The sequence below is a fragment of the Niveispirillum sp. FG148 genome (assembly GCF_057809655.1).
In genome coordinates this window covers 1-57,671 of the sequence record NZ_JBMDKJ010000033.1, presented here as the reverse complement: position 1 = coordinate 57,671, position 57,671 = coordinate 1, and the positions used below count along the sequence as shown (strand labels likewise).

Annotated in this window: 47 protein-coding genes and 3 pseudogenes; 9 read left to right on the top strand and 41 right to left on the bottom strand. The window is 64.9% G+C overall.

Annotation, left to right across the window (positions count from 1 at the left end; all coding sequences use genetic code 11):
- Window positions 1-213: 213 nt before the first annotated feature.
- The 7 genes from ACODTW_RS24205 to rhmD all read right to left on the bottom strand — a co-directional run bounded on the left by ACODTW_RS24205 (window position 214) and on the right by rhmD (window position 8,442).
- Window positions 214-1,791 (bottom strand): MGH1-like glycoside hydrolase domain-containing protein, encoded by a 1,578-nt coding sequence (locus ACODTW_RS24205; protein WP_488948698.1) that lies wholly within the window; start codon window positions 1,789-1,791, stop codon window positions 214-216.
- Window positions 1,788-3,377 (bottom strand): glycoside hydrolase family 43 protein, encoded by a 1,590-nt coding sequence (locus tag ACODTW_RS24200; protein WP_488948697.1) that lies wholly within the window; start codon window positions 3,375-3,377, stop codon window positions 1,788-1,790. Before ACODTW_RS24200 ends, ACODTW_RS24205 begins: the two co-directional genes overlap by 4 nt.
- A gap of 3 nt (window positions 3,378-3,380) precedes the next feature.
- Window positions 3,381-4,448 (bottom strand): L-rhamnose/proton symporter RhaT, encoded by a 1,068-nt coding sequence (gene rhaT / locus ACODTW_RS24195; protein WP_488948696.1) that lies wholly within the window; start codon window positions 4,446-4,448, stop codon window positions 3,381-3,383.
- The gene (locus tag ACODTW_RS24190; protein ID WP_488948695.1) at window positions 4,445-5,371 is read right to left on the bottom strand and encodes an amidohydrolase family protein; all 927 of its coding nucleotides are present in this window, start codon (window positions 5,369-5,371) and stop codon (window positions 4,445-4,447) included. Before ACODTW_RS24190 ends, rhaT begins: the two co-directional genes overlap by 4 nt.
- Before the next feature lie 260 nt (window positions 5,372-5,631).
- Window positions 5,632-6,381, bottom strand: a complete 750-nt coding sequence (locus ACODTW_RS24185) for an SDR family NAD(P)-dependent oxidoreductase (RefSeq protein WP_488948694.1) — start codon at window positions 6,379-6,381, stop codon at window positions 5,632-5,634.
- The gene (locus ACODTW_RS24180) at window positions 6,378-7,244 is read right to left on the bottom strand and encodes a 2,4-didehydro-3-deoxy-L-rhamnonate hydrolase (RefSeq protein WP_488948693.1); all 867 of its coding nucleotides are present in this window, start codon (window positions 7,242-7,244) and stop codon (window positions 6,378-6,380) included. Before ACODTW_RS24180 ends, ACODTW_RS24185 begins: the two co-directional genes overlap by 4 nt.
- A 10-nt stretch (window positions 7,245-7,254) precedes the next feature.
- Window positions 7,255-8,442 carry an L-rhamnonate dehydratase gene (gene rhmD, locus ACODTW_RS24175; protein ID WP_488948692.1) on the bottom strand — a complete coding sequence of 396 codons (1,188 nt, stop codon included), beginning with the start codon at window positions 8,440-8,442 and terminating at the stop codon, window positions 7,255-7,257.
- Window positions 8,443-8,594: 152 nt separating this feature from the next.
- Between rhmD and ACODTW_RS24170 the strand changes: the two genes are divergently transcribed.
- Together ACODTW_RS24170 and lra1 are read left to right on the top strand one after the other, a co-directional pair.
- Complete coding sequence (locus tag ACODTW_RS24170; RefSeq protein WP_488948691.1) at window positions 8,595-9,416, top strand: IclR family transcriptional regulator; 822 nt, start codon at window positions 8,595-8,597, stop codon at window positions 9,414-9,416.
- A 142-nt stretch (window positions 9,417-9,558) separates the two neighbouring features.
- A complete protein-coding gene (lra1, locus tag ACODTW_RS24165) occupies window positions 9,559-10,323 on the top strand; it encodes an L-rhamnose 1-dehydrogenase Lra1 (RefSeq protein ID WP_488948690.1) in 765 nt (254 codons plus the stop codon).
- Window positions 10,324-10,367: 44 nt separating this feature from the next.
- Here the strand turns inward: lra1 and virB11 are convergent, their stop codons facing one another.
- The 7 genes from virB11 to ACODTW_RS24130 all read right to left on the bottom strand — a co-directional run bounded on the left by virB11 (window position 10,368) and on the right by ACODTW_RS24130 (window position 17,555).
- Window positions 10,368-11,384 (bottom strand): P-type DNA transfer ATPase VirB11, encoded by a 1,017-nt coding sequence (gene virB11, locus ACODTW_RS24160; RefSeq protein ID WP_488948689.1) that lies wholly within the window; start codon window positions 11,382-11,384, stop codon window positions 10,368-10,370.
- Window positions 11,381-12,469, bottom strand: coding sequence for a TrbI/VirB10 family protein (locus ACODTW_RS24155; RefSeq protein ID WP_488948688.1), 1,089 nt, complete (start codon window positions 12,467-12,469; stop codon window positions 11,381-11,383). Before ACODTW_RS24155 ends, virB11 begins: the two co-directional genes overlap by 4 nt.
- Window positions 12,469-13,218 (bottom strand): TrbG/VirB9 family P-type conjugative transfer protein, encoded by a 750-nt coding sequence (locus ACODTW_RS24150; RefSeq protein WP_488948687.1) that lies wholly within the window; start codon window positions 13,216-13,218, stop codon window positions 12,469-12,471. Before ACODTW_RS24150 ends, ACODTW_RS24155 begins: the two co-directional genes overlap by 1 nt.
- Window positions 13,215-14,405: a TrbL/VirB6 family protein gene (locus ACODTW_RS24145; RefSeq protein ID WP_488948686.1), complete on the bottom strand. Its 1,191-nt coding sequence runs from the start codon at window positions 14,403-14,405 to the stop codon at window positions 13,215-13,217. Before ACODTW_RS24145 ends, ACODTW_RS24150 begins: the two co-directional genes overlap by 4 nt.
- Window positions 14,402-16,798 carry a VirB4 family type IV secretion/conjugal transfer ATPase gene (locus ACODTW_RS24140; RefSeq protein WP_488948685.1) on the bottom strand — a complete coding sequence of 799 codons (2,397 nt, stop codon included), beginning with the start codon at window positions 16,796-16,798 and terminating at the stop codon, window positions 14,402-14,404. Before ACODTW_RS24140 ends, ACODTW_RS24145 begins: the two co-directional genes overlap by 4 nt.
- A gap of 149 nt (window positions 16,799-16,947) precedes the next feature.
- Window positions 16,948-17,226 carry a VirB3 family type IV secretion system protein gene (locus tag ACODTW_RS24135; RefSeq protein WP_488948684.1) on the bottom strand — a complete coding sequence of 93 codons (279 nt, stop codon included), beginning with the start codon at window positions 17,224-17,226 and terminating at the stop codon, window positions 16,948-16,950.
- Between the two features lie 11 nt (window positions 17,227-17,237).
- Window positions 17,238-17,555, bottom strand: a complete 318-nt coding sequence (locus tag ACODTW_RS24130) for a TrbC/VirB2 family type IV secretion system protein (RefSeq protein WP_488948683.1) — start codon at window positions 17,553-17,555, stop codon at window positions 17,238-17,240.
- A gap of 225 nt (window positions 17,556-17,780) precedes the next feature.
- On the opposite strand from ACODTW_RS24130, the gene ACODTW_RS24125 reads away from it, so the two are divergent.
- From ACODTW_RS24125 to ACODTW_RS24115, 3 genes are all read left to right on the top strand, one after another.
- Complete coding sequence (locus ACODTW_RS24125) at window positions 17,781-18,518, top strand: response regulator (protein ID WP_488948682.1); 738 nt, start codon at window positions 17,781-17,783, stop codon at window positions 18,516-18,518.
- A gap of 194 nt (window positions 18,519-18,712) precedes the next feature.
- Window positions 18,713-19,609, top strand: coding sequence for a dioxygenase family protein (locus ACODTW_RS24120; protein ID WP_488948681.1), 897 nt, complete (start codon window positions 18,713-18,715; stop codon window positions 19,607-19,609).
- Between the two features lie 225 nt (window positions 19,610-19,834).
- Window positions 19,835-21,313: an ATP-binding protein gene (locus ACODTW_RS24115; RefSeq protein ID WP_488948705.1), complete on the top strand. Its 1,479-nt coding sequence runs from the start codon at window positions 19,835-19,837 to the stop codon at window positions 21,311-21,313.
- Between the two features lie 370 nt (window positions 21,314-21,683).
- Here the strand turns inward: ACODTW_RS24115 and ACODTW_RS24110 are convergent.
- Together ACODTW_RS24110 and ACODTW_RS24105 are read right to left on the bottom strand one after the other, a co-directional pair.
- Window positions 21,684-21,902, bottom strand: a pseudogene (locus ACODTW_RS24110) (ISNCY family transposase); the annotation flags it as partial.
- Between the two features lie 240 nt (window positions 21,903-22,142).
- Window positions 22,143-22,706, bottom strand: coding sequence for a MarR family winged helix-turn-helix transcriptional regulator (locus tag ACODTW_RS24105; RefSeq protein WP_488948680.1), 564 nt, complete (start codon window positions 22,704-22,706; stop codon window positions 22,143-22,145).
- Between the two features lie 153 nt (window positions 22,707-22,859).
- Here ACODTW_RS24105 and ACODTW_RS24100 point away from each other — a divergent pair, with 153 nt between their 5' ends.
- The 3 genes from ACODTW_RS24100 to ACODTW_RS24090 are packed head-to-tail and all read left to right on the top strand — an operon-like array spanning window position 22,860 to window position 26,904.
- Window positions 22,860-25,151 (top strand): TonB-dependent receptor, encoded by a 2,292-nt coding sequence (locus tag ACODTW_RS24100; RefSeq protein WP_488948679.1) that lies wholly within the window; start codon window positions 22,860-22,862, stop codon window positions 25,149-25,151.
- An 8-nt stretch (window positions 25,152-25,159) separates the two neighbouring features.
- Window positions 25,160-25,942, top strand: a complete 783-nt coding sequence (locus tag ACODTW_RS24095) for a cyclase family protein (RefSeq protein ID WP_488948678.1) — start codon at window positions 25,160-25,162, stop codon at window positions 25,940-25,942.
- Complete coding sequence (locus ACODTW_RS24090) at window positions 25,939-26,904, top strand: fumarylacetoacetate hydrolase family protein (RefSeq protein WP_488948677.1); 966 nt, start codon at window positions 25,939-25,941, stop codon at window positions 26,902-26,904. Before ACODTW_RS24095 ends, ACODTW_RS24090 begins: the two co-directional genes overlap by 4 nt.
- 117 nt (window positions 26,905-27,021) lie before the next feature.
- On the opposite strand, the gene ACODTW_RS24085 is transcribed toward ACODTW_RS24090, so the two are convergent.
- The 23 genes from ACODTW_RS24085 to ACODTW_RS23975 form a co-directional block, all read right to left on the bottom strand.
- Window positions 27,022-27,378: a hypothetical protein gene (locus ACODTW_RS24085; protein WP_488948676.1), complete on the bottom strand. Its 357-nt coding sequence runs from the start codon at window positions 27,376-27,378 to the stop codon at window positions 27,022-27,024.
- A gap of 412 nt (window positions 27,379-27,790) precedes the next feature.
- Window positions 27,791-28,432, bottom strand: a complete 642-nt coding sequence (locus ACODTW_RS24080; RefSeq protein ID WP_488948675.1) for a GntR family transcriptional regulator — start codon at window positions 28,430-28,432, stop codon at window positions 27,791-27,793.
- 227 nt (window positions 28,433-28,659) lie between these two features.
- Window positions 28,660-29,535 carry a proline iminopeptidase-family hydrolase gene (locus ACODTW_RS24075; protein WP_488948674.1) on the bottom strand — a complete coding sequence of 292 codons (876 nt, stop codon included), beginning with the start codon at window positions 29,533-29,535 and terminating at the stop codon, window positions 28,660-28,662.
- Between the two features lie 4 nt (window positions 29,536-29,539).
- Window positions 29,540-30,367: a carbon-nitrogen hydrolase family protein gene (locus ACODTW_RS24070; RefSeq protein WP_488948673.1), complete on the bottom strand. Its 828-nt coding sequence runs from the start codon at window positions 30,365-30,367 to the stop codon at window positions 29,540-29,542.
- Between the two features lie 11 nt (window positions 30,368-30,378).
- A complete protein-coding gene (locus ACODTW_RS24065; protein ID WP_488948672.1) occupies window positions 30,379-32,331 on the bottom strand; it encodes a PepSY domain-containing protein in 1,953 nt (650 codons plus the stop codon).
- Window positions 32,328-32,993 (bottom strand): RraA family protein, encoded by a 666-nt coding sequence (locus ACODTW_RS24060; protein ID WP_488948671.1) that lies wholly within the window; start codon window positions 32,991-32,993, stop codon window positions 32,328-32,330. The genes ACODTW_RS24065 and ACODTW_RS24060 overlap by 4 nt, the downstream gene beginning before the upstream one ends.
- Window positions 32,896-33,729: an ethanolamine ammonia-lyase subunit EutC gene (eutC, locus tag ACODTW_RS24055; RefSeq protein ID WP_488948670.1), complete on the bottom strand. Its 834-nt coding sequence runs from the start codon at window positions 33,727-33,729 to the stop codon at window positions 32,896-32,898. Before eutC ends, ACODTW_RS24060 begins: the two co-directional genes overlap by 98 nt.
- Window positions 33,726-35,123 carry an ethanolamine ammonia-lyase subunit EutB gene (locus ACODTW_RS24050; RefSeq protein ID WP_488948669.1) on the bottom strand — a complete coding sequence of 466 codons (1,398 nt, stop codon included), beginning with the start codon at window positions 35,121-35,123 and terminating at the stop codon, window positions 33,726-33,728. Before ACODTW_RS24050 ends, eutC begins: the two co-directional genes overlap by 4 nt.
- A 5-nt stretch (window positions 35,124-35,128) precedes the next feature.
- A complete protein-coding gene (locus ACODTW_RS24045; protein WP_488948668.1) occupies window positions 35,129-36,217 on the bottom strand; it encodes an ABC transporter ATP-binding protein in 1,089 nt (362 codons plus the stop codon).
- Window positions 36,210-37,922: an ABC transporter permease gene (locus ACODTW_RS24040; RefSeq protein ID WP_488948667.1), complete on the bottom strand. Its 1,713-nt coding sequence runs from the start codon at window positions 37,920-37,922 to the stop codon at window positions 36,210-36,212. Before ACODTW_RS24040 ends, ACODTW_RS24045 begins: the two co-directional genes overlap by 8 nt.
- A gap of 176 nt (window positions 37,923-38,098) precedes the next feature.
- Entirely contained in the window at window positions 38,099-39,217 is a 1,119-nt protein-coding gene (locus ACODTW_RS24035) for an ABC transporter substrate-binding protein (protein ID WP_488948666.1), read from the bottom strand.
- Between the two features lie 12 nt (window positions 39,218-39,229).
- Complete coding sequence (locus ACODTW_RS24030) at window positions 39,230-39,994, bottom strand: HpcH/HpaI aldolase family protein (protein ID WP_488948665.1); 765 nt, start codon at window positions 39,992-39,994, stop codon at window positions 39,230-39,232.
- The gene (locus ACODTW_RS24025) at window positions 39,981-40,841 is read right to left on the bottom strand and encodes an alpha/beta hydrolase (RefSeq protein WP_488948664.1); all 861 of its coding nucleotides are present in this window, start codon (window positions 40,839-40,841) and stop codon (window positions 39,981-39,983) included. Before ACODTW_RS24025 ends, ACODTW_RS24030 begins: the two co-directional genes overlap by 14 nt.
- A 73-nt stretch (window positions 40,842-40,914) precedes the next feature.
- Complete coding sequence (locus ACODTW_RS24020) at window positions 40,915-43,026, bottom strand: TonB-dependent receptor (RefSeq protein WP_488948663.1); 2,112 nt, start codon at window positions 43,024-43,026, stop codon at window positions 40,915-40,917.
- A 585-nt stretch (window positions 43,027-43,611) separates the two neighbouring features.
- Complete coding sequence (locus tag ACODTW_RS24015) at window positions 43,612-44,955, bottom strand: DUF1254 domain-containing protein (RefSeq protein ID WP_488948662.1); 1,344 nt, start codon at window positions 44,953-44,955, stop codon at window positions 43,612-43,614.
- Between the two features lie 16 nt (window positions 44,956-44,971).
- Window positions 44,972-46,774, bottom strand: coding sequence for an acyl-CoA dehydrogenase (locus tag ACODTW_RS24010; RefSeq protein ID WP_488948661.1), 1,803 nt, complete (start codon window positions 46,772-46,774; stop codon window positions 44,972-44,974).
- A 14-nt stretch (window positions 46,775-46,788) separates the two neighbouring features.
- Window positions 46,789-47,985, bottom strand: coding sequence for an acetyl-CoA C-acyltransferase (locus ACODTW_RS24005; RefSeq protein WP_488948660.1), 1,197 nt, complete (start codon window positions 47,983-47,985; stop codon window positions 46,789-46,791).
- 3 nt (window positions 47,986-47,988) lie between these two features.
- Window positions 47,989-48,906, bottom strand: coding sequence for an SDR family NAD(P)-dependent oxidoreductase (locus tag ACODTW_RS24000; RefSeq protein WP_488948659.1), 918 nt, complete (start codon window positions 48,904-48,906; stop codon window positions 47,989-47,991).
- 32 nt (window positions 48,907-48,938) lie between these two features.
- A complete protein-coding gene (locus ACODTW_RS23995) occupies window positions 48,939-49,412 on the bottom strand; it encodes a MaoC family dehydratase (protein ID WP_488948658.1) in 474 nt (157 codons plus the stop codon).
- Between the two features lie 18 nt (window positions 49,413-49,430).
- Window positions 49,431-51,149 (bottom strand): AMP-binding protein, encoded by a 1,719-nt coding sequence (locus ACODTW_RS23990; RefSeq protein ID WP_488948656.1) that lies wholly within the window; start codon window positions 51,147-51,149, stop codon window positions 49,431-49,433.
- 110 nt (window positions 51,150-51,259) lie between these two features.
- A complete protein-coding gene (locus tag ACODTW_RS23985; RefSeq protein WP_488948655.1) occupies window positions 51,260-52,219 on the bottom strand; it encodes an extracellular catalytic domain type 1 short-chain-length polyhydroxyalkanoate depolymerase in 960 nt (319 codons plus the stop codon).
- Complete coding sequence (locus ACODTW_RS23980) at window positions 52,203-53,762, bottom strand: carboxylesterase/lipase family protein (protein ID WP_488948654.1); 1,560 nt, start codon at window positions 53,760-53,762, stop codon at window positions 52,203-52,205. Before ACODTW_RS23980 ends, ACODTW_RS23985 begins: the two co-directional genes overlap by 17 nt.
- A 138-nt stretch (window positions 53,763-53,900) precedes the next feature.
- Window positions 53,901-56,156 carry a TonB-dependent receptor gene (locus ACODTW_RS23975; protein WP_488948653.1) on the bottom strand — a complete coding sequence of 752 codons (2,256 nt, stop codon included), beginning with the start codon at window positions 56,154-56,156 and terminating at the stop codon, window positions 53,901-53,903.
- A 156-nt stretch (window positions 56,157-56,312) separates the two neighbouring features.
- Between ACODTW_RS23975 and ACODTW_RS23970 the strand changes: the two genes are divergently transcribed.
- Complete coding sequence (locus ACODTW_RS23970) at window positions 56,313-56,996, top strand: TetR/AcrR family transcriptional regulator (RefSeq protein ID WP_488948652.1); 684 nt, start codon at window positions 56,313-56,315, stop codon at window positions 56,994-56,996.
- On the opposite strand, the pseudogene ACODTW_RS23965 reads toward ACODTW_RS23970, so the two are convergent.
- Together ACODTW_RS23965 and ACODTW_RS23960 are read right to left on the bottom strand one after the other, a co-directional pair.
- Window positions 56,994-57,385, bottom strand: a pseudogene (locus tag ACODTW_RS23965) (IS30 family transposase); the annotation flags it as partial. The gene ACODTW_RS23970 and the pseudogene ACODTW_RS23965 overlap by 3 nt on opposite strands.
- A 24-nt stretch (window positions 57,386-57,409) precedes the next feature.
- Window positions 57,410-57,535 (bottom strand): annotated as a pseudogene (locus ACODTW_RS23960) (hypothetical protein); the annotation flags it as partial.
- Window positions 57,536-57,671 lie beyond the last annotated feature (136 nt).

Sequence of the window (57,671 nt, the reverse complement as noted above, 5' to 3'; positions counted from 1 at the left end):
GGTTCCGGTGGGGGTGGGGGGGTGAAGGACTAGGGCTTACTCTTTCCGTCATCCCGGCGAAAGCCGGGACCCAGGAGCCAGAGGCCCGACCTGTCGGCAGCGGCCACGGACGCCATATCGACGCTTGATCCCGTGGCCCCTGGGTCCCGGCTTGCGCCGGGATGACGGGGAAAGTGCTTCAATGTCGGCGGGACGATGACAATTTTCAGAATCCTACACCGCCAGCCGCTGATTGCCACGCACCGACAGCTTCCGCGCCTGCCCGCCGGGCACGCGCAGGGTCGGGTGCTGCGGCGTCGTTTCGATCCCGACCAGGGCCTTTGGCCTGCCCGTCCGGTCGGTGATCAACCGCGCGGCACCGCCCTCAATCCGGGCCACGGGCTTGCCCGACAGGGTCAGGTCGGCGCCTTTGCCGTCATAGGTCACAACCGCCGACCCGCCGCCATCCAGGGGCAAGGACAGCCGCGCGCCCTTGGCCGCGCGGTGGGCGGGGCGGATGTTCCAGTGCAGGTCGTCGGGCGTTTCGACCACGCCCAGCAGCCGCCACGTATAATCGATCATCACCAGCGCCGTGGGGGAATAATCGGGCCGATCCTCCCCACCTGTGAAGGCGCCCGTCATCGGGTCCACCTGCTGGCGGAAACTCATGTCGGCCATGATCGCCTTACACCAGGCCTCCATCATGGCGGTGAATTCCGCCGCCCGGCCGTAATGGTCCATCCAGCGTCCGGCCCGCAGCGCCGTCAACCCCTGTGACGCCCCGCCCCAGCTATTGGCCGGGATGGGCCGGACGAAGGCGGGATCGTCCATGGCGATGGAAGACAGCGGGTAGGGGCCCCAGAACGCCTTGGGATTATGCAGTTGTCGTTCCCAGATCGTGTCGAACAGGGCCTGATCGGGCACATGTTCGCCGCAGACGCGGGTGATGACATCCGACCGCACGCGCACGAACCGGCCTTCCGCGTCCAGGTCATAGAAGGCGGCATCGTCGGCGGCATAGAGCTTCGACAGGATCAGGCCGCGCAGGGCCTCGGCCTGTTCGGTCCAGCGGTCGGCCTCGCCCCCCTTGCCCAGCGCACGCGCCATGTCAGCCATGGCGCGGCGGGCGCCGACCATGGTGGCCGACAGGTCGGGGCACAGGCGCGGCAGGCCCGGAATATCGTGATGGCGGCGCGCATCCTTGTTGGGACACTGGTTGGGCATGCCGGCCCAGCGGGGGCTGTTATCATGGCCGGTATCATAGGTGCAGAACCCCTCCACCAGGCCCGTTCCCCGCGTATTGCGATGGCGCAGCAGCCAGCCATCCCAGGCGGCGCAGGCGCGGTAGGCTGCCTCCAGCAGCTCCGCATCGCCCGTGGCGCGGGCCAGTTCCCAGGCGGTGGCGGCGATGGGCACCACCATCTGAATCTGGCCGAAGCCGGTTTCCGTCACCTTGTTGTTGGCGGGCAGCTGGCCGTCGGCGCGCTGCAATTCGAAGAAGGTCAGGTGGCTGTCGCGGGCCACATCGGGGCGGAATTTGCGATAGACCAAGGCCTCATGCGGGCCGCATTCCTGCCAGATACCGCGATAGACCGACCCTTCGATCAGCACGGGCCGGCTGATATAGGGCATGGTCTGGACATTGGCCGCCAGCACCGAAAGCGCCTTGTCATAGGCGGCCTGCCATCCGGCGTCGGATGTCGTAAAGCGGGGGGCGTCGGCGCGGGCGTGCTCCTGTGCCAAAGACGGATGGGCCAGGGTCAGGGCGGCGGCACCGGCCAGGACGCTGCGGCGACTTAAATTCACACTCATCGCGTCACCTCCACATGCAGCCAGTCGATATCGACATGGCCGCCGGCCCGGCGCTTGTTGAAACTGAACAGGGCGGGGCGGGAGCCCTTCCACCAGGAAAACCGCGCCAGCGGGATGGGCTCGCCCATGCTGGTGAAGCTGTCGCCGTCATTCAGGCTGTAGGCATAGCGGACCTTCTGGTCCGGGGTCACCGTCGCCCGGAACTGGATGAAGGTCGGGGCCACGACGGGGCCGGGTGTCTCCACCCCCTGGTCGGCCAGCGTGATGCGGGTGACCCCATCCTCGCGCACCAGCCCGATCCAGCTGGGCCGCACGCCGAACAGCGACAGGCCCGCCCGCTGCCCGTCGGCCAGTCCCGACGCATCCAGCCGCGCCGTGATCCGGCTTTCCGGGCCCTGCAGGATCTGGGTCAAGGTATTGCGCGCGGTGGTCAGATGGTCGGCCCGACCGGCGGCAAGGCGCAGGAAGCCCGGCCGCGCCGACAGGCTCCACGCCCGATCATCGGGATTATGGTTCCAGGACCATTGCGGACCCAGTGTCGCGGTCGTGAACTCGTCATTGTCCTGCAGCCGGTCGCGCGTGGGGGCGGACCCGGTGTCGGGCAGCGTATGGGTCGCCACCGGCTGCCCGCCATAGGTGCCGGCGATCCGGTCGCCCATCACGGGCCAGCCATCGATCCATTCCACGGGCTGCAGATGCACGATGCGGCCGAAGGCGCCCGTGCTGTTGAAATGCGCGAACCAGCTTTGGCCCGACGGGGTTTCCACCCAGCCGCCCTGGTGCGGCCCTTCCAGCGCGGTCGTGCCCTGGCTCAACACCACCTGCGCCTCATAGTGACCGTGGATATTGCGCGACCGCAGGGCCACCTGTGCGCCCTTTTCCACCCCGCCAAAGGGGGCCAGGATGATGTACCAGCCATCGCGCTTGTACAGTTTCGGCCCTTCCAGGATGGGCAGCTTTTCCTTGTCCTGGACGATGATGGTGCCGTCATCCAGCACGCTTTTCCCGTCGGGCGCCATGCGGTGCAGGATCAGGGGGCCGGCCCCCACCACCGAATGCACCAGCCAGGCCGTGCCATCCTCATCCCAGAAGGGGCAGGGGTCCTCCAGACGCGGCTTATCGATGACCTTCACGGGTGGGGTCCACGGCCCTTCCGCCTTCTCCGCCGTCGCCATGAACACGCCCTCATCCGGCGTGGCCCAGTAGACGTAGAAGCGGCCGGCATGGTGGCGGATGGACGGGGCCCAGACGCCAGAGGCATAGCGGGTGCCGCCCACGGGCTTGGATCTGGTGTCGTCCAGCTGGAACGGCCCCGGCATGTCATAGGCGGGGTCGAAGGGCAGCCGGGGCAGGACATGGCCGACGAGGGTCCAATGCACCAGATCGCGAGAGCGCAGCACGGGGATGCCCGGCGACAGGTGGAAGCTGGACGCCACCATATAATAATCCGACCCCACCCGGATCAGGTCCGGGTCGGAATAATCGGCGTAAAGGATGGGGTTGGCATAGGTCGCCGGGGCCGCCGGAACGGCCGGCGGGACCAGCAGCAGCAATGCCGCCAGCGCCAGGGGGAACCGCATCCGCATGCCCTATGCCCCCAGTGAATTGCCATAGCCGATGATGATGGTGGCGCCGATCAGCAGGGCCACACCCGTCCAGACCAGCCGCCGCACCCCCGGCCGCGCATCCTTCCATTCCCGGAAGGCAAAACCCCAGAGCGTGCCGAAAATGATGATGGAGGCCATGTGCAACGTCCAGGAGGAGAAGCCATAGGCGCCCATCTGGCTTTCACCCATGGTGTAGAAGAAGAACTGGAAATACCAGGCGGCCCCGGCCAGGGCGCAGAGCAGGAAATTGGCCAGCAAGGGCGGTGCCTCCCGGCCGCCCTCGGCCGACCGGCCCAGCCATTGCCCGGCACTGCCATTGCGGATGATCAGGATGCCGCACCAGACGGCATTGGTGATCAACCCGCCGAACATCACCAGACACAGCACCGGCAACCCGGTCCAGAGCGGGCCGGTGCCGGCGGCCGCCGACAGCGCCTTCACCGGTTCCCCCGCCGCCAGCCCGAAGGCAAAGCAGGACGACATGATGCCGGAGAAGATGGCGACCGCGATGCCCTTCACGAAGTCGAACTCGGCCACGGCCGCCTTCTTTTGATCGTCGGACAAGGCCGCATCCTTGCGCGCGCCGGCCAGCGCTACCGTGGCGATGCCGGCACAGGTGACCAGCAGACCCAGCAGGATGATGCGGCCGCTGGCACTGTCCAGCAGCTTGGCCGCGAAATCGCCCTGAAACAGCGGCGGGATCAGGGTGCCGAAAACGGTACAGAGGCCCAGCACCACCGCCATGCCCAGCGACAGGCCCAGATAGCGCATGGTCAAGCCATAGGTCAGCCCGCCGAACCCCCACAGCATGCCGAAGAAGACGGGCCAGAGCAGGGTCGGCGTGGGCGTCTGCGCCAGCACGCCCAGCAGGTCGCGGGTCTGGATGGAGGCGAAGAACCAGGGCGCGATCAGCCAGGAAACCAGCCCGCCCGTCAGCCAGTAGATCTCCCACGACCAACGGCGCACGCCGCGATAGGGGACATAGAAGCTGGCCGATGACAGGCCGCCCAGCCAATGGAAGACGACGCCCAGCAAGGGATTGGCATTCATGGCGTTTCTCCCGTCGGCAGGGACAGGCCCAGCCGGTAGATGCGGTTGGCATTGCCGGCGAACAGGGCGCGCCGGTCGGCTTGGGACAGGTCGGACATTGCATCGGCCAGCGCGTCCATGGTCACATCGAACGGCGCGAACAGCCGGTCGGTGGGAAAATCGCTGGCGACCATCACCCGGTCCGGCCCGAACAGGTCGATCACCTCCCGCGCCCGGTCGCGGGCGGCGCGCGCCTCAAACGGCCGGAAAGCGAAACCCATCCCCGACAGCTTCACCGACACCTGCGGCAGGGCCGCGAGCGCCGCCATCCCGTTGCGCCATGCCGCCCGGCCGGCCGCGTCCAGATCCACGCCCATGCCGGCATGGTTGATGATGATTGGCACAGCGGGATGGCGGGCGATCAGGCGGGCCAGCGTGGGGAACTGCCCCGGATAGGCCTGCAGGTCAAAGGACAGGCCGTATTTTTCCAGCAGCGCGAAGCCGCGCGCGAAGGCTGCATCGCCCGTGATGTCGCGGGCCGTATAGGTGCGGCCCGGATCGGGGTGCCAGTTGACGATATGGCGCACCCCGCGCACGCGCGGTCGGGACGCGAGCGCGGCTAGCAGCCCCTCCACATCGGGGGCATCCAGCGCGGCGCAGGCGATCATGGCCGTGGGCAGCCCGTCGCCATCGGCCAGTTTGTTCAGCCAGTCGGTTTCCGCCAGCGACTGGGCGGGGCCGGCGCCGGCTTCCACATGCACCACCCCGATGGGCTTCCACCGCCCGGCCTCCGCCCGGTAATGGGCGGGCAGGTAGGTCGCGGCAATGGCGCTGACATCGCCATTGGGCCCGGTATCGCTGAAGGGCGGCGACAACCAGTCATAGCGCAGATGCGCCAGGTCCCAGAAATGGACATGGGCATCGATGAAGGGCAATTCTGCCACGGCTCTGTTTCCTCCCTGGCGCTGCCTTTCTTGGGTGGGCGGCGTCCTTGGTTTTTGGTTGGGTGCGGGTTGGCTGTCTTCTCTTTCTCTTTCTCTTTCTCCCCCTCTCTCTCCGTCATCCCGGCGAAAGCCGGGACCCAGCGTGAGGCGCGGTTAGCGCCGATATGACTCTTATCGCGGCAGACGCCGCTCTACGCTGGGCCCCGGCTTTCGCCGGGGTGACGGGAGAGAGCAAGAGAGAGAGCGCAAGCCACCCCCCCTCAATATGTCGTCCGCCCCCCCGACGTATCGAAGGTCGACGCGGTGGTGAAGCTGCACTCCTCCGATGCCATGAAACAGATCATGGCCGTGCTTTCCGCCACCTGGCCCAGCCGGCCCATGGGGATGCGGGAGCGCATATAGTCGATCTGGCTTTGCGGAAGCTGATCCAGGATGGGGCTGTCGAAGGTGGCAGGCGTGATGGCGTTCACGATGACGCCCTTGGTCGCCAGTTCCTTGCCCAGCGACTTGGTAAAGCCGATCACCCCGGCCTTGGACGCGGAATAGGCCGACGCGTTGGGGTTGCCCTCCTTGCCGGCCACAGACGCCACATTGACGATGCGGCCATAGCCATTGGCGATCAGGTGCGGCACCAATGCGCGGCAGCAATAGAAGATGCCGTTCAGATTGATGTCGACCGTGCGCCGCCAGCTGTCGATGGGGAATTCATGCACGGGCACCGTGGCGCCCGTGATGCCGGCCGAACAGACCAGGATATCGACGCTACCCAGGGCCGCGACCGTCGATGCCGCGGCGGCGGCGACCGCGTCGGGGTCGGACACGTCCAAGGCCTCGGCATGGTCGGCGCCGATCTCCCGGCGGGCCTGATCGACCTGTTCGGCATTCAGGTCCCAAAGGGCGGCACGGCCGCCCTCTGCGATGATGCGGCGCGCCACGTCCAGCCCCAGGCCGGACGCGGCACCGGTGACAATGGCGGTCCGCCCGGCGAACCGCCCTGCGAACACGCTCATGCCGATACCCCCGCCGGGTCGAAGGGAATGACGGTTTGCTGCTGCACGCCCAGCTTTTCGATGCCCAGGCGCATGGTATCGCCGGCCTTCAGGAAGATCGGTGACGGCTTTTGCCCCATGCCCACGCCGGGCGGGGTGCCCGTGGTGATCAGATCGCCCGGTTCCAGGGTGATGAAGCGGCTGATATAGGCGACCAACTGGCGGATGGTGAAGATCATGGTGCGGCTGTTGCCATCCTGCACACGCTTGCCGTTTACCTCCAGCCACATGGACAGGTTCTGTGGGTCACCCACCTCGTCCGCCGTCACCACCCAGGGGCCGACGGGGCCGAACGTGTCGCAGCCCTTGCCTTTGTCCCAGGTGCCGCCGCGTTCGATCTGGAACTCGCGCTCCGACACGTCATTGATCAGGACATAGCCCGCGACATGGTCCAGGGCGTCGGCTTCCTCGACATAGCGCGCCGTCTTGCCGATGACGACGCCCAGCTCCACCTCCCAGTCGGTCTTGACCGACCCTTTGGGCAGCATGACCGGGTCGTTGGGGCCGTTCAGGCAACTGATGGCCTTGGTGAACAGCACCGGCTCGGCGGGGATGGGCAGGTTGCTTTCCGCCGCATGGTCGGCGAAATTCAGCCCCACGGCGATGAATTTGCGCACGCCATTGATGGGGATGCCGTAACGCGGGCTGCCTTCCACCTTGGGCAGGCTGGCCGGGTCGATGGCGGCGATGGCGGCCAGACCCGCCGGGGTCAGGCTGTCGGGCGTGATGTCGGCGATGTGGCCGGACAGGTCGCGCAAATTGCCCTGCGCATCCACCAGGCCCGGCTTTTCCGAACCACGGGAACCAAATCGGCAAAGTTTCATGATCTGTCTCTCAATGCGTGTAGGGGCGGTGCATCGGGATGTCGCGGTTCAGCTCAACCCCGAAGCCCGGCTGATCCAGGGCGGAAAGCTTGATCCGGCCATTCTGCGGCACCGGTTCGCCCAGCAATTGCGGGGCGAACATGGGCACCACCTCTGTGGGACCGGGATGCATCATCAGGAACTCGGCAAAGGGCGAGTTATGGCGGGTGATGACGAAGTGATAGGAATAGACCGATGACCCGTGCGGCACGACCATCTTGCCACGCGCATCGGCCAGCGCGGAGATTTTCAGCAGTTCGGTGATGCCGCCGCACCAGCCCACATCGGGCTGGATGATGTCGCAGCATTCCATCTCCAGCAGCATGCGGAAGCCCCAGCGCGTGGCCTCATGCTCGCCCGTGGTTACCAGAAGCCCGGCCGGCACCTTGCGCTTCAGCTCGGCATAGCCCCAGTAATCGTCGGGGCTGATCGCCTCCTCGATCCATTTCAGGCCGCATTCATGCCAGGCGCGGTGTGCCAGCCGGGTGGCGTAATCCACGTCCAGCGCCATCCAGCAATCATACATCAGCCAGAAATCGGGCCCGACCTTGGCCCGCATGTCGGCCAGCAGATCGATATTCTTCTGCAACCCTTCCAGCCCCTCGGCCGGGCCATGGTGCAGGGGCAGCTTGCCGCCGATGAAGCCCATCTCCCTGGCCAGATCGGGCCGGGCGCCCGTGGCGTAGAATTGCAGCTCGTCCCGCACGGCCCCGCCCAGCAGCTGGTGCACCGGCTCGCCCCGCAGCTTGCCCAGCAGGTCCCACAGCGCCAGGTCGACGCCGGAAATGGCGTTCACCACCAGCCCCTTGCGGCCATAATACTGGGTGGAGAAATACATCTGGTCCCAGATCTTCTCATATTCGGCCGGGTTGCGGCCTTCCAGGAAGCGGGAAAGATGCTTTTCCACGATATAGGCCGCAGGCTCCCCGCCCGTGGTCACGGCAAAGCCCACGGTGCCATCCTCGGCCTCGATCTCCACCACCAGCGTGCCCAGCACATTGATGCCGAAGCTCTGCCGGCTCTGCCGGTATTCCGGATAACGCGACATGGGCGTGGCGATATGGTCGTCGATCCAGTGGCCGGCGCCCTGATCATGGTAATCGGCGCCGCCGCCGCGCACGGTGAAGGCCCGGACATGCTTGATACGGGATAAAGTCATAAAGTTTCGACCCGGAACGGGGCCTCCCTGGCGATTAACCCGCGTTGGAATTCCCAACATGTGGTATCGTGTGGCTTGTGCTGGGACAAGTGATCCTTACGGAAGCGCTTGTCATCCGGATTGTTCCACATTATAGGAAAGCATGCTAATAAATGGGACGACATCCGTCAAATGCTGAATCGGCCGAAAGCGCATCCGGGGCCAAGACGCCATCGGGCAGCCAGACCCTGCTGCGGGGGCTGGACGTGATCGAGGCGGTGGTGGATGGGCCGATCTCGCTGGCCGATCTGTCGGCCCGGCTGGGGCTGACGCGGTCGACGACGCATCGGCTGGCCCAGGCCCTGATCGACCGGCGCTATCTGACCTTCACGCCGCGCCTGGGTTACCAGTCGGGGCCGAAGCTGCTGGAACTGGGCTTCCTGGCCCGGTCGCAGATCGACATCGTGCAGATGGCGCGCCCGCATCTGGAACGGCTGGCGGCGGAGACGGAGGATACGGTGCATCTGGGGGTGGTCGATGGCGACCGCGCGCTGTACCTGGACAAGATTCCCGGCCGGCGGCGGGTGGAAATCAGCAGCCGGGTCGGCGACCGCCACCCGCTGACCTCCACCGGCATGGGCAAGGCCCTGCTGCTGGATGATGGCCCGACGCGGTGGAAGCAGCTGTTCGACCTGGACCAGTCGGGTGCCCGCATCAAGGCCGACTATAGCGTCTGGCAGGACCGCATGCACCGCTATGTCGATGGCGGCTACGCCTTTGATTTGCAGGAGAATGAGGATCTGATCCGCTGCGTCGCCGCCCCCATCCGCGACGCCTCGGGCCGGATCGTGGCCGCCTTCAGCGTATCGAGTGCTGCGCAATATATGAGCGACGAACGCATGGCCGCCCTGACCCGCGACGTGCGGGCCGTGGCCGCGGAAATCAGCGGCGAACTGGGCTGGTCGGAAAGGGCAAAGGCGCCAAAGGCGGGTTGAGGACAGGGTGATCAGACCATCGGCCGCGTCTGCAGGCGATGGTCCGGCGGCGACCGCCGCCGCGCGGCGCGTGCCGCGTGAAGCCAAGCCGCCGGATGGCGGCGCCGGCGCCTGAGGAACAGTGAAACGGAGGAACCATAAGGTGCGGTTGCTGGATGACAAGGTGGTGCTGATCACGGGCGGTTCGGCCGGCATCGGCCGGGCGGCGGCCCTGGCGGCGGCGCGGCAGGGGGCCGATGTGGCCGTGCTGGACCTGCGCGATGGCCCGGCCATGGACAGCCTGCTGGCGGAGATCCAGGCGCTGGGCCGCCGTGCCATCGCCGTGCAGGGCGACGTTGCCGATGCCGACAGCGCGAAGCGCTTCGTCGCGGCCGCCGTCGACGCCCTGGGCGGGGTCGATGTCTTTGTCAGCAATGCCGGCATCTGCCCGTTCCATGGCTTCCTGGACATGCCGGCATCCACCTTCGAACGCACCATGCGCGTCAATCTGCACGGCGCCTATTACATGGTGCAGGCAGCCGCCAACCGCATGGTGGAGCAGGGGCGGGGGGGCGCCATCGTCGCCGTCTCCTCCATCTCCGCCCTGGTCGGGGGGGAGTTTCAGACCCATTACACGCCGACCAAGGCGGGTGTGCATTCGCTGATGCAATCGGCCGCCATCGCGCTGGGCCGGCACGGCATCCGCTGCAATTCCGTGCTGCCGGGCACCATCCTGACCGACATCAACAAGGATGATCTGGCCGACGCCGACAAGCGCCGCTATATGGAAAGCCGTGTGCCGCTGGGCCGCCTGGGCGAGCCGGACGACCTGGCCGGGCCCATCATCTTCCTGGCGTCGGACATGGCCCGTTACGTCACGGGTGCGGCGCTGCTGGTCGATGGCGGCATGTTCGTGAACCTGCAATAGCCGGCGAGGCGGCGATCCGATGGCGGGGCGCCGCCAATGCGTGTTCACATGGACGTGCGGCGGGGTTGATCTTGCTGCTGCGCGGGAAAATCCCGATGCGGGGTATTTGTCGGCCAGATCGCGCTGATCCCGCGCTGGCCTTCCCGCCGGTCCAACTGCACGATCACATCCACGACGCTGCGCGCGTAGGCGATCGTATCCTGGACCGACAGGTTGAAGCCTGTCTGCATCACCATCAGGGCCAGCTGCTGGAGGGCACCCGTCGGGCTGTTGGCATGGATGGTGCTGACGGAGCCAGGATGGCCGGTATTGACGGCGCGCAGGAAGCTGACCGCCTCCTCCCCCCGCAATTCGCCCAGGACGATCCGGTCCGGCCGCAGGCGCAGGGCTGCCTGCAACAGGTCGTTGGCGGTCACCCGCGCCTCCCCCATCTCTCCCTTCACGGCGACAAGGCCCAGGGCGTTGGGGGCGGACAGGCTGATCTCCGGCGTGTCCTCCACCACCACCAGACGTTCCTGTTCGGGCATCTGCCGCAGCAGCGCGTTCAGAAAGGTGGTCTTGCCGGTGGAGGTGCCGCCGCTGACCAGGATGGTGCGCCGGGCCTTGATGGCGGCGGTCAGATAGGCGGCCGGGTCCTGCATCGGGTCACGCCCGCGCCAGCCATCATCCGAGGTGGGCGACAGGGCCGCATAGGCCGACAGCGGCACATCGACCAGCCGGTGACGACGGATGGCCAGTGCCCAGTGTCCGCGCGTGGCCGACGGCGCCACGAACTGCACCCGCGCGCCATCGGGCAGGCGACCCGACAGCAGCGGCTGGTTGCGGTTGATCCCCTGGTTGGACAGGCGGGCCACCTGTTCGGCCAGCCGGCGCAGCAGCTGGTCATCGATACGCGGGTCCTTATGGCGGACCATACCTTCGCCCGCCCGTTCCGCCCAGACCTCACCGGGCCGGTTCACCATGATCTCCGTCACCTGCGCATCGCCCAGCAACGGCTGAAACTGGGCCAGATATTCGGCCAGATAGACGGCCTCATTCAGGATGGCGACACTGGCATTCATGACCGGCCTCCGCTGGTGGAAACAAGGGAGAAGTCCAGGTCGCGGGCCACGAAGACCCGGATGGGCTGGCCCTGGTCGATGCGGATGGTGGGCGGGATCTGGCTGTCGCGCTGGGCCGCCACGCCCGCCGCCGACTGTGATCCCGACAGGACCAGGGCGGCATTGCCGATGGCCGACAGGGCACCGACGACCGACAGCATGGTGGCCGACCCGAACCGTTCCACGAAATGCGTGTCCACATCGCCGGACAGGCCGGACTTGCCATCCTGACTGATGGCGGGTGATGCCAGCGCCACCGATACGCCATCGGGCCGGATCAGGCGGGTCCACAGCACATAAACCCGCTTCTGCCCCGCCTGCAGCCCGGATTTATACTGCCCGATCAGGCGGGAGGTGCGGGGGACCAAAACCCGGCTGCCGTCGAACGACCGCACATCCTGGCTGACCAATGCCCGGACATAGCCGGGAAGGTCGCTGTCGATGGCGGTTTCCAGCACGGCCGGAATGAAAGCACCCTGGGCCACCGTCGTTGATGGCGCGATGGCATGGACGGCACTGGCCGTATCCACCCCGCCATTGCCGACCCGCATGGCAAAGGCTTCATTCTCCGACAGGGTGCCGGGGGCCGCCGGGGCCGCAGCGGTTGCTGTGGGGGCAGCGGGCTCCGGGGCCGGGGCCGCCGTCGGAACGGTGGCCGGCGCCGGGACCGACATGTCGAAGACCATGACGGGGGCGGCCAGACGCTGCGGGTCCGGGGCGCGGACGGGAAGTGCTGCCGGTGCCACCGCCACCGGTGCGGGGGCCGGTGGCGGAACCGGCAAGGCGGCCACCGGTGCCGGCGGGACGGGCGGGGCCGGCAGGGGCGTGGGTTCCGCCACAGGCTGCCGCGCCTGATGCAGGCCCCAGAAGGTCAGACCACCCAGGGCCAGGACACAGGCCATGCCGGCGGCCAGACCCAGACTGCCCCCGCTGCGGCGGTCGGCCACGGTCGGGTAATGGGTGCGGCCGGCCAGGACCAGGGCACCGGTCGACATGGACAGGCGGGGGTCGTCACTGACACGGACGGGGTCGGCTTTGACGCTCATCACTGGGTCCTTTCCGCGGTCTGGGTGACGGGGATCAGGCTGGCCGTGCGCTTGCCATTGCGCAGGGTGATGTGATGCGGCACGCCATCCAGCACGATCAGGTCGTTGCGCAGGGCGTAATTGGCGGGGCCTTCGACGCCGTCCGGACCGGCGACCAGGATGGCCGGCACCTCGGCCCCGGTCTCCCAGCGCAGATAGGTTGAATGGCCGTCATCAAACACCTGGGCGGGCAGCATCTTTTCCGGGCCCGCCTTCTCCCACGCGAAGTTCAGGTCGCCGGGCAGGGGGGCCGGTATCTGCGCGGTTTCCGACGGGGCCTGACCATCGGTGATGTCGGGCGGCGGGGCCGCTGCCACCACGGCAGCCGGCGGGGGCAGGGGCCTGGGATAGCTGAAGCGCATGACATAAAGCGGCCCGCCCTTGCCCGCCGTCGTCAGGTCGAACAGATAGGTGCGACGGTCGGTGACCACCGTCATGTTGGTGCGGCTGTCGGGCAGGATCGGCTTCAGGAACAGCAGGTCGGCGCGCCGGTTGGGCGTGACCTGCCAGCCGGCGCTGTCACCGATGGCCACATTCTCGATCCGCTCCCCCGCCTCAAACTGGATTGTCGTCTGGATGCCGGCGCGGCCGGGCACGGTGACGACGGCAGCCTCGTCATATTCCTTCCAGAGGATGCGGCTGTCGGCAAGGCAGGGCGTGGTGGTCAGCAGGGCCGCCAGCAGCGGCAGGGTCAGCAGACGCTTGGTCATGATCGGGCTCCTTTCACGGACGGGCGGCGGAAACGCTGGCCCAGGCCCGTGGCGTGGCGGCTATGCAGCGCGGCGGCGGGGTTCTGACGGGCGGCACCGCCCGGCGGGATCAGACCACCCGGCGGCGCCATGGCGGCGACACGGGGGCCGGTCTGAAAGGAATTCCGGGTCAGCAGGGCCGCACCCGACAGGGCGGCGGCGGCGCTGCTCTGGGCGTTGGCGCTTACGCGGGCAGCAGCGGGGGGCGGGGCGGGGGCCAGGGTGGCACTGGCGCGGGCGGACCCTGCCTGACCGCGCACGGCGTCGGGCTGTCCATGCAGGTTCAACCGCCAGCCCGCCGTCAGCGCCGCCGCCATCCGCAGAACCAGCAGCATCAGCAGGCTGAACACACCGGCACCCAGCAGCACCGACACGGCCAGTTCCGGCGTCGGGGTCCCGCCCGCCATGGAAAGGTCCGACAGCATGGGCGCAATCAGGGCCAAGGCGCCGGTCCCCACCAGAACGGTCAGCAGCGGCACGATGGCAAACAGGCTGGCGGCGCGCAGCCAGCCTTCGAACAGGCCGCTGGTCGCCCGGAACAGGGCCAGCACAATGAAGACCGGCCCCAGCGCCAGCAGGGCCGCCAGCGCGATCTTGGAGGCCACCAGCACGCCCACCGTGCCGAACAGCAGCAGCAGCGACGCGATCCATAGCAGGTCCGCCGGGCGCATGCCGGCCAGCAGGGTGGGCTTTTCCCCGCCGGCCACCGCCGTTTGCCTTGCGGCGTCCAGAACCAGCTGGAACAGCTGATCCAGACGGTCGGCGAACAGCGAGGGGGCGGACCCGCGCGTACCGGCCAGCAGCGAGGCCAGATGGTCGGGCGCGCCCACCAGCAGGTTCCACACCACCTGATGATAGGCCGCCCAGGAGGTGGCGAAACAAAGCACCAGGCCCAGCCCCATCATGCGCGGGGTCAGGCTGGACAGGCCCACACCCGTCCGGCCCGTCAGCATCCGCAGCGCCATCAGGGCGACATAGAGGGTCAGCAGCAGGGTCAGCGCCTGGCCCAACGCGCCATCGGGACCCAGCAGGGTGGAGAACGCCTTTTCCGTGGTCTGGGCGGCCAGGCAGTCGACGGCGCGCAACGCACCGGCGACGCCGCCCTGGCCATCCAGGCTGGAAAATCCGGGGCAAGCTGGGGTCGTCATTCCGCCGCCAGCCTTTCCACACCCGGCAGGTCCGTGGCACCGGGCCAGGGCGTGCCCGTCAGGCGGGGGTACCAGCGGGCAGGATCATCGCCCGTGCTGGCGCGGATCATGTCCAGGCGGCGGACATTCGCCTCCCGCCCCGACAGGACCAGCAGCATGTCGTTCATGCCGCCAAGGTCCAGGCGCGGCACGATGGAATGGTTGGCATGGCGGACCAGGAAGCAGCGCCCATGCGCCGGCAATCCCCGGATCAGGTCCAGTTCATGCGCCGACAGGCCGAACCCGGCACAGTAATCATCGTCGCGCGCCTTGGGATTGGGCATGAAGATCATGGTGGATGTCTGTTCGACGATGGCGCTGGCGATGCGGCTGTCCAGTGCGTCACGCGCCGACTGGGTGGCGAAGCCGACAATGGCGTTGCGCTTGCGCAGGGTTTTCAGCCAGTCACGGATGCGGGCGGCAAAAACGGGATCGTCCAGCGCCTTCCAGCCCTCATCGATCAGGATCATCGACGGATCGCCGTCCAGGCGCTCGTCAATGCGGTGGAACAGATACATCATGGCGGGCGTGCGCAGGGCCGGCACATCCAGCAGCGCCGTCATGTCGAAGCCCAGGACACGCGCCTCCAGATCCAGCCGGTCGTCGGCATTGTCGAACAGCCAGGCATGTTCGCCGCCACCGATCCAGGGCGACAGACGGCTGGCCAGGTCGCCCGGGCTGGGCCGGGTGGCGCCCGACAGCAGTTCCCGGAAATAGCGCAGGCGGCGCAGATGCGGGGCATGGTCGAAGCAGGCATCGACGGCGTCGGCAATCGCCGCCTCTTCCTCCGGCCCGTCCGCCTTCAGGAGGCAGGCCAGCCACAGGCGCAGGAAGGCGCGGTTGACCGGGCTGTCGGGCAGCTGCAGCGGGTTCATGCCGGACGGTTCCCCCGGCAGCAGGCGGCTGTAATGGCCGCCGATCCCGCGCAGGAAAATCTCGGCCCCGCGGTCCTTGTCAAAGAAGATGGTGCGCGGCTTGAACTTCTGCGCCTGGGCGGCCAGGAAGTTCAGCACCACCGTCTTGCCCGACCCCGACGGGCCGATGATGGTGAAATTGCCCAGATCGCCTTCATGGAAGTTGAAGAAATAGGGCGTGGCGCTTGTCGTCTCGAACATCGCCACGGCATCGCCCCAATGGTTGCCGTCGGCACTGCCCAGGGGGAAGCCGTGCAGCGAGAGAAATCCAGCGGCATTGGCCGTGGAGATCAGGGCGCGGCGGACCAGGAAGCGCTCATTGCCTGGGAACTGCCCCCAAAACAGCGGCTCCAGATTCACATCCTCGCGTACCGCAATGGCCCCGATATCCGACAGGGCGGCGCCGGCCAGGGCGATGGCGTCATCCAGCGCTGTCAGGTCATCGGCCCGCACCAGCAGACCCAGATGATGATCCCCGAACCCGACCTGCCCCGCCGACAGCGCATCACGCGCGGCCAGCATCTCCGCCCGCTCGGTCACCGTCTCCTCATCCGTCGCGCGGTGGCGGCGCAGCGCCAGATCCATGCGTTCGCGCGCCGTCTGCCGGTCCACCGGAGCGAAGCTTTCCGTCAGGGTCAGTTCGACGGGCAGGCGCAGGATATTGTCCAGCAGGCCCGCACGGGTAGCGTCGGGATAGTCCTTCACCGACAGGCCGGCGGCCACCTGCCGGCCCTGCGGGCCTGCCAGTTCCAGCGCATCGACACCGAAGCTGACGCGGGAATAGGGGATGTGGCGGCCGATATCGGTGCCCTGGGGCGGCAGCAGCACGGGCCGCATCTCCCCATTATAGAGCGCCGACAGCAGTTCCAGCATTTCCGAGCACGGCCCATGGGCGGTGTCATAGGTACCCAGCGCACGGGCGCCATAGGGTTCCAGACCCGCCAGCAGGGCCGTCACGGCGGCATCCAGGGCACGGCGTTCCGCGTCCAGACGCTGGGCCGACCGGCCGCGCGACAGGATACGGTCCAGCAGCCCCGCCTTGCCGCGCGCCGGGCGGCGCAGGATGGTCAGGAACTGTTCATTGATGAACAGCCGGCGGTCGGACAGCCGCTCCTGCCAGCGCCGGTCGATCAGGCCGGCCAGCGGGCTGTCGAAACTGGCCGTCAGTTCCGGCTGGATGCGGCGGCGGATGACATGGTGATAGACCACATGCCGCGCATCCAGGGCGGACCGCAGCATCACCTCGCGCACCGCCAGCCGGTGGTTCAGCGCCTCTGAATCCTCCGTTTCAAACGGCAGACCCGCGATATGGATAGTGCGCAGCAGCGAGCCGTCGCGCAGCAGCAGGCAGCCATCCGCCAGCAATGCCTTGTAGGGCAGCCGGTCCCCGGCGCTGGCTTCACGGCCGGCCCAGGAAGCGGGACCTTTCCATGTCGGCATGGGTTTTCTCCGTCGGGATAAAGGGGAATACCAATCTGCTGAAGGCCTTTCCTTCGGCAGATTGGAGGCTGGCGACTGCCAGCCCGGCGCCCATGCGTCAAAAGCCAAGCCGCCGGATGGCGGCGCACGGCGTCTGAGGGCGCGCGCACTCACGCCCCATAGGAATTGCAGCGCCAGCGCTTCCAGTTGGCGACACGCGGGCAGGTGGTGACCTTGGTCAGCCACAGGTCGAAAATGCGGGGTTCGCGCAGGCAGGCCAGATATCCGGCGGCATGGATGGCCAGGGCGATCGGCAGGGCCAGGAAGGACCGCGTGACCAGGAACGCCTCCGTCGTCACCAGCAGGTTGATGACGAAGAAATTATAGGTCACGCCGGCAAACATCTGTGGCCTTGTCAGGGCGCGGAACACGGGGGCACGGTTCAGCATCGGCAACCCCTTCAGCGCGCGACGGATGTCGTCGCCTGAATGCCCGACACGATGGCCCCGGCCCCGAACAGGATGAAACAGCCCAGCACCACGGTCGCCCCGAAGCGCCAGTTCATCCGGCCGGTCAGCATCAGGAAGCCCACCGCCGCTACCGCCATCACGGCAATTGTCGTGGCGACATTGCCCATCAGGGTTCCCTGCATCCAGGACAGGGCGGCAACAATGGGACCGGCCCCCTTGGGATCGCTGCCGGCATTCTGTGCCAGGGCCGCAGGGGCCGTCAGCAGCAGGGGCGCCAGCGCCGCCAGGGTTCGTTTCAGGACACGCATGCTTTTCTCCCTTGGTATGGCTCAGGACCGGGACCAAGGGATAGGGGACGGGCTTTGCCGGCATATGTCGGGACGATGGAAGCCCGCGCCATGTTGTGTCAGGCGCATTGCAGCAGGGGGCAAAACGGTTCGCCCGCTGCAACATGCTGCAACAATCCGACATGGGGCGGAGATTTTCAGCTCGTACAGAGAAGGTCACGACGCCATAATCGGAATATGGACCTGATGACCCGCATATTGATCGTGGATGATGATCCGGGCCTGCGCGGCCTGATCTCCACCTTCCTGGACCGGCACGGCTACCGGACAGACACGGCCGGCAATCCGCCTGAAATGCGGGCCAAGCTGGCCGCCGAAACCTACGACCTGATCGTCCTGGACGTGATGATGCCGCAGGAGGACGGGCTGACGGCGCTGAAGGGGCTGGTGGCCGGCGGCGGCCCGCCCGTGATCATGCTCTCGGCCGTGGGTGGCGATGTCGACCGCATCGTCGGCCTGGAAATGGGGGCGGAGGATTACATGGAGAAGCCATGCAATCCGCGCGAATTGCTGGCCCGTATCCGCACCGTCCTGCGCCGCAGCCGGGGTGCCGCCGCTGTTCCGGAGCCTGTGCCGGCCGCCACCGCAGCCCCACCACCCGCGCAGGATAACTGGATCGGCTTCGCCGGCTGGCGCATGCAGCCCGACAGCCGCATGGTCTCGGCCCCATCGGGCCAGGATGTCACCCTGTCGGACGCAGAGTTCCGCCTGCTGCGCGCGCTGGTCGACCATCCGCGCCGCGTGCTGACCCGCGACCAGTTGCTGGATTTCGCGCATGGCGAAAGTGCCGATCATTTCGACCGTGCCATCGACGTGCAGATCAGCCGCCTGCGCCGCAAGCTGGCGGCCGCCGATGACAGTGCCGAACTGATCCGCACCGTCCGCAATGAGGGCTATATGTTCGTGCCCGCCGTCACGCGATAGGGATTGCGGCATTCCCGCCACACCCCGGCAGCATCGCAAAACGGATCGCCGACATAATTTTTCAGGCGACATATTATGTCGGGGCCAGGCAGGCCTGTGACATATGCCTGACATTTCCGGGCAACATCGACCTTTCATCCCTTGAACCGCGAACGGCGGTGCCCCCGTCGGACACCCCCGAAACGGAGATAGAGATGAGCGAACAGCATATCGAAGATCATGACCGTGGTCTGCTCTTCGACCTGGAAACCCTGAACGCCAAGATCCTGGAACGCCGCCGCGCCCTGTCGCTGCTGGGCGGTGCGGGTCTGGTGGCGCTGCTGACCGGCTGCGGCGGCGGTGGCGGGTCGGACAGCACCAGCACGACCACGACGACCGGCACGACCACGACGGGGAGCACCGGGAGCACGGGAAGCACAGGCGGCACGAGCACGGGCGGTTCCTGTGTGGACTATGCCACCGAGACCAATGGCCCCTATCCCGCCGATGGCACCAACACTTCCAGCGGTTCCACCTCCAATGTGCTGACCTCATCCGGTGTCATCCGTTCCGACATCCGGTCCAGCTTCATCAGTTCCACGACCCAGGCTACGGGCGTGCCGTTCACGCTGACCATCACCTTGCAGAACGCCACAGGCTGCACGCCCTTGTCGGGCTATGCGATCTATATCTGGCACTGCAACAATACCGGCCAGTATTCGCTCTATGATCTGCCGACCGAAAGCTATCTGCGTGGCGTGCAGATCTCCGACAGCAATGGCCAGGTGACATTCACCACCATCGTGCCCGGCTGCTATGATGGTCGTTATCCGCACATCCATTTCGAAGTGTTCACCAGCCAGGCCGCAGCGACATCGGGAACCGGCCGCACGGCGGCGCTGATCTCGCAATTCGCCGTCCCGGGCGATGTCTGTTCCACGGTCTATGCGGCTGGCGGCTATGGCACCAGCGCCAATGCGCTCAGCCGTATCTCCCTGTCCAGCGACAATGTCTTCGGCGACAACACCGCAGCGCAGATTGCGGCGCAGACCATCGCCATGACCGGCAGTGTCAGTGCCGGTTATACGGGCACGGTGACGGTCGGCGTCTGATGCCATCGGTCATGAATGATGACCGATGGTACGGCGGCGACTGCCGCCGCGCGGCCCGTGCCGCATGCCCGCGCCAACGGATGTTGGCGCCGGCGATTGAGGGGCGGGAAAGATTGACCATCGGGCAAGATTTCCCGCCGCTGGCATGATGCCGGGGGCTGGCGGCGTGCCCTCTTCGCAAGGGCGGGCCGCCAGCCTATCCTGTTGCTGACTTCCTGGCAGAAGGTGGCTGCGCTGTTCACGATTCCCAACCCTCTGGCCGGCCGGCCCCTGTTCGTGCGCATCTTCATGCTGATGCTGGCGGGTGTGCTGCTGGCCCAGGCGCTGAATTTCCTGCTGCTGCTGGCCTCTCCCATGCCACCGCCCACCCAGCATATGCTGGCCGGCGTGGCGGAAAGCCTGCGATCGGGTATCGCCGCACCGGGGTTCGAGGTCACGACCACCAGCAAGGCGCCGCCCAATGCCGGCCCGGCCGAAAGGCTGCGCGCCAACCGGCGCTGGCTGGTGCAGGCGCTGGGAGAGCATGAAAGTCTGATCCGCCTGGAACTGCGCGGACCCGGCGATGGCGATAGGCGGGGGCCGGGACCACGCGACTTCTCCGACAACCCGGAGGGCAGGCGGCCCCCGCCCCCCCAGAATGATCGGCCACCCCCACCGGACGGGCGCTTCAAGGGCCCGCCGCCCGGGGACGGGCAGGGAGGGCCAAGGCCCGGAGACGGACCGGGCGGTCCCATGGAACGCGACGATGCCATCATGGGCGATTTCGCCGCCGCCCTGAAGCTGCCCAGCGGTGAATGGCGCATCGTGCAGCCGGCCGGCGGCGGCCTGCGGGGCTGGTATCTGCGCATGCTCTACTGGCTGATCGCCGGCCTGGGGGTCGTGGTGCCCCTGGCCTGGTGGCTGGCCCGCTGGCTGGCGGGACCCATTGCCATGTTCGCCCGCGCCGCCGAGCAGCTTGGACGCGACCCCGGCGCTCCCGCCCTGACCACCAGCGTCGGCCCCCCGGAAGTGCGCGCCGCCGCCGCGGCTTTCAACCAGATGCAGGAAAGGCTGCGCCGTTACGTGGAAGACCGAACCATGATGGTCGCGGCAATCGCCCATGATCTGCGCACGCCGCTGGCCCGGCTGGCCTTCCGGCTGGAGGAAGCGCCCGATGCCGTTCGCGAAGCCGCAGCCAGCGATATCGCGGAAATGCGGGAAATGATTGCGGCCACGCTCTCCTTCGTAAAGGACCTGTCACAGCCCGTGGCACGCAGCACCATCGACCTGCGGGCCCTGATACAGCACCTGACCCAGGCCAGCCGCCAGATGGGGGAACCCGTCAGCGACGGACCCATGCAGCCGGCCTGGATCGAGGGGGACCCGTCCGGCGTCGCCCGCATGCTGGACAACCTGATCGGCAACGCCGTCACCTATGGCCGTTCGGCATTGGTATGTCTGACCATGGAGAAGGACAGCGCCGTGATCGAGGTGCTGGACGAAGGACCGGGCATTCCCGCCCCCTTGCTGGAACGCGTGTTCGAGCCGTTTTTCCGGCTGGAACCATCCCGCAGCCGCCACACGGGTGGGATGGGTCTGGGCCTGGCCAGCGCGCGCGCCGTTGCACGGGCCCATGGCGGCGACCTGACACTCAGCAACCGCCCGGAAGGCGGCTTGCGCGCAAAGGTTATCCTGCCCGCCAGCAGCGTCGCCACAGGAAGATAATTCACGGCCTGCTGCGGCGACCAGCCCGCATGCAGCTTCGCCACCACATGTGCCAGAAGCGCCGGATGCCGCAGCAACGTCAAATGCGCCCGCTCCACCCGACCCTTCACCTGCGGGGAATGGGCGCAGAGGATGGTGATCTCCAGGTCCCGCAAGGCCCGCCCGAACTGGATCAGACCATCGCTGCGTTTGCCCTCGCCCGGCCGGTTAAAGCCAGGTTGCGGTGAGTGGAACTCACCACAACCTGGTTGGCGCGGTACGAGCGCCCGCGCGCCCATGCGCGCGTGAGCCAAGCCGCCGGATGGCGGCGCCCGGCGCATGAGGGCTGCATGGATCAGGACCGTAGGTTCTGAACCATGCAAATAGGTACAACCCGGAAAATGCCATGTCGGTCGCTGTAAAAGGCCACCGGCCGGCCATAGGCAGCAATGTAATCCCGCGTCGCCTGCATATAGGCCAGCGTGCTCTCCGATGGCACAAATTTCAGATGCATCAGCCGGCTGGTCGCATCATCCACAAACACCAGCAGTGTGCAGGGCGGCCCCCGATCCTCCAGCCACGGATGCTCGCTGCCGCGTTCTCGGATGATGATCGCTGCGCCCCTGGCTGCCGGCCCTGTGGTTCATCCTGCGGTCCGACAAGGGCATCTCCTCCACTTGGCTGGCCGAAATCATCGGGGTGAGCCAGCCGACGGCATGGCGGACGGGGCATGGCTGCCCCTCTGGTGGTTCGTGACCATATGCTGGGTAGCGTCATCCACCGCAGGCCCATCTGATGAGCGATGAATGGAAGGCCGTCGTGCCGGCCCGCACTTTCATAAGCAGCTGCCCTATTCCCCGATCTCTGCCTGTGAGAGAAGAATATCCTCGCCGAACAGCAGCTTCTGTAGAAGTTCGATCAGCTTCGCGTGATCCGCCGATCCCAGCCGTGCCACCAGCGTCGCTTCCAGCTCGTCATGGATCGCGTGAAGGCGGACCAGAAATTCCCGCCCCGTCGGCGTCAGGACAAGGGCTTTGGCCCTGCGATCAACGGGGTCCGCCTCCCGGGTGACATAGCCGCGATCGACCAATTCATCGACCCGCTTGACCAGATTGGTCTGCAAGATGCCCAGGGCCGATCCGATATCGGACAGACGGCAGGCACCGTTGGCTTCCAGCAGCGCCAGAATGGAATAGAGGTTGGGCGTCAGATCCACCTCGGCAAAGCGCTGCACGAAGCCGCGATGGATATATTGCCGCGCCATGCTGATCAGAAAGCCCAGGGTGCGGTCCAGCTGTGCAGGGCGCAATGCCTCGACCCGGGCCGGCGGCTCCTCGCTGCCAGCACTTTTGTCCAGCCCGTCCATGCATTCCTCCCACAGCACCGCTGCTTCTTCGATAGCGTCCCTGCCCATGCCGGACAAGCCCTCATGCCTTCATCATCTCTTTCGGATTTTATTGACACTGAATTATAATGATATATTATCATCATTTAGCTGGCGATCAAATGACCGGCAACAAGGGAGGATATGATGAAAGGCTTTTCACCGCGCCCTACGCGGCGGCGGATGGGTTTCTGCGCCACAACGGGTTTGGCCCTGGCGGCCCTGACCCTGCCGGCCCTGGCACAGGATAATGCCGGCGCGATGGAGGAGATCATCGTCACCGCGCAGAAGCGGCGGGAAAGCATCCAGGATGTGCCGGTGGCCGTCTCTGCGCTGACCGGGGAAAGCCTGGCCGAAAACAATGTCCGCACGCTGGAGGATCTCTCGGCGTCGGTGCCGGGCTTCACTGTCGCGGCCAATGTCAATTACGGCTCCGCGCCCATGTCGATCCGTGGCGTCGGCGGGGCCAATGGCGGCGGCAATGTCTTTGCCGATGAACCCGTGGCCACCTATGTCGATGATGCCTTTGTCGGCCGTTTGCGCATGTCCACCGCCGATCTTGTCGATATTGGATCGGTGGAGGTGCTGCGCGGACCGCAGGGCACCCTTTATGGCCGCAATTCCACCGCAGGCGCGGTCCTGCTGCGCTCCGCCGCGCCGACGGAAGGGACAGAAGCCTATCTGAACAGTTCCTATGCCAGCTTTGATGAGAAGAAGCTGGCGGGTGCCGTTTCCGGTGCCTTGAATGACGATGCCACGGTGCAGGCCCGCGCTGCCTTTGGCTGGTCCGACCGCGACGGCTGGGCCAAGAACAGTCTGGGCGGCCATATTGGTGGCGGCGACAGCTTCACAGGCCGCCTCTATCTGCGCGCGCTGCCGACAGAGGGGCTGCAGGTCGATCTGATTGGCGAATATATCAGCTCTCATATCGAGGCCGCGACAATTGCCATTGCCGACGTCTCTGCCTTTCGTGACGCAACATCGAACCCGACTGGCACCAACCTTGTCTATCCCTACACGCTGCGTCCGGGCCTTGATGGGCTGGTGGACAACAATCGCTTTGCCCAGAATGTCCCCACCTATTCCGACGTCACCGGGCGCAATGCAACGCTGAAACTGGAATGGGACCTGGATACGGTTGTCTTCAACAGTATCTCGAACTATCGGGAATGGGACCTGAAGGGCTATCAGGACAGCGATGGTACAGCCATCGACCCACCGACGCCGGCCTTTGTAACCGGCGATGTGCCCAATATCGGGGACAATGACGGGCACCTGATCGACAGCCAATGGTCGCAGGAACTGCGCCTGTCATCGGGTGCCGGTTCCGCGCTCGACTGGATTCTGGGCGCGTTTCTCTATCACGAGGATAACCGCATCGACCCGATCCGCATCCGCAACTGGCTGGCGGGACCAGGCGGGGCGGGAACGCAGGTCACCTTCGATGCCCGGCAGAAGACGGACAGCTGGGCATTGTTCGCCGATGCCTCCTACGACCTCACCCCCGAGCTGACGGTGAAACTGGGCGCACGGTACAGCCGCGAAGAGAAGGATTTCACCAATAACCAGACCGTCGTTACACTGAACCAGTTCGATCCGCCCGGCCCCACCTTCTTTGCCGCCGGAGCGACGCTGGCCGCCCCGCCACGTTTCACAACCTCGGAAAGCTGGAACAATTTCTCCCCCCGCGCAGTGCTGCAATACCAGTTCACCGACAAGGTGATGGCCTATGGCAGCTACTCGAAAGGCTTTAAAAGTGGCGGCTTCAACGCGTTTGGCCTGAATGCCGCCTTCAAGCCCGAAACCATTGACGCATTCGAGGGCGGGGTGAAGTCCACCCTGCTGGATGGCGCCGCGCGCCTTAACCTGGCAGCCTTCCACTATGATTACCGCAACCTACAGGTTCGTACGCCTGTGCCAACCGGTGGCGTGGGCATCGAGACGGCGGATGCCGCAACCTCCAGAGGGTTCGAGATCGAAAGCGTCTGGTACCCGGCGGACGGGCTGCGCCTGGACGCCAACATCGCCTATCTGGACGCCCGGTTTGACAAAGGGTCCGTCTCGTCCGTGCAGGTGGCCAGTTTCATTTTCGGTACCAATCCGCCGGTGGTGAAGGAAGATATCAGCGGCAACCGCCTGACCCGTGCCCCGAAATGGCAGTTCAGCCTGGCCGCGCGTCAGGATTGGGATCTGGATGTCGGTAGCCTGTCCGCACAGGTCGGCTATCGCTATCAGAGCAGTGTTTTCTTCCTGGAAACACAACAGAACAAGCCGACCTATCGTGGCGATGGCTGGAGCACATGGGATGCGCGTATTGCGCTGAAGCCCGGCGACAGCAACTGGGAACTGGCTGCCTTCGTGCAGAACATCACAGACGAGCGCCATTTCTCCCAGGTGACTTCCTTCTTCGGCTTGCCCAACGGCGCCCTGAATGAGCCGCGCAAGATCGGCGTCCAGATGAACTGGAAATATTGAGGAACGACATGCGCCCCCGCTTCATTGATCTGTCGATCCCCATCGACAACGACATCGTTACCGACCCGCCGCCGCTACGGCCAAAGATCGCCTATCAGACCCATGGGGAGACGGCGGGGGACATCGCCGCCTTCTTCCCCGGCCTGTCCCCGTCCGATTTGCCGGATGGGGAGGGGTGGGCCGTGGAGGACATCACACTCACCACCCACAGCGGCACGCACATGGATGCCCCCTGGCATTACCATTCCACCGCAGGCGGCAAACCGGCTCCCACCATCGACCAGACACCATTAGACTGGTGCTACCGGCCCGGCGTGAAGCTGGATTTCCGCCACCTGCCGGACGGGCATGTGGTGACTGCCGCCGAGGTTGAGGCCGAACTGGTCCGCATCGGGCATGAATTGCAGCCCTTGGACATCGTCCTGATCAACACCGCCGCTGCCGCCGCCTATGGCGGTCCAAACTATGTCGACAGCGGCTGTGGCATGGGGCGGGAGGCAACCTTGTACTTGACCAGCCGTGGGGTACGGGTTGTCGGCACCGACGCCTGGTCCTGGGATGCACCCTTCAGCCACACGGCCCGGCGCTTCGCACAGAACGGTGACCCTTCGATCATCTGGGAGGGGCACAAGGCCGGGCGCGAAACCGGCTATTTCCAGATGGAGAAGCTGCATAATCTGGAAGCCCTGCCGGCCCATGGCTTCGACGTCATCTGCTTTCCCGTGAAGATCACCCGCGCCAGCGCCGGCTGGTGCCGGGCGGTCGCCCTGTTGATGGAACGAACGCCATGAAGCTCGCCACCCAGCGCGATGGCACGAACGAGGGCCGGCTGCTGGTTGTCAGCCGCGACCTCTCCCGCGCCGTGGATGCCAGCAGCATTGCCTTGACAATGCTGGAGGCCCTCAGAAACTGGGATGAGGTTGAAGCACCTTTGCGCCAGCTGTCAGATGCGTTGGAGGCAGGAAAGGTCGGCGAACCGTTCGATCCAGTTCACACCATGGCCCCCTTGCCCCACGCACCACAATGGCTGGACGGGTCCTGCTTCCTGAACCACGGGCGGTTGATGGCAAAGGCATTCAAGCTGGACCGCGCGGTCGATGCCGAAATTCCTCTGGTCTATCAGGGTGCCTCCGACGATTTCCTGGGCCCACATGATGACAGCCCCCTGCCAAGCGAGGCGGATGGCATTGATTTCGAGGGGGAATTCGCGGTCGTCACGGGACCGGTCCCGATGGGCACCCGCGCGACCGATGCGGGTCAGCATATCCGGTTGATCACGATGCTGAATGATATCAGCCTGCGTGCCTATGGGCCCCGGGAGATGCAGGGTGGCTTCGGCTTCATACAGGCCAAGCCCAGCACGGCCTTCGCCCCCGTTGCCGTCACGCCGGACGAGTTGGGCGCCTGCTGGCGCGACGGGCGGGTGCATCTGCCCCTGCATGTCGAATGGAACGGGAAGTGGTTCGGCCATCCCGATGGCGGGGAGATGGATTTCAGCTTCCATCACCTGATTGAGCATGTCAGCCGGACACGCAAACTATCCGCCGGTACCATCATCGGATCGGGCACCATCTCCAACGCCAATCCCGGCGTCGGGTCGGCCTGCATCGCGGAACGGCGGGCCATTGAGATGATCGACGGGCAGCCGCTGACACCCTACATGCGCTTCGGCGACCGGGTGCGGATGACTGCCCTGCTACCGGATGGTACCGCGCCGTTCGGGGTGATCGACCAGAGCATGGTCGCCGGTTGACAGGGTCGGCGGGTTCACGCTGAAGTGCGACGAGGTGGATTTTCCTGATGTCCGGTTCGTGGGATAGCTGCAAGCTTGTTGGCGAAAGCTTCTGCGGGCGTCAGCCATCCCAGGCGCTTACGGGACGGGTCGTTCATCCTGGGGGGCCGCCATCCGTTGGCGTTCTCGATCCCGCCCTTCTGCCAGGGGCTGTGCAGATCGCAGAATCAGTTGGGCATGGTCAAATGACCGCCAGGCCCCGACGAACTCCATACCTCGGTCGAAGGTGATGCTGCGCCGAGTGGGGTGGGGCAGGGGGGCCAAGGCGTCGGTGATGCGGGACATGACGCCGGTGGAGCACCGATCCTCGTTGCCCGGCAACAGCAGATATCGGGTCTGCCGTTCCTGCAATGTAGTGACATTGGCCTTGCCGAGCTTGCGCGCAAAGATCACCAGATCCGCCTCCCGATGGCCGAACTGGCTGCGATCACCCACTTGGGGTCCGGGTTGAACCGCAGGAATAAGGGCGGCGATGAAGGCTGGCGGTGCATCCTCCGCCGGCAGCAACTCACGGCTGACGGCGCGGATCACGCTATATGCAACCAAACTGCCGTTCGCCCCTGGCTGCCGGCCCTGTGGTTCATCCTGCGGTCCGACAAGGGCATCTCCTCCACCCGGCTGGCCGAAATCACCGGGGTGAGCCAGCCGACGGCATGGCGGACGGGGCAAAGGAGAACAGCGCACGACCAAGACCCCAGCCAGGGTCGTTGCCCAGAGTCCCACCGGATCGGACCCTTGACCACCGGCCGGTGACGCCATGGCCTGCGTTGTTGCCGAACGAAATCCTATTGTGAGCGAATATCAAGACAAGTGGATGAAACCCATCGTGGATTCGGCAGAAAGGCGATCAGCCTTCTCGCCACCGGTTCAGGTGACGTTCGATGCTCTGGACCAGTCCGTCGGCGTTGCGGGCGCGGATCATATCCACCATCTCCGCATGATCGCGGTTGGAGCGCTGGATGGCCGATGTGGCCCGCCAACCGCGCACGCCAGGCAACCCACGGTGCCGCAGCGCCTTGATCTCCTCCATCAGCACGCGGTTGCCGCAGATGGCGTAGAGCCGGTCATGGAATCTGGCGTTCAGCGCGCGCAGCAGGGGGAGATCCGCTTCCCCCATATTGGCATCGAATTCCGCGACGATCTGATCCAGTTCGACGACATCGTCATCCGTCGCCCGCTCCACCACACGCCGGGCAGCAGCAACCTCCAGCACGGTGCGCGCCTCGATCAATTCCTCCCGGTCCTGCTGCGACAGGTTGGCGACGCGGTAGCCCCGGTTGGGCACATGTTCCAGCAATTGTCGCGTCTTAAGGTCGAGAAGGGCCATTCTGACATCGAAACGATGGGCATTGTAACTCGTTTCGATATCGGTCTGCTTCAACCATTCCCCCGGCCGAAAAACCCCGCCCAGCAGATCCGCTTCCAGCCGACTGACAAGATTGGCGGGCTCCGGCTGCTTTTCACGCGGGTTGTCGGCGGTTGTTGCCATGGTTGTGGTAGCCAATTTGTTATCGGATTTGTGCACAACATATTAGCAGACCGCTGCTTCAATCGCCAAGGGTCGGTTGTCGTGGCCCCCCTTCGTTCCCGCCTTTGAGCCGGCATCCAGGCAAGCCGGGCCCCAGCGCCTTCCATGGTGCAAGACAGCCGGCTGCGACGGTGACGGCCTGCCGGGCTGTCACCATACACAAGGGATGCGACCGCCCATGGGCATCGTCAGGCCGGAGCGGAGGCCAGGAACCCCTCCAGGTCGGCAAAATACGCGTCCGGTTCTTCGTAGAACGGCATGTGGGAGCTGTTTTCGAAGATACGGATACGGCTGTCGGGCAAGGCCATGTGCATGCGGAGCGAACAGGCGGGTGTCAGCTCGTCATGCTTGCCGGCCAGGACAAGGCAGGGAACCTTGATGCCTCCCATGGCAGGCACGCGGTTCCAGTCCTTCATATTGCCGGTATAGGTGAATTCATTGGGCCCCTGCATGGTGACATAGGGCCCCATGTTCCAGTCGGCCAGCGACGCCGTCAGCGGTTCCGGCCAGGTACGCAGCCGGCAGACATGGCGATGGTTCAGCAAGGTGACCGCCGCCTGATATTCCGGATGGTCCAGGGTTCCCGCCGCCTCATGCGCCACCATCATGGTCACCGTTTCCGACCCCAGGGCCAGACGCAGGCGGTTCAGTTCGCTTACCAGATGCGGGATGTCGCAGGCCCCGTCGGCGATGATGTAGGACCGCACGGCGTCAGGATATGTGAGGCAATATTCGGTGCCAAGCCAGGTGCCCCAGGAATGGCCCAGGAAATCCACCGGCCCCAGATCCAGCGCGCGGCGGACCTGCTCGGCCTCTTCGACATAGCGTTCCAGCGTCCACAGGCCGGGATCGGTGGGCCGGTCGCTGGCGCCGCAGCCCAGCTGGTCCCAGCCCACGATGCGATAGCCCTTTTCCGCCAGCCGCAGATGCGGTTCACGCAAATAACGGTTGGGCAGGCCAGGGCCCCCATTGGCCAGGAAAAGGGTGCGGTCCCCCTCGCCATGGAGATAGGCCACGACCTCGTGGCCTTCGCGCAGGGTGATGCGGCGGGTGATGGTCTGCATGGGATCAGGCTCCGATCCGAAACGGATTGTTGGTGACGGGCGACGGGATGGCGGCGCGGAAGGCGGCGACCTGATCCAGGTCCAGGCTGGCCGACAGCACGCCGGGTTCATCGCCCAGCCGGCCCAGCACCCGGCCCCAGGGATCGATGATCAGGCTGTGGCCATAAGACCGGCGACCGGGGTAATTGTCCCCGCATTGGGCCGGGGCCAGCACGAAACAGCCGGTTTCGATGGCGCGGGCGCGCAGCAGCACCTCCCAATGCAGGGGGCCGGTCATGGAGCTGAAAGCGGCGGGCACGGTAATGACCTGCGCCCCGGTCTGTGCCAGTGCGCGGTGCAGGTGCGGGAAACGCACGTCATAGCAAATGGCCATGCCGATCCGGGCACCATCCGGCCCATCCGCCACCACAGCCTGATCGCCGGGGCGGTAGAAGTCGCTTTCCCGGAAGCGTGACCCGTCGGGCAGGTCGACATCGAACAGGTGGATCTTGTCATAGCGGGCCTTGATGGTGCCGTCCGGGCCGATCAGGGCGGACCGGTTGGCCATGCGCCCCTCTGGCAGCTTCACCGACACCGACCCGGCCAGCAGCCAGACCGACAATTCCCGCGCCAGATGCGACAGGAGGATCAGGGCCGGATGGTCTTTCTCCGGCAGGGCATAATCGCTGAGAGCCGCGAAGGACGGGTTCAGATAGTCAAACGCTTCGGGCAGACAGATCAGTTTTGCGCCCCCCGCCGCCGCCTGACGGATCAGCGGCGCGATGGCGGCCAGATTATGCTGCGGATCGGATGTCGCGGTGCTTTGCACACAGGCGACGGGAAGGGGGGGCATCGCGGGCTCCTTCAGCATGGCAAGGACAGGTGCAATTCACCGCCCTCATCGGCGGCACGGGAACAGCAGGCGGTCATGCGCCCGGCCGTTCGTTCTTCGGGGGACAGGATGCTGTCACGGTGATCCACCGCGCCGGACTGCACGGTCACCACGCATTGTCCGCACAGGCCCCGGCGGCAGGAATGGGGAAGGGGGATGCCTTCGGCCAGCAGCCGGTCCAGCAGGCTTTCCCCGGCCGCCACAGCGATGATCTTCCCGTCCAGAAGGGCGGTGAAGGCGGGACCGGTGGGGGTGGCGGGGGCGAAAGCTTCCCAATGCAGCCGGTCGGGCGACCAGCCCAGGGCGCGGGCCGCCTCCAGCGCCGCCTGCATGAAGGCGTCGGGACCGCAGGTATAAAGATGCGTGCCGGGGGGCTGCGCCGCCAGTAGGGCGGCGAGGTCGATGCGCCCGTCGGTGGCGCTGTCATGCCAGCGGACGAAGGGGGCCAGCGGCGTGGCGGCGATCGCTGCTGCCAAGGGCCGGGCCGCCCGATCGCGGGCACAGACCAGCAAGGTGAAGGGCCGCCCCTGTTCCCACAGGGTCCAGGCCATGGACAGAAGCGGTGTGATGCCGATGCCGCCGGCCAGCAGCAGAACCGGGCCATCCCCCGCCAGCAGCGGAAAATGCGCGCGGGGCCGGCCCAGGCGCAGGGTCGCGCCCGCGCCCAGATGCTTATGAATCCAGGCCGACCCGCCCGCCGACACATCCGACAGGCGCACCGCGATCTGCCAGGACAGGCGCCGGCCCGGCCGGCCGCACAGGCTGTATTGCCGGACCAGACCGTTGGGCAGATGCACATCCACATGGTCCCCGGCCCCGAAGCGGGGCAGCGGCAGGCCGAAACGCTGGCGCAGCGTGATGTGCAGCACACCGGTGCCGTCGCGCGACAAGGCCGCAACCCGCATCGGCACTGTCCCCGGCTCCCGCCGCCGAGACCAGAGATACAGGCCCGTCACCAGGAAACCCGGCAGGGACAGGCCGGCCAGCAGCATCAGGATGGTGCCTGCCGGTCCCAGCAGGCTGCCCGTATGCAGTGGATAGAACAGGTCCATGAACCGGTCGGCCACGGTTCGCGCCCCCGCGCGGCGGGTCCCCAGCAGGGTGCCGTCATAACCGTCGTACCAGAACTGTTCATAATCCGGGCTGTCGGCGCGGCCCCGCATGACCATCACCACCCGTCCATGCCCGCCGGGAAGGCGGATGCTGCTGGGGATCGCTTCGGCCGTCGTTTCCAGGATGGTGGAAAAGGGCAGTAGGGTCGCATCCGGGCGCACTGCGACCTGGGGCGACGGGCGCGGGGTGACGGGCAGCGCCGCCGTCACGGTCGGGTTCCAGGCCATGCCGATGCCGGTCAGAGACAGCAGCGCCAGGACGGGGACCAGATACAGACCGGCCGCCCGATGCAGGTCACGCCAGCGGCGCAGGGGAGCGCCCGGCCAGCCGGGGCGGAACAGTGCGCGCCACCCGTCCCGCCGGCCGGCCCGCAGCAGCATCCACAGGCCCGTCAGGCACAGCGCCAGCAGCGCCACGCCGATCCAGCCCACGACCTGCTGACCCGTGGTGCCGGCGGCCAGCCGATAATGGAACTGGAACAGCCATTCCATCGGCCAGTCATTCAGCGGCGCCAGGCGCAGCACCCGGCCACCGCCCGCCGTCGCCATGAAAGGGGCGCCGTTACAGGACAGGTGGAAGAACAGCGGGTCTGTGGCAAGGTCGGGCAGGTCGATACGGCTGATGGTGCAGCCGGTGGCACGCACGGCATCGACATTGGCATCCAGGGCTGGTGCGGATGGGACGAAGGCATCGGGGTGCAGCAGGTGGTTCAACGGCTGCCGGAACAGCAGCAGCACGCCACCCAGCCCCTGGGCCGCGATGAACAGTCCCAGGAACAGCCCGATCCAGCGATGCCAGCCCCGCAAGGTCATGCCGCACCCGCCCGCCGGATCAGGTCGGATGCCCCGGAAATATCGGCCAGCCTTTCACCGGCCGCCAGCCGGGCCAGCACCTGCTTTTCCCGCTCCTGAAGGCCGATGGCGCGGTCGGCGGCGGCCTCTGCCTGATCGGGGGGCAGAACGATGGCCCCGCTTTCATCGGCCAGGATCAGGTCGCCGGGTTGGATGGCCACCCCGCCCACGCTGACCGGCACATTCATGGCGCTGTCCAGGGGCAGGAACTTCGTGGTCAGGGCCGATGGCCCCCGGCACCAGACGGGCAGCCCGGCCCTGATGATCTCCCCGAAATCGGTGGCGGGGCCGTCGATGATGATGCCGGCGATGCCGGCCAGCCGCGCCGCGTTCGTCGTCACCCCGCCCCAGCAGGCATGGCGCGTGTCCCCGCAGCGGTCGATGACCAGCACGTCACCGGCGCGCGCGCTGCTGACGGCATGGTGCAGCAGGGTGCTGTCGGGACCGGCAATGCGCACCGTCACGGCCGGTCCCGCGATGCGGGCCCAGGGCAGGACCAGACGGATGGCGGGATCGATGAAGCCGTCATGGCGGAAATGGCCCACCGTCGCCGTCTCCACCTGCAACAGCTTGTCCAGCAACAGGCCGGGCGGGATCGGGGGCATGGGATTGATGGTGAACATGGGGCCTGTCCTTGGTGGGGGTGGCATCCTTCAGCGCGATGCCGGTGGCGCCGATCCGCCGACCCTCCATCAGCAGCCAGGCCAGCCTTTCCCCGGCCTGGGCGATGGAAAGCCCGTGCGGCGGGCGGATGTTGGAAACACAGTTGCGTTCGCTGTCCATCCGGCCGGGCCGGGGATCGATGGTCAGATAGGCGCCCAGACTGTCGGCCGCCGACAGGCCCGGCCGTTCCCCGATCAGCATCAGGGCAAAGCGGGCACCCATGGCGGCGGCGATGGCATCGCCCAGCGCCACGCGCGCCTGATGCGCCAGCACCAGTGGGGCCAGGGACCATCCCGGCAGCCGGCGGCGAAGGTCGAGCGCCAGGGCGGCCCCATGCGCCTGGGCCGCGCGGGCCGACAGCCCGTCGCCGATGATGATCGACAGGTGGAACGGACCGGGCGGCAGGCAGGCTGCCGCACCATCGGCCAGGGTTCGGCCCAGATCGGGCCGGCGCAGATAGATGGCACGGTCGGGGGCCTGGCTGTGGACCGTGAAAGCCGGCCAGTCCGCCATCTGTGCCGCCATCGCATCGGTGTCCAGCGGCGTCCAGACGGCATCGCGGGCGCGGGCATGGCCCAGGTCGAAGGACAGGCAGGCGCGGGTGGGCATGCCATGGCCGGCGCGTCCCAGACCGATCCGCGCCTGGGTGGCGGCCCGCAGCCGGGCCAGCGGGTCGTCGGCGGGTAACTGGCTCATGGCGTCAGGAACCTCTGGTCGGCGATGGCGCGGGCCAGCGGCAGGGTGGCAAGGTCGGGCGGGGCCACGCGCCCACGCGGGTCCAGCATGCCCATGGCGGCCAGCCAGGCTTCGAATTCCGGCGCGGGGCGGGCGTTCAGCACATCGCGGACATACAGCGCGTCATGGAACGACGTGCTCTGATAATTCAGCATGATATCGTCGGCGCCCGGCACACCGATGACAAAGGAGACCCCCGCCACGCCCAGCAGGGTCAGCAGATTGTCCATGTCATTCTGGTCGGCCTCGGCATGGTTGGTGTAGCAGACATCCACCCCCATCGGCAGGCCCAGCAGCTTGCCCGTGAAATGATCCTCCAGGCCGGCCCGCAGGATCTGCCGCCCGTCATAGAGATATTCCGGGCCGATGAAGCCGACGACGGAGTTGACCAGCAGCGGCCTGAAGGCCCGCGCCACCGCCTGGGCCCGAACCTCCAGTGTCTGCTGATCGACGCCATGGTGGGCGCCGGCGGACAGGGCACTGCCCTGGCCGGTTTCGAAATACATCACATCATGGCCGATGCTGCCGCGGTTCAGCGACAGGGCGGCGGCCTGTGCTTGCGCCAGCAACGCCAGGTCGATGCCGAAACCGCGATTGGCCCCTTCGGTGCCCGCCACCGACTGAAACACCAGATCGACGGGGGCGCCGCGTTCGATGGCCTGCAGCGAATTGGTGACATGGGTCAGCACGCAGCTTTGCGTGGGAATGGCATAGCGCAGGCGCAGATCGTCGATCAGGCGCAGCAGCGTCACCGCGCCGTCCACATTGTCGGTGGCCGGGTTGATGCCGATGACGGCATCGCCGCAACCATGCAGCAACCCGTCCAGGATGGAGGCGGCGATGCCTGCCGGATCGTCGGTCGGGTGGTTGGGCTGCAGGCGGACCGCCAGCCGGCCGCGCAGGCCGATGGAGGTGCGGAAACGGCTCACCACACGGGTCTTGCGCGCCACGGCAACCAGATCCTGGTTGCGCATCAGCTTCGACACCGCGGCCACCATTTCCGCCGTCAGGCCGGGGGCCAGGGCCGAAAGCTGTCGCGTCCGCACCTTGTCATCCAGCAGCCAGTCGCGAAATTCCCCCACGGTCAGGCTGGAAACGGCGGCGAAGGCGGCCGGATCGTGGCCGTCGATGATCAGGCGCGTGACCTCGTCCCCCTCATACGGGACCAGGGCCTCCGTCAGGAAGGTCTTCAGCGGCAGGTCGGCCAGGATGTGGCGGGCGGCCACCCGCGCTTCCTCGCTTGCCGCGGCGATGCCGGCCAACTGGTCACCGGATCGCAGCGGCGTGGCCGCCGCCATCAGCGCCTTCAGGTCGGGGAAGCGGTGCCGGATGCCCGCCAGGTCGATCCGGTACATGGGCTTCAGGCCCGGACCAGCAATGTGTCATCCACGGCAAAGCGCAGCCACGCCGTATCACCCTCGACCCGCGTTTCCGTCTCCGCCATCAGGACCAGCCCGGGGCCGCAATCCAGCGTATAGAGCAGGCGCGCGCCCAAATAGGCACGCTCCAGAATGCGGCCGGGCAGGATGTTGATATCGGGGTCGGGCCGCGGCGGCTGTGCCGACAGGCCGATATGTTCGGGCCGCACGGTCAGCAGGCTGCCGGCAGGCGGCGCGGCCCTATCCGGCCACAGGGCCGTCAGCATGTCCCCATCCACCAGCCGCACCCGACAGGTGCCGGCGGCCGCGTTGCGGTCCACCACCTCACCCGGCAGAAAATTGCTGGCGCCGACAAAATCGGCGACAAAGGCGTTGGCGGGGCGGCGGTAAATCTCCTCCGGCGTGCCCAACTGCGATACCCGCCCCTTTTCCATCACCACGATCCGGTCGGACAGCGCCAGGGCTTCAGACTGGTCATGGGTGACATACAGCGTGGTCAGGCCCAGTTGCCGCTGCAACTGCTTCAGCCAGGATCGCGCCTTGATGCGCAGCTTGGCATCCAGGTTGGACAAGGGCTCGTCCAGCAGCAGCAGGGACGGGCGGAAGACCAGGGTGCGGGCCAGCGCCACACGCTGCTGCTGCCCGCCCGACAATTCGTGCGGATAACGGTCGATATAGGCGCCCATCTCCACCAGGGCCAGTGCCTCCTCGATCCGCGTTTCCTGTTCCTTCTTGGAAACCTTGCGCAGCCGCAGGGGGAAGGCCAGGTTCTGGCGCACATTCATGTGCGGCCACAGGGCGTAGGACTGGAACACCAGACCCAGGTTGCGTTTTTCCGGCGGCAGGTCCAGGCCGCTGGCCCCGTTGTAGAAATCCCGGCCGCCCACCGTGATGCGCCCGCCAGACGGGCTGTCCAGCCCGGCGATGGCGAACAGGGTCGTGGATTTGCCGCAGCCCGACGGCCCCAGCAGGGTCAGGAACTCCCCATCCGGGACATGCAGGCTGACCTCATGCAGGGCCTGAACCGGGCCATAATGCTTGTTCAGACGATCGACGACGACCTCAGACATCTTTATTGGTCCTCAAGCTGCGGCGCGCCAGGGCCACGAACAGGGCCGTGATGGCGAGCTGAATGACGGAGAGTGCGGCGACCGGTCCTGTGCTGCCATTGGTCCAGAAGGTCAGCATTGTCGTCCCGATGATCTCGGCGCCGGGCGCGAACAGGAACACAGCGGCGGCATATTCCTTCAAAAAGGCCAGGAACAGCAGCACATAGGCCGAAAACAGCGCCGGCTTCATCAGGGGGAAGATGATCAGCCGGACCGTGGTCCACCAGTCGGCCCCCACCGACCGCGCCCCCTGGTCCAGTTCGCGGCCGATCTGGTGCAGCGTGGGCGCCAGGGCGCCGAAGGCCATGGGGATGCCGCGCATGGTGAAGGCCAGCATCAGCAGCCAGATCGTGCCCTGCAGCACATGGGCGAAAGGCAGCAGCAGCATGGCCCAGAACATGCCGATACCGGCAATGATGCCCGGCATGGCGCGGGGATAGAGCGCCACGAATTCCAGGGCGCGACGGAAGCGGAAGTCCGACCGGTGCGCCACCAGCGCCACCAGCGCCACAAACAGAGTGGCCAGCGCCCCGCCGAAGGTGGCGATGATCACCGAATTCACGACGGAGCGGCGATAGGCCTCGTACCCGAACAGAACCTGGAAATGATCCAGCGTCGGCAGGTCGAACGGCGACATCAGGGGGGTGAGGAAACTGGTGACCGAGCGCAGCACAATTCCGGCGAGCGGCAGCAGCAGGACCAATAGGGTATAGAGGCACATCAAGCCGCACACGACCCAGCCGATACGCCCGATGGGCGCCAGTTTCGGCCGCTGCGCCTTGCCACGCACCGTGACGAAGCGCTTGGACTGGCGCAGCAGCAGGCCCTGGATCACCAGCAGGACGGAGATCACGGCCAGCAGCAGCGTTGCCGCAGCCCCGATCAGCCCATAGTCCGGGGTGATGGCGCCCAGGCCTTCGATGTAAAGAAAGGTGGTGAAGAATTCCAACCCCACCGGCTTGCCGAAGACCAGGGGAACGGCCAGCATTTCCAGCGAACCGATAAAGGTCAGCAATGCCGCGTAGATGATGGAGGGCCGCATCAGGGGCAGGGAGACGGACCACAGCGCCCGCAGCGGGCTGGCACCGACCGACCGCGCCGCATCCTCCAGCGTGGCGTCGGCCATGCGGGCGGAGGACGAACAGAACAGATAGACCACGGGCGCCTGTGAGGTGCCGGCCAGCAATCCCATGCCCAGGATCGTGTACATGTCCCACAGCGGCACGCCGGCCACCCGTTCCACCGCCAGCGTGATATAGCCGGACGGGCCGTAGAGGATGAACCAGGCAAAGGCCAGGACCAGCTGCGACACATACATGGGCCAGAGGGTCAGGTTGCGCAGCAGGCCGCGCCCCGGCATGTCGGTGCGTTCCAGGAACAGCGCGAAGGCGACACCCAGCACCGTGGCGATCAGCGTGGACAGCAGCGCCAGCAGCACCGAATTGCCCAGCGCATCATGAAAGCGCGGATTGCCGAACAGCCGGACATAATTGTCCAGACTGAACAAAGGTGCCGCCTCGTACAATGGACGGTCCAGCAGCGACTGCCACAACACCGGCACCAGCGGCCCCAGCACCAGGGCCAGCGTCGCCAGCGCCACCGCCGTCTGGATCAGCAGCGCCCGGTCAGGCCGGAAAAATCGGGATTGGGGTTCCGCCAGGGACATGGGCCGATCCGGTCCTTGATGTCAGGGGGTGGGAAAACGGCATATCGCCGATAATGCTGCTTCCTGCCTCCCCCGCGAAAGCGGGGGTCCAGGGGCTGGTTGCACCGATAGGGGGTGGCGCGTGGCCCCTGGGTCCCCGCTTTCGCGGGGAAAGCAAACAAACATAAGAAAAGCCCTCACCGCCGCGCCTTAAACGTGGCGTTCCAGCGGGCGATGAAATCCTGATAATGGTCCAGCATGGTGGGGTCGTAGCCGACATGGACGATCCTGTCCTCGGCCCCCAGCCGCCGGACCAGACCGTCATAGGTCAGGTAGGGCACCTCGTCGGGCCGGACATCGGACCGGTAGGGCATCAGCCCGCCCTGGGCCGCCGCCACCTGTCCATCATGCGACAGCAGGTAATCCAGCATCAGCCGGGCGCCGGCCGGGCTGCGGCTGGCGGCCGTGACGGCCATGCCGCGCGGCACCAGCACCGTTCCATCCTTGTCCAGGGTCCAGTCCACAATCTCCGACCGGCCCTTGGTCGCCATCTGCGGCCAGACGGTGACGGCGGAGACGTTGAAGCCGACCAGATATTCGCCCGTCGTCACCTTCTCCATCATCGCGGCCCCGCCGCTTTCCACCCGCACGGCGGGGGACAGGCGCTGCATCAGGTCCCAGCCGCCGGGCCGGCCGCTGGTGATGGAAGCCCAATGCACGGCATAGGCCAGCGCATGGGCGGCGGCGTCATAGGTGGTGACCCGCTTGCGGAACTTCAGCGGATTTTCCTCCGCCAGGGCCGCCAGCCGGTTCAACCCGTCGGGATACTGGTCGGGCTTCAGCAGAAGCTTGTTGTAGATCATCACCATCGGGTCGGCCGACAGGGTGTAGAGGCCGGGCATGGGCCGGCTCCAGGCCGGCAGGCTGACATCCTCGCGGCTGACATGGGCGCCGATGCCGCCCTTGGCCGCAAAGCGCATCCAGGCGTCGGGCGCGCTGGAGACGATGATATCCGCCGAGGGCCGGCTGACGGAGGTTTCGGCGTAGTAGCGCTCGAACACTTCCGACGGGCCCATGTCCAGGCAATTGACCTTGATCCAGGGGTAGAGCGCCTGGAACCCGCGCAGCAGGGGCCGCCAATTATATTCGGCCATGATCGAATAGATCAGCAGCCCGCTTTCCGCCTTTGATGCCGTGACCAGATCATCGGCGCGGGCGGCACCCGGCAGGAAAGCGGCGGTGGCCAGGCCGGCCAGCATCTGGCGGCGCGACAGGGGGCAGGGGGGAGAAAGGGCGGCGGGTGATCGGTCCTGCATCGTCTTTCCCCCTCAACCTGGCTGGCCCAGGGCCAGACCCGCGCCCCGGCGCAGAAAGGTCACATCGGCGCCCAGGGTGACGAAGCCATAGCCACGGTCGAACATCGTTTCCGCCGGCAGGCCCGGCAGAATGGTTCCCCCCAGGGCCAGCCCCGCCTCCAGAATGCGCCGTTCCGCGGCTTCCAGAACAGCCTTGAATGCGGGGGTGTCATATTGTCCGGGCACGCCCGCACTGATCGACAGGTCCAGCGGGCCGATGAACAGCATGTCCAGACCGGGGACCTTGGCCATCTCCGGAATGGCGTCCACGCCCTTCACGCTTTCGATCAGGCCGATGGTCAGGGTTTCAGCCTCGCCGAATTCCGCCACCTCCCAGCTCCACGCCCCCCAGCCGGCGGCCCGAGAGACGGTGTAATGGGCCCCCCTTATGCCATGCGGGGGGTAGCGCGTGGCCCTGACCAGACGGTCGGCGGCATCCGCACTGTCCAGGTTGGCGGCCATCAGCCCTTCCGCACCCGCATCCAGAAGATGCCGCACGGGGGCCGGATGGTTGTCGGACAAGCGGGCCAGGATTGTGGTGCCGGTGCCCGCCATGGCCCGCATCTGGTGGATGGCGGTTTCCAGCCCGCCCGGCGAATGTTCATGGTCGATGATCAGGGCATCGAAACCCAGCGGGGCCAGCGCCTCCGTCACGGCGGGGCTGCCCATGAACAGCCAGGCCCCGCGCGCCGGCCGCTTTTCCCGCAGCAGGCGCTTCAGGCGGTTAGGTCGAAACATCGTCCCCTCCCTCCGCTTGCGCCAGCCCGTTCAGGAAGGCGATGGCGGACCCGACCAGCGCGTCACGGGAATGGCGCACCCCGTCCAGGATATCCAGCCGCACATCCAGTCCATTGGATCGCAGGTTGCCGGCCAGCGTGTGCATGCGGTCCACCCGCGTTACACCGGCATCGTTGGCCCCTTCCATCCAATGGCGGGAACCGGGGGCATGGGTGATTTCCCAGGTGTCAGTATCATCCGATCCGACAACCAGATGCACCCTGACCTGCCGCATGGCGTCCAGGTCCAGCGCGACGCCGAACCGTTCCTCCATGTCGGCCAGTCCCACCCACCAGCGGCGGTCGGTGTCCAGCAGGGTAGGGGAGCCGGGCGCCCCGACCGACACCGCCCGCAGCCGGCCGGGATGCAGGTAAAGAAAGCGGTGGGCGAAATGCGCGCCGCCGGAAAATCCGAACAGGTCGAACCGCCCGTCCTCTACGCCGTAGCGTGCCGCGACCTCTGCCACCATGTCCAGCAACAGGTGGTCGAAGCGGATGCCCTGATACTCGATATATTTGTAATTATCCCGTTCCTGCGGCTCGCCGATCCCGCAGGGGAACAGGGGGGCCAGGATGATGCTGCCCGTCGCCTCTGCATAAGGAATGAACAAGTCCCGCAGCGCCTGATTGCCGCGGTCCGTGCCATGGACTGCCGCCAGGATGCGCCCGCCGGCCGGGTTTTCCACCAGCCGGGAAGGCACATAGAGGCAGTAGGAGAAGCGCTGATCGATGCGGCTGGCCGTTGCCGGTGTCCTGCCGATATCATAGGGCGTGAAGCCCCGTTCCGCGCCGTTCACGGGCAGAGTCATTCTTGTCATCCATGTCGGGAGGGATCGCCCGGTGCCGGGATGCGGATGATGCCGCAGGACCGGGACGGCCTGATCAGTATTCCGCAGACATCTTCAGGAAGAGGGTCCGGCCCTCCGCCTTGCTGTACAGCTGGTCGCGGTTGATCATCTGGGACGTGACGGAATAATAGTCGTTGTTGAACAGGTTGTTCACACCGAAGGTGAACAGGACCTTGTCCATGCGGTACTGGGTGGAGGCGTCGACGCGCGTCACCGGGCGCACGCGGCCCGTGTAGAAATCATTGATCTTGGCAGTGGGGAACTTGTTGCGGCTGCCGGTGCGGTTGACCTGCAGGCGACCCGACCAGTCACCGGTGAATTCCTGTTCCAGCCAGGCATTGTACTGTTCCGGACCGATACGGCGGCCGGTCAGGGGCGTGTCGACCTTGCCGTCATGGTTGGCGTCGCGCTTGCCCTCCGACCAGGCAAAGCTGCCGCCCCAGCCGGTGCTGTCGCCGATCTTGCCGCTCAGCGTGGCCTCAACGCCGTGGATGCGCTCCTTCTCGCGCAGGGTCGCGGCCTCGGTCGGGTTCACAGTATCGATCACGAAGTCGGTGCCATATTTCGACTTGCTGATGAAATAGGCGACCGTGTAGCCGATCTCGGCCACCGTCCCGCGCAGACCGATTTCGTAATTATTCACCAATTGCGGCTTGGGGTCGAAATTGTCCAGGTTCCGCGCCGTCACGCGGCGCAACGGCGCCCCGATATCGGGGATCGAGAAGCCCTGGGAGAAACCGCCGAAGATTTCCGCTTCGGGCAGGACATGCAGCGTGCCGCCGATATTGACCGGCGTGGCGCTGTAATCCAGCTCGCCCGCCGCGACCTTCACATTGGTCAGGCCAGCCACGAAATCATCGATCTTCATCTTGAATTCGTCATGCCGGATGCCCGCGCGCAGTGTGAACCAGTCGGTCACCGGCACATCCAGCTGGATGAAGGCGGCATAGTTCATCTGCTTCAGCGGCGGCGTGAAGGTGCGGCCATCGCCGGGCTTGTCGGTCAGCGGGATCAGCGGCTGCTCGGTGGTGTCGCGGGCAATGTCGAAGCCCCACAATGCAGTGCCCCCGTCCAGCCCCCAATCATCCAGCTTGGTGGTGAAATCGGTCTGCCAGCCGATCTTTTCCGAGGTGATGGTGGTCTGGGTGCCGCCCAGGCGTGCCGCGTCGAAGGAGAAGACGCTGTAATTTTCCAGATAGTAGATCTTGGTATTCAGGGCGGAGCCGAGAACATCGCCATTTTCATAGGCCAGGGACGAAATGGTGTTGCGGTTTTCCGGGTCGAGCGCGCGGGGGTCGGCCATGCCCTTGACCGCCGTCTCCTTGATCCCCTTGGCGATATTGCCGCTGACCGTGACGTAGTTGGTATCCTGCTTCTGCTGGTAATAATTGACCATGGCCTCGACGCGCTGGTCGCCGAAGGAATAGCCCAGCTTGGCGTACAGGTTATAGATATTGCTGTCGGCGATGCCGCCGAAATTGTGCGGATCGGGGGCCAGACGGTCACCATCGGCGTCGAACTGGCCGTTCACCCGCTCATAGGAGCCGTTCAGGTTGACATCAATGCCGCCGATGGCGCCCGACGCACTTTGCGAGACGCTGGGGCGTGCGCTGTCGGCCAGATGCTGCGTCGATACGCTGGTCCCGATCTCTGTCTTGAAACGGAATTCCTGGGTCGCGGGCGCATCCTTGGTGATGTAATTGACGATGCCGCCGGCACCGCCCTGACCATAAAGTGCCGAAGCCCCGCGGATCACCTCGATGGAGCCGATGACGGACGGGGAGATCAGGCGCAGGTCGCGACCGCCATCTCGCAACGGATTGGAAACGGGAATGCCGTCGATGAAGACGCGCAGGGGCCGGCCGCGCAGGCTCTGTTCCACATTCGCGGCGGTGCCGTTGGACGCGGCGATGCCGGGCACCATGTTGGCCAGGACCGACCCGATATCGGCCGTCGTTGACAGCTGATCCTCCAGATCCTTGCGGCCCACAACCGTGTAGGAACCGGGGAAGGTCTCAATCGTCGCGGAAAGGCGAGACCCGGTGACCACAATCTCTTCGAGCGCCACATCCTGTGCATAGGCGCCAGATGCAAGTGCAGCTCCCGATGCGATGCTCACCAGCAACGCCCGTCTCAAATCGCTCATATCCCTGTGCTCCCGTGTCCATGGTGCCGGTTTCAGCACCGGCTGTACCAGGATAGTAGCCAATTTATGCTTTTAACGGTAGCCAATTTTGGAGCAGAAATGACATTTCCAGACCCGGGGAAGAAAACTCAATTATCTCAATGGCTAATGCCAGGCCCCGCGGCATGCGACCAAGCTGCCGCTGCGCACTTGGCTGCTGGCCCTGTGTTTCATCCTGCCATCCGACAAGGAGGCTCTGTTGCAAGGATCTGGTAAAGGCGCCTGAAGCCGGCTGCCGGTCCGGCCGTCAGGATCAGACGGCCCGAAGCTCCAGTTGCCGGGTGACGAATTGGGCCGCGTCGGTCAGCGCGCAGGGACCAAGCCCGAAGGCGCGCTCGACAAGACGGGCTTCGCCGCGCGCTCCGCCATCATCTGTTCCAGGTCGCGGTAGCTGATCCCGTATCGGCATTACCAGCGGACCGCCCAGAGAACGATCTCGCCTTCAAAGTGCCGCCCCTTGGAATCCGACACGGCCCCTCCCTCTCTCGATCGCCCCATTCCGCCGGAACCCGCCCATCTTTGCAACAGAGCCAGGCTTGGACCCTTTTATGCGATACGCAGAGGCGGGACGCGCCATTGACGGGACAGCAATTGTGCGCGCGGAAGGTATGCGCGCAATGCCAAACGCAGACGCCCTTCAGGGGCGGGCAACCAATTGGCGGCGAGCGGTCCCTCCGGCCTGTCTTTCTGGATCAGGATGCTGATACCGCCATCGGCGTCATGAACAAGCCCAGGCGTGCGGTCACCAATCGAATAGCGATTGATGGGGTTCTGGATCAGAAAGTAGCGGCCGTCGGGCATCACCATATAGGCGGTCAATGACCAGAACCCATCGACCGGAACACCGCCCGGCGGCAACCGCCAGACGTAATTATGGGCACCGGACAATTCATTGCCATCGGCGTCGAAGTTGGCGTGAAAATACATCGCCTCGTCTTCGGTGAGCGCAGCGATACCGCCAAGCGCCACGGCGGCGCGCAGCCTGTCGTTATTCCCGAAATCAGCGACGCCCGGTGGCGCATAACTCCAGCCCGCGACGCGATAGTCCCGAAATAGAAACGTTTCCCGCAATGCCGCGAGACCTTTGGGAATATAGGCGCGCCAGGCTTCCAGGAGTTCCGGTGACGGAGACTGATCAGCCGCAATGCCCTGCGCCGAAAAGCCCGAGGCCCTGGCGAGCAGTCCCCGGCGAACCGGTGTACGGCCGATAACCTCGTTGACGAGGCTCAGGAAATTTTTCGGGTCCGACACATCCGTAGCGGCCACGGTGAAGCCGCGCGCCGGCGGGCGGGCGGGCGGAATGCCGAGCGACAATTGCACCTGGAACGCGTGCGCGGCAGCCAGATCATCTGGCCCGTCGACCAGCGTGCGCATCAGCATCCAGACATCATTGGTCGGCGCGCTGATCAAGGTGACACCTGCCGGTGTCTCACCCTGCCATTGCGGACCCGCAATCCAATACCGCCCGCCCCGGCCGCCCGTGGCACGGGTACCGATATAGGCAAAAACGTCGGTAAACCCATGCATGAAAGCGATCGAGAAATAGCGATCCGTTGCGCTTGGCGCATTGATTTCGACAGGCCCGCCCGAAAGCTCCAGAAACGCCGAGGAGTAGATGGTATCGTTGTTGGGAGCCGTGACCTGGCGCGAGGTGTGGTCCATCAACTGGGCACGATGAGCCAGCACGTTGAGACGGCCCGGCGATCCATTTATGGCGCTGGTCCGTTCCTGTTCGATGCGCGCGAACTCATACAATGGGAAGGCATAGTCGAATGCCGCGGCAAGCGCCTCCTCTCCCAGTGGATTGACCTTGGCCGTCGGCGATGTCGTGCACCCCGTGCTCAACAGCGAAAGCGCAAAGGCGCCTTTCATCAGATCCCTACGCAGCATTGTTTCCCCCGTATTTTTATCCCGCAACGAAATGTTCCGGGGAAAGGCGCAAACAGGTTTCGTCCAACCCGCCCACGAGATCGAAGGTCGCGTGCACTTTTGGCAATTCGTAACGGAAGAAGAATTTGCATCCCTCGATTTTGCCTTCGTAGAAGGCGCGCTCCGATGCGCCGTCCGCGCCAGCCAACGCCCTTTGCGCGACCAGTGCCTGACGCAACCACAGCCACGCCACGATGACGTGTCCGAAGGCATCCAGGTAAAGCGTTGCATTGGCAAGGCGGACATTCAAGTCCGGGCAGGCAAGGGCAGCCTGTGTGGCTGCATCGCGTGCCAAGGTGGCCTTGCGCAGGGCATCCGCAAAGTTCGAAAGCGCCGCAACGCCCTCCGCTTCGCCGATCGTGGTCAGGATCTCCGCGGCCAGGATGCGGTAGGCTTCCCCGCCATGCATGGAGACCTTCCGGCCCAGCAGGTCCATGCCGTGGATGGCATGCGTACCCTCATGAATGTGATTGAGCCGGTTGTCGCGATAGAAGCGTTCGACCGGATAATCACGCGTGTAGCCGTATCCGCCCAGCACCTGAATGGCCAGCTTGTTGGCCTCCAGACAATATTCGGATGGCCAGGACTTCGCCACCGGCGTCAAAATTTCCAGAAGAAGATCAAGACGGCGATGCTCAGCCTCGTCGCCGCAAATCGTGAGGCGATCGACGAGACTGGCGCAATATAAGGCAAGCGCCTGGGCCCCTTCCACATAGGCTTTCTGTGTCATCAGCAGACGCTTCACATCAGCATGCTCGATGATGGGAATCTGCGGGCTGGTCGGGTCCTTGTCATGGGGATGGCGGCCCTGCGGGCGGGTCTTGGCGTATTCAAGCGAATAGAGATAGCCGGCAAGGCCGCTCATCGTGGCGCCATAGCCAACGACGATGCGCGCTTCATTCATCATGTGGAACATGTAGCTGAGGCCTTTGTGCGGCTCGCCAACGAGCCAGCCCTCACATGGACCCGCCTCACCAAAATTCAGCAACGTATTCGTTGTGCCGCGATGCCCCATTTTGTGATTGAGCCCAACGAGCGCGACATTGTTGCGTTCCTGCAGATTTCCCTGCGCATCGACCCGATATTTGGGAACAATGAACAGCGAGATGCCTTTTACGCCCGGCGGTCCTCCCGGAATCTTCGCCAGCACCATGTGGACGATATTTTCCGAGATCTCCTGCTCGCCGCCGGAAATCCACATCTTGCTTCCGGTGATATGATAGCGCCGATCACCGATCGGCGTTGCACGCGTGCGGATGTCCGACAGGGACGAACCCGCCTGGGGTTCGGAAAGACACATGGTGCCGAACCAGCGGCCTTCCAGCATTGGCGGCAGGAACAGCGCCTTCTGTTCCTGATCGCCAAAGGCGCTGAGCATGTTCGCGGCGGCAACAGTAAGAAAGGCATAGCTGGTGGCCGACGCATTGGCGCACGACGCGATGCCCGTGGCCGCCAACGCGACAAGATAGGGCGCCTGCAGGCCGCCAAACTCTTCGTCAAATCCCAATGCGAACAAGCCGGCGTCCGCATAGGCGTTCAGGGCGTCGCCGACTTCCGGCATGATGGAAACCCGCGTGCCATCAAAATGCGGCTCATTGGCGTCCAGTGCCGCAGCACAGGGAAGGAGCTTCTCCTCCGCCAGGGTCTGCGCCGTGTCCAGGATAGCGTTGACCGATACCCGGTCATAGTCGCTGAACCGCTCAGCTTTCAGAAGCTGGTCTAACTCGAGAACCTCATGGAGGAGGAAGTTGAGATTTCTACGATCGACGATCTGAGACATACCCTCATCCCCCTCTAAAACACTTCAAACAGACCGGCGGCGCCCATGCCGCCGCCCACGCACATCGTGACCACCACATATTTCGCGCCGCGGCGGCGGCCTTCGATCAGAGCGTGCCCGATCATCCGCGCACCGCTCATGCCGTAAGGATGGCCAAGCGCGATGGCGCCACCGTCAACATTGAGCAGTTCATCCGGAATGCCGAGTTGATCGCGGCAATGGATGACCTGACAGGCGAAAGCCTCATTGAGTTCCCACAACCCGATGTCGGCCACCTTGAGGCCGTGAGCCTTCAGCAGTTTCGGGATGGCGAAGACCGGCCCGATGCCCATCTCGTCCGGCTCGCAACCGGCAACGGCAATCCCACGATAGGCGCCCAGGGGTGTGAGGCCGCGGCGCTCCGCTTCCTTGGCTTCCATCAGTACCGCAGCGGATGCACCATCGGAGAGCTGACTGGCGTTACCCGCCGTAATGAAATCGCCTTGCGCCCGCTTTTGCCCACCGGCAAAAACCGGCTTCAAATTGCCCAGACCCTCAAGCGTGGTGTCCGAACGCGGGCCTTCGTCGCTCGTCACCGTCACGATCGCTTCGCTGACGGCATTGGTGGCCTTGTTCTTGCGCAGCATTACCGTTTCAATGGGGACGATTTCATCGGCAAACCTGCCCGCGGACTGCGCAGCTTCCGTGCGCCGCTGCGATTGCAGGGCGTATGCATCCTGTGCCTCTCGCGGAATATTATATCGTTCAGATACGATTTCCGCCGTCTCCAGCATGCTCATGTACAGGCTTGGCTTGTTCTCCCGGATCCACGGGTCCGGCACGCCGAACATCGCTTCGGTCTGGTTCATGGAAATCGATTCCACCCCACCCCCGACCACGATATTCATGGAATCGCAGACGATCTGCTTGGCCGCGATGGCAATCGCCATCAGCCCGGAAGCGCACTGCCGATCAACAGATTGCCCGGCGACGCTGGTGGGCACACCGGCGCGAATGAGGCTCTGACGTCCGACATTCTGAAATGCGGTGCCCATTTGCAACGCCGCACCCATGACCACATCGTCGATCTCGGATGGATCGATGCCGGCGCGTGCGATTGCGTGCTTGATCGCGTGGCCCCCAAGCGTTGGTGACGGCGTGTTATTGAAAGCGCCGCGATAGGCCTTGCCGATCGGCGTGCGCGCTGTTGAAACGATGACAGCCTCACGCATGCGTCAAACTCCCATTTCTTCGCCGCGAAGCGCGGCGGAGGCTGCGCGGACGAATTTGTCGGTCTGCAGGAACGCCATCTCCAGTTCTTCCTCCTGGCCTGGGTCGGCAATGCGCTCCCAGTTTGCGGCGACGTCGTCGACACTGAGCCCTGCGCTGCCCAAATAGGCGCCCCGGGTCTCGCTGATATGCACCACGGAAAATGATCCGGCACCGGCACCCATCGTGACTTTTGAAGGTGCATGCTCTGCGACCAGATAAAGCGCGGCGGGCGACACCAGTTCCGGCGCCATCAGGCGCGCGGCCTCCTCGGGCAGCAGACCCTCGAGCATGCGTGTCGCCGCCGTCGGTGCCAGCGCGTTGACCCGGATGTCGTGCTTCTTCCCCTCCTGGTGCAGCACATTCATGAAGCCCACCAGGGCCATCTTCGCGGCCCCATAATTGGACTGGCCGAAATTGCCGTAGAGACCGGAGGATGACGTCGTCATCAGGATGCGGCCGTAACGCTGCGCGCGCATAATTTCCCAGACCGCCTTGACACAGTGCACGGCCCCGAAAAGATGCACGTCGATCACTTTGTGAAAGTCCGCGATCTCCATCTTGGAGAAAGTCTTGTCGCGCAGAATGCCGGCATTGTTGATCAGGATGTCGACGCGCCCCCATTTGTTCATCACGGTGGCGACCATGGCTTCCACCTGGTCAAATTGGGCGACATCCGCGGCACAGGCGATCGCTTCGCCACCTGCACGCTGAATCTCAATTGCCACTTCATCAGCGGCCTGCGACGTGCCATCGGCACCTGATCCAAGATCGCACACCACCACCTTGGCGCCGCGTGCCGCCAGCGCCATGCAATGGGCCCTGCCCAAGCCAGCGCCGCCGCCGGTGACAATGGCAACGCGCCCTTTGAAATCGATCGACATGAGTTCTCCCTTTCCCGCTTTCGCAATCGCGGTCATTTGCCGTCAGGACTGGCGATTTCCTGCATGGTCAGCCAATCGGCGATCAATGCAGGCGTCTCCGACCCTTCAATGTCTATGATGGCCTCGAAGCACAGAACGAAGCGCGTCGGCGTCTTGTTCTGCACCGATTTCAGGATGAAGCGTCCGCGAATGCGCGACCCGGCTACGACCGGCGCTATCATGCGCACGCGATCGAAACCGTAGTTGAAGGCAGCCACCGATCCCTCAATCGTCAGGGCTGATTGGTAGGCGAATTTCGACAGCATGGAGAGCGTCAGGAAACCGTGGGCGACTGTGCCGCGGAAGCCCGCCCGGAGGCCCGCGGCCGGATCAAGATGGATGGGCTGCCAGTCTTCGGTAAGGTTGGCGAACGCTGATATTCTCTCCTGATCAATCACACACCAGTCGGATGCACCGACCTCTCGACCGATCCAGGAATTCAGATCTTTGACCTGCGTCTGTGGCATTGGTCCTCCATTTGTTCATCAGTTTGTCTGTGCTTCGGCAAACATCGCGTCGATCTCATCGCGGCGGCGCTCCGTGGCGCGCGCAACATTCATGGACCCTTTCACCGTGAGTTCGGCCGCGCTGAGCGGTGTGCGGGCGAACCGCCATCTGGCGATGCGATTGGATGCGCCTGAAACGCGGGCATTGAAGCGGTCACGGGCGGCACGGATTTCCGCCTCAACCATGGCTGCGTCGAATTCCGGCTTCGGCCAGATGAGCGCGCCGACACCGGCCCGGTTCACACCGCAGATCAGCACCTCGCTCACCCACGGCCGCAACTCGCTCAGCAAGGCTTCGCGCAGAGCCCCAGCGCGCACCCAGACGCCGGTGGCCAGTTTGAAATCCTCCCCAAGACGACCGTCATGGATGAGACCGGCTGCGCAATCCCCAAGATCGGCCATTCGCAAGGCGTCGCCGGTCCTGAAGTAACCTTCCTCGTCGAAATGCTCCCGGCTGCCATCGATATAGCCGGAAAACACGTTCGGCCCGGCGACGCGACACTCAAAGCGGTCATCACCGAGAGGCACAAGCTTGAGCCTGCATCCCGGCAATGGGGCGCCAAGCAGGTCCGCACGCTCCGTCTGCCAGTATACGGATGTGATGATCCCGCCCGTTTCGGTCATGCCATATCCGGCGCTGAACATGATCTGCTCGCCGGTGGCATCAACGGCAATACGCTGGAACGCTTCCACCACCGGCGCGCTGAGCGCGGCGCCGCCAAAGGAACAGACGCGTACGTTTCGCAGGATACGCTTGGCCAGTGCCGGGTCCGCCTGGAGCGCCTCCACCAGCATCGGATAGGCGATCGGTACGCTGGTGATCGAAGCAGGACCGACATCCGCAAGATTACGCAGCGTGCGGCCGAACAGGGCCGGCGTCGGCATGCCGTCATCGATGTACAGTTCCCCACCACGCAGCATGATGAGATGCACATTGATGTTTCCGCCGAACGTGTGATGCCAGGGCAGCCAATCCACCAGAATTTGCTTTTGCGGCACCCGCGGCGTGACGGCGTTCGCCATGTCCGCTGACGCGACTAGCATGGCGTGGCTGTTGAGTAACGGCTTTGGCGTGCCGGTCGATCCGGAGGTGAACAGGATCTTTGCACCCATTGCCGAGGTGATGGTGCGCGCAGCATGGGCCAGATCGATGCTGCCGGCCGACGTGTCGGCAATCAGATCTTCCAGGGCCAGTGCCGTCGGGAAGCTGTCACCAGCGATGGAAGCAGCCAGGCTTTCGTCATGCAGGACCATTGTCGCGCCGACCGTGTTGATCAGCGCACTCACCAGCTGCACACCGCTCTGATGCGCCAAGGCCATGGGAGAGATGGGCGTCACGATCCCGCCCAACGCCAGGACCGCGAAATTCGCTATGGCATGCGCAATGGAATTTCGCGCAAGAATGGCAACGACAACACCCGACCCGACGCCCCTTTCCCGGAGCACATGGGCGACCGCGGCGACTTGGCTGGCGAACTCATCATAGCTTAACCCATGCCACCCATCGCCGGACCGCTCATGGATGAATGGCTCCGCACCATGTGTCGTTCGGGCCTGCACCAGCAACTCGACAAGATTGGCAGCGGAAGCGACCAGCGGCTCTGGATGTTCGAGGTAGACAATTCCGCCTTCACCCACCCGCATGATGACGCGCGGGGGCTGTGTCAGAACATGACGGAATTTTCCGGGACCAGACATGCCTTAAGCATCCTTATTGGCAGGAACAGTTCGAGACGAGGCGATCGCGCGGCGCACGTTCAACGCCGGTCGCATTCCGACCGCGTCCCCTTCACTCGTTCACATGCATTTCACGGACGTGCATGGCGTTGAAAGAACGCCCAAATGACTTCGCTGGCGTCGATTTCGACGTAGCTGTTGCGTTCGATGAAAACCGAGGCCGGGGCGGCACCTGGCCAGGTGTGACCGGCCGATGCGAGACGGTCGAAGACGACTTCCGCTCCGCCCCGGCACGAACGATAGGCATTGGTGGTGACGTCACCTTGTGTGCTGACTGCCGGTTCCGGTGCGCAGCCATTGGCACGGACCCAGAAGGCAACGGCGTTTTCAGCCGGCAGGAACGGCCGGGATTGCGAGCGCGCCACCAGGCCCATCGGGCTTTCGCCGCCGGCGAACGGAACCACATTATCCTGCTGGCCATGCATGATGAGCGCGGAGAGCGGCGATGTCGGCGCCGCTTCATCACCGAACATGGCGCCGGCGACAACAGCGATGGCTGCAAGGCGGTTCGACAGGGCTATGCCCAAACGATGGGTCATCATGCCGCCGTTCGACAAACCTGTGACATAGATGCGCTTTGGATCAATGTGGCGCTGGCGGGAGATGTCGTCGATCAGAGCGGCGATGAACGCGATATCATCGCTGTCCGAGGTCATGGCGTAGCCACAGCAGCCCCCGGCATTCCAGGTACCGGCACGCTGGGTGCGGCCAACACCTTTCGGAAAGGCGACGACGAAATGCTCGCGCTCGGCAAGCGGGCTCCACCGCGCCACCATGGAATCCGGGCTGCCGCCACCGCCATGGAGCGCGATCACCAGGGGCGCTGGCGTCGGACCGGGCGCACCGCCAAGGAGATAGTCGCGGGCCTGGCCTCCGACATCGATACGATGTTCTTCAACGCCCGCCCGAGCTTCCGCATGCGCGACGCTCTGGGCCAAGGCACAGCCTTGCGCAAAAAGCGCCACGACCGACACAAGGGCGCATGTGAGCAGTTTCTTCACGGGAGCACGGGGATCAATGCTCAGCGACATGCAATCCTCCGACAATGAAATCATAGGCCGCCGCCTGCAAAGGCTTCTGCACAGCGATACTCTGTTCGCCGAAATTCATACGAAGGTCCTGCCCTGGCGTATAAGCGGGCCAGGCGGGGGCTCCGTCGCATGCGGGTGTCCCGGTACGGGCAAATGCTACCCAGCAGGCAGACATCACGTTGGACATGTCGCGATCCTGCGCGCTCAGGAAATGCTCAAGCGGGGTGCCGACCCAGGACTTGAACACAAAGGGAATTTCCGTGCCGTGCCATGCGCCGAGGCGAGAGCCACGCCGCACGGTGGCGCGGTAGTCGAAATAGTAGAGGTAGGACGGTGCGCCCGCCGAGGCGGCAGCCGCAATCCAGCGTGAGGGCGCAACGAAGACGAGGTCGCCCAGCGCACGGCGACGAAAGGTTTCGTCACTTACATCAGCCGGATAAAGCGCGCGCAGGGCACCCACATTTCCGCCAAAGGCCGCGTCCAGCGCCCCGTTCGGTACGCCAAGCGTTTCCAGCACACTGGCTTCGTCGGAATTCGCGCCAATGATCAGCGGCACATCCAGGGCGCGCCCTTCATGAAACGCCCGCGACGGTGCCTCCGTCACCAAACGCCCATCGATGAACGGACCGAAGCCCAGCCCGCCCTGCAGCCCGCCTTGCGCGTTGATCCAATCTTCCGGGGTCTTGGCGCGCAGATCATCGCTGCTGGCGTCGGCCCCAAGGCCGATTGCGGCGGCGTAGCGGATGCCGGCGGCTTCTGTCTGCGCAAGATTTTGCGGACGCTGAAGACCGCCCCCGGATTCCACGATGGCTTTGGCAAACAGGCCGCGGGCGTTTGGGTTGGCGAGCAGAAAAAGCGTGTCCGCACCGCCCGCGCTTTCACCGAAGACGGTGACATTCGCCGGATCGCCACCGAACGCTGCGATGTTATTCTGTACCCAGCGCAGCGCCGCCATCTGATCCATGATGCCATAATTGCCGAGCGGGCTGTCCGGCGGCGCTTCAGCGGTCAATGCCGGATGGGCAAAAAAGCCGAGCAACCCCAGACGATAGTTGATGGTGACGAGAACAACACCCTGACGCGCAAATTCACTGCCGTCATAAAAGCGTGCGGTCCCCGATCCCAACCGATGGGCGCCACCATGGATCCACACCATCACGGGCAAATGCGCGCCGGCACCTGCGCCTTGTGGCTTCCATATGTTGAGCGTCAGGCAATCCTCACTTTGCCGATCGACGCGCCCCACGCCACCGGCTTCTTCACGCATGGGCTGTGGGCATCCTGGTCCATATTCGGCTGCGGAGCGCACGCCGGTCCATGGCACCGGCGGTGCCGGGGGGCGCCAGCGCATCGGTCCAATCGGCGGTGCCGCGAATGGGATGCCCTTGAAGGCGACAACGTCATCCTGTGCGGTCCCGGCAAGACTTCCCTGGTCCGTCGTGATGATCGCGTCCGCCGCTGGCCCTTCATCGGTGTGCGCCGGCGTGCAGGCAGACAACATGGCGGCAAAGGTCATTGCATAGAAGGTCGCAAAGACTTTCATATCCCATCTCCTCCATACCCGCGCACCTGACGCTTGTGTGCCGCCTATGGGACCCGTTCTTCTTTCGCAATTCACCCCCACCCATTGTCACGACAACTTGCCGCCGCCATGGTGGAAATGGCGGCGGCAAGCAGATCGTCAATATTTCCAAGTCAACTTGGCGCCATAGGTGCGCGGCGTGTTGTAATATCTGTTGTTGGCAACGTCGACGACTTGGAAGATCTTGTTGGACAGATTCTTGCCGTAGATATCGAGGCTCCAGCCATAGCCCGATATTCCAGCCGAGACGTCGTACATCACGTAGTCTCTGGAAATACGCGTATGATTGGCGTCGTCGTAGCCGCCGCCCTCAGCCTGGAGGCTGGTCGACACGAAACCCTCAAGTCCGCCGCCCAGTTCTCGGGAATAGGCAAGTTGCCAGTTGACGATGTAATCGCGGGAGCGATTGACACGCAGCCCGCTGATATCAACCGTCGAGCCCTGGAAGATGATGCTGGAGCCGTCATCGAATTTGCCATTCGCACCGGACAGGCCAAAATTCGTATAGATCTGACCGCCCGCCAACGGCGCGGTGGCCACCAGTTCAAATTCCCCGCCATAGAGATAATTGCCGGGAACATTGTCGATCACAAATTGTGAGCTGGTCGATGAGATCGCCGTCGTGACCTGCGTGCCGTCGTTCTTGGAATAGTAGAACGCCAATTGCGGGCGTAATTTGACCACGCCAATGCGATAGGCGCCCTTAAGGCCGACTTCGCCGCTGATCACATCTTCGGGATCATACGGGACCTTGGACTCAAATCCCGGCTCGACGGTTGAGTTATAGCCGCCGGCGCGATAGCCGGTCGCCACACGCCCGTAAAGCGTTGTACCGTCGACAATCTTGTAGGTGACGGTCGCGGCGGGCAGGAAGCGGTCCCACTTGCGGTCATAGCTGGTGAGTGGAACCGTGACATTCGGGGCGCCGGCGCGAAGATCGTCGCGATGAAATGCGAACGACTTGTCGTCGGTCTGGTAACGCGCCTCGACACTGAAATTCAGGCGCGGCGTAAGGTCGAAACCGGCCGAGCCGAAGATGGAGTAAGAGGATAAATCCTCTGTGCTGTAATCAGCTTTCGCCTGCCCGTTCAACGCCGTGGAGACAGCATACGCACCGGTATAGGCGGTGGAGCGCCGGGTGAACCCTTCGGATGAGTAGGTCTGGTAATCAGTGCCGATGATCCAGGTGAACGGGCCGCCATCCTTGGAGACGAGGTGCGCCTCATAGCCGGAGCGCTCAAAATCCTCTTGCTGATTGTCGACAATGTCCGCCGTCGAAAGGCCCAGCGTCGGATGCGTGATGGTCGCCACGCCGAGGAAATGGTCGAGATCGTCCCAGCGCACGCCCTTCCGGTTCTTGTAGCTGGCCAGAACCGTCAGTTCGCTTGAACCGAAATCGTAGGTGAACTGACCGAAAGCTGAGTCCTGATCAATCGTCGTCGTTCCAAGATCGCCGTCAAAACTAATGTTGGAGCCAATGCCCTTGCGCACATCATAGCTGGGGTCCAGGGCCAGGTTCTGGCCGTTGGGCGTGAAAGACGGCGCTTGGGAATGTGAACTCTCGATGGTGGCGACGAGGCGTGCCTCCGGGTTGATGTCATAAGAGACGCTGATGCGCCCGCCCCGGTCCTCACGCTTGTCAAGCGCCGCACCCGTAACGGAATCCTTGATATAGCCGTCATTCTGGTCGGATGTGTAACCCGCGACGCGCACCGCAACGGTGTCGCTGAGCGGAGCATTACCGATGAATTCGAACGAGTTATCGCTCACCGAATTCGTGCCCACACGCACCCGCGCCTCAACGCGCTGCGACGGCTCGGCATTGACGACATTGACGGCACCGCCAACGGCGTTGCGGCCATAAAGCGCGCCCTGCGGGCCTCGATAGACCTCGACATTCTTGACGTCGAGAAAGTCTATAGCGCTGTAAGTGCGACCGCCAAAACCGCCGCCGGCGACAAACTGGCCATTGCGGTATATGCCCGTCGTCGATTCCGACGTCGACAACCGCCCGCCGCCCTGGCCACGCAGTGCGATGTCACTAAGATATTCCGGGCCGGAACTGACGAGAATGGCGCCAGGAACCTGGCGGACATAGTCCTCAACAGTCTGCAGGTTCAACTGCTCGATGTTCTCGCCGGTCAGCACGCTCACGGATGCGGGTACATCTTCAAGTGCTTCCGCGCGCTTGCGGGCAGTCACGATGATTTCTTCCAGAACGACCGGCGCATCATCATGCTGTGAAACGGTCCCGCCTTGGCTATCGGCCGCCTGCGCCGAGGCTGATTGAGGCAGCAGAACCGCGGATAGCACAGCCACGCTCGCGCTCAAGGCGAGCCTATATTGAATACCCATGTTCCTCCCCTTAGCGACTTTCCGCCCGTGGCATATTGTGCGCCCGAGTGGTTGATACGACTTCGTATCATTGGATACGTTGGCGTATCAAGCGCAATTTTGCAGCCCAGCCGTAATTTTAAGGTTTCAGCGGAGGTCCGAAGGCGTTTAGTGTCAATGATGCTGTCGGCGAGCAGGAACAGCGGATCAATCTCCGGTAAGTCTATGACTATAAAGACCTTTTCAGAGATCCTGGAAAACCACCGCACAGACCGCAAGGAACAATTGCTGGCCTTGGCGTCCGAAGTGATCTGTGAGCGTGGCCTGCATCAGGCGACCATGGATCAGATCGCGGCGCGCATCGGCCTGTCGAAAATCGTGCTCTATCGAAATTTCGGCTCGCGCGACAAACTTGTTCACGCTGCCCTGGAGCGAATTGTCGATCTCATTCTGGAAGTCGATCAGGCGCCCGCCGATTGGTGGACCCAACGGGTGGCACGCACACTTGAAGTGGCACGCGCCAATGCAGCGGCGTTCAAGTTGGTGGTTCGACACTCAGCACATGACCCGGAATTCGGGTGTCATTATGAAAAGCTGTGCAAAGCCATTGTTTTGCGGTCGGAAGATCGCGTCCATGAAATACTTGGTGATGCGGATGACGCCACACCAGGCGAGGAAAGACTACTCGGCGAGTCGATCATGACTTTCCTGCTCGACGCGTTCGTGCGCTGGATCGATGAAGGAAAGCCTGAACGTGACGCCGAGTTCTTGTCCTGGCTTGCGAAGTCCATTCGCGCGATGGCCTATTATTGGAGAGGGTCCTGGCCACCGCAGACGGAACCCGGCCATCCGGCCCCGTAATCGGCGTCGCACCCGTCCGTTGGCGTTCTCGATGCTGCCTTTCTGCCAGGGACTGTGCGGACCGCAGAACCAGTTCGGCAGGGACAATGACCGCCAGGCGCCGACAAACTCTGTTCCCCGGTCGAAAGTGATGCTGCGGCGGGCGGGGCCGGGCAGGGGAGCCAGGGCATCCGTGACCCGGGACATGACGCCGGCGGAGCGACGGTCCTCATTGCCCAGTAACCGCAGATATCGGGCTTGTCGCTCCTGCAGCGAGGTGACGTTGCTCTGGCCATGCTTGCGCACAAAGATCACCAGATCCGCCTCCCAATGGCCGAACTGGCTGCGATCACCGAGGTCCGAGGCTTGCGGCCTTTTTGACGACGGCAGTGCCGCCGGGCTACAGCCAGCCCAGCCGCGCCAGAAGCCCGGAACCGCGCCAGCAAACGGAATATCTGCCGACGCGTCAGACCCAGCAGCGCTGCCGCTCCCGTCACCGTCCGGTAACCGCCGGCGACCTCAGCCAGAACCTCGACCCGCGTCAGCTCCTGTGCGCTCATCATCACAAGCACCATCACGCCCTCCAATACCGGAGACCCGATGGCACAAGGGTGACATCTCTATATGGCGTTTACACCAAAGGCAGATTCACGCTGAAGTGCGACGGGGTTGAACATCCTGTTATCCTGTTCGCTC

Excerpts from the sequence above, each read along its gene's own strand:
- ACODTW_RS24090 (WP_488948677.1), top strand. The coding sequence starts at position 25,939 with ATGAAGCTCGCCACCCAGCGCGATGGCACGAACGAGGGCCGGCTGCTG.
- ACODTW_RS24135 (WP_488948684.1), bottom strand. The coding sequence starts at position 17,226 with ATGCTGAACCGTGCCCCCGTGTTCCGCGCCCTGACAAGGCCACAGATG.
- ACODTW_RS24205 (WP_488948698.1), bottom strand. The coding sequence starts at position 1,791 with ATGAGTGTGAATTTAAGTCGCCGCAGCGTCCTGGCCGGTGCCGCCGCC.
- ACODTW_RS24080 (WP_488948675.1), bottom strand. The coding sequence starts at position 28,432 with ATGGCAACAACCGCCGACAACCCGCGTGAAAAGCAGCCGGAGCCCGCC.
- ACODTW_RS24200 (WP_488948697.1), bottom strand. The coding sequence starts at position 3,377 with ATGCGGATGCGGTTCCCCCTGGCGCTGGCGGCATTGCTGCTGCTGGTC.
- ACODTW_RS23985 (WP_488948655.1), bottom strand. The coding sequence starts at position 52,219 with ATGTCGCTGAGCATTGATCCCCGTGCTCCCGTGAAGAAACTGCTCACA.
- ACODTW_RS24170 (WP_488948691.1), top strand. The coding sequence starts at position 8,595 with ATGGGACGACATCCGTCAAATGCTGAATCGGCCGAAAGCGCATCCGGG.
- ACODTW_RS24125 (WP_488948682.1), top strand. The coding sequence starts at position 17,781 with ATGACCCGCATATTGATCGTGGATGATGATCCGGGCCTGCGCGGCCTG.
- rhmD (WP_488948692.1), bottom strand. The coding sequence starts at position 8,442 with ATGACTTTATCCCGTATCAAGCATGTCCGGGCCTTCACCGTGCGCGGC.
- ACODTW_RS24130 (WP_488948683.1), bottom strand. The coding sequence starts at position 17,555 with ATGCGTGTCCTGAAACGAACCCTGGCGGCGCTGGCGCCCCTGCTGCTG.
- ACODTW_RS24015 (WP_488948662.1), bottom strand. The coding sequence starts at position 44,955 with ATGCTGCGTAGGGATCTGATGAAAGGCGCCTTTGCGCTTTCGCTGTTG.
- ACODTW_RS23975 (WP_488948653.1), bottom strand. The coding sequence starts at position 56,156 with ATGGGTATTCAATATAGGCTCGCCTTGAGCGCGAGCGTGGCTGTGCTA.
- ACODTW_RS24185 (WP_488948694.1), bottom strand. The coding sequence starts at position 6,381 with ATGAGCGTGTTCGCAGGGCGGTTCGCCGGGCGGACCGCCATTGTCACC.
- ACODTW_RS24000 (WP_488948659.1), bottom strand. The coding sequence starts at position 48,906 with ATGTCGATCGATTTCAAAGGGCGCGTTGCCATTGTCACCGGCGGCGGC.
- ACODTW_RS24120 (WP_488948681.1), top strand. The coding sequence starts at position 18,713 with ATGAGCGAACAGCATATCGAAGATCATGACCGTGGTCTGCTCTTCGAC.
- ACODTW_RS24045 (WP_488948668.1), bottom strand. The coding sequence starts at position 36,217 with ATGTCTGAGGTCGTCGTCGATCGTCTGAACAAGCATTATGGCCCGGTT.
- ACODTW_RS23980 (WP_488948654.1), bottom strand. The coding sequence starts at position 53,762 with ATGAAAGTCTTTGCGACCTTCTATGCAATGACCTTTGCCGCCATGTTG.
- ACODTW_RS24150 (WP_488948687.1), bottom strand. The coding sequence starts at position 13,218 with ATGACCAAGCGTCTGCTGACCCTGCCGCTGCTGGCGGCCCTGCTGACC.
- ACODTW_RS24060 (WP_488948671.1), bottom strand. The coding sequence starts at position 32,993 with ATGTTCACCATCAATCCCATGCCCCCGATCCCGCCCGGCCTGTTGCTG.
- ACODTW_RS24005 (WP_488948660.1), bottom strand. The coding sequence starts at position 47,985 with ATGCGTGAGGCTGTCATCGTTTCAACAGCGCGCACGCCGATCGGCAAG.
- ACODTW_RS24025 (WP_488948664.1), bottom strand. The coding sequence starts at position 40,841 with ATGACTCTGCCCGTGAACGGCGCGGAACGGGGCTTCACGCCCTATGAT.
- ACODTW_RS24070 (WP_488948673.1), bottom strand. The coding sequence starts at position 30,367 with ATGCCCCCCCTTCCCGTCGCCTGTGTGCAAAGCACCGCGACATCCGAT.
- ACODTW_RS24140 (WP_488948685.1), bottom strand. The coding sequence starts at position 16,798 with ATGCCGACATGGAAAGGTCCCGCTTCCTGGGCCGGCCGTGAAGCCAGC.
- ACODTW_RS24040 (WP_488948667.1), bottom strand. The coding sequence starts at position 37,922 with ATGTCCCTGGCGGAACCCCAATCCCGATTTTTCCGGCCTGACCGGGCG.
- ACODTW_RS24010 (WP_488948661.1), bottom strand. The coding sequence starts at position 46,774 with ATGTCTCAGATCGTCGATCGTAGAAATCTCAACTTCCTCCTCCATGAG.
- ACODTW_RS24035 (WP_488948666.1), bottom strand. The coding sequence starts at position 39,217 with ATGCAGGACCGATCACCCGCCGCCCTTTCTCCCCCCTGCCCCCTGTCG.
- ACODTW_RS24075 (WP_488948674.1), bottom strand. The coding sequence starts at position 29,535 with ATGCAGACCATCACCCGCCGCATCACCCTGCGCGAAGGCCACGAGGTC.
- ACODTW_RS24145 (WP_488948686.1), bottom strand. The coding sequence starts at position 14,405 with ATGACGACCCCAGCTTGCCCCGGATTTTCCAGCCTGGATGGCCAGGGC.
- ACODTW_RS24020 (WP_488948663.1), bottom strand. The coding sequence starts at position 43,026 with ATGAGCGATTTGAGACGGGCGTTGCTGGTGAGCATCGCATCGGGAGCT.
- ACODTW_RS24100 (WP_488948679.1), top strand. The coding sequence starts at position 22,860 with ATGGGTTTCTGCGCCACAACGGGTTTGGCCCTGGCGGCCCTGACCCTG.
- rhaT (WP_488948696.1), bottom strand. The coding sequence starts at position 4,448 with ATGAATGCCAATCCCTTGCTGGGCGTCGTCTTCCATTGGCTGGGCGGC.
- ACODTW_RS24030 (WP_488948665.1), bottom strand. The coding sequence starts at position 39,994 with ATGTTTCGACCTAACCGCCTGAAGCGCCTGCTGCGGGAAAAGCGGCCG.
- ACODTW_RS24180 (WP_488948693.1), bottom strand. The coding sequence starts at position 7,244 with ATGAAACTTTGCCGATTTGGTTCCCGTGGTTCGGAAAAGCCGGGCCTG.
- eutC (WP_488948670.1), bottom strand. The coding sequence starts at position 33,729 with ATGAGCCAGTTACCCGCCGACGACCCGCTGGCCCGGCTGCGGGCCGCC.
- ACODTW_RS23990 (WP_488948656.1), bottom strand. The coding sequence starts at position 51,149 with ATGTCTGGTCCCGGAAAATTCCGTCATGTTCTGACACAGCCCCCGCGC.
- ACODTW_RS24065 (WP_488948672.1), bottom strand. The coding sequence starts at position 32,331 with ATGACCTTGCGGGGCTGGCATCGCTGGATCGGGCTGTTCCTGGGACTG.
- virB11 (WP_488948689.1), bottom strand. The coding sequence starts at position 11,384 with ATGAATGCCAGTGTCGCCATCCTGAATGAGGCCGTCTATCTGGCCGAA.
- ACODTW_RS24155 (WP_488948688.1), bottom strand. The coding sequence starts at position 12,469 with ATGAGCGTCAAAGCCGACCCCGTCCGTGTCAGTGACGACCCCCGCCTG.
- ACODTW_RS23995 (WP_488948658.1), bottom strand. The coding sequence starts at position 49,412 with ATGCCACAGACGCAGGTCAAAGATCTGAATTCCTGGATCGGTCGAGAG.
- ACODTW_RS23970 (WP_488948652.1), top strand. The coding sequence starts at position 56,313 with ATGATGCTGTCGGCGAGCAGGAACAGCGGATCAATCTCCGGTAAGTCT.
- ACODTW_RS24095 (WP_488948678.1), top strand. The coding sequence starts at position 25,160 with ATGCGCCCCCGCTTCATTGATCTGTCGATCCCCATCGACAACGACATC.
- ACODTW_RS24105 (WP_488948680.1), bottom strand. The coding sequence starts at position 22,706 with ATGGGCAGGGACGCTATCGAAGAAGCAGCGGTGCTGTGGGAGGAATGC.
- ACODTW_RS24050 (WP_488948669.1), bottom strand. The coding sequence starts at position 35,123 with ATGTACCGGATCGACCTGGCGGGCATCCGGCACCGCTTCCCCGACCTG.